The sequence below is a fragment of the Paenibacillus sp. NPDC058071 genome (assembly GCF_042885235.1).
Taxonomy (GTDB): Bacteria; Bacillota; Bacilli; order Paenibacillales; family Paenibacillaceae; genus Pristimantibacillus.
The window spans coordinates 45,267-100,636 of sequence record NZ_JBHVSK010000022.1; the positions used below are offsets into that span (position 1 = coordinate 45,267).

General features: G+C 50.9%; 50 protein-coding genes, 2 tRNA genes and 1 rRNA gene. 24 read left to right on the plus strand and 29 right to left on the minus strand.

From position 1 onward, the window contains the following. Positions 1–604: 604 nt before the first annotated feature. Genes rluF through ACFVTB_RS24955 form a run of 3 tightly spaced genes read right to left on the minus strand, consistent with a single transcriptional unit; the run spans position 605 to position 4,022 of the window. Positions 605–1,315 (minus strand): 23S rRNA pseudouridine(2604) synthase RluF, encoded by a 711-nt coding sequence (rluF, locus tag ACFVTB_RS24945; RefSeq protein WP_387755550.1) that lies wholly within the window; start codon positions 1,313–1,315, stop codon positions 605–607. A gap of 6 nt (positions 1,316–1,321) precedes the next feature. Continuing rightward, the gene (locus tag ACFVTB_RS24950) at positions 1,322–2,101 is read right to left on the minus strand and encodes an NAD(P)H-binding protein (RefSeq protein WP_387755552.1); all 780 of its coding nucleotides are present in this window, start codon (positions 2,099–2,101) and stop codon (positions 1,322–1,324) included. A gap of 58 nt (positions 2,102–2,159) precedes the next feature. Beyond that, a complete protein-coding gene (locus ACFVTB_RS24955; protein ID WP_387755554.1) occupies positions 2,160–4,022 on the minus strand; it encodes a PAS domain S-box protein in 1,863 nt (620 codons plus the stop codon). Between the two features lie 214 nt (positions 4,023–4,236). Between ACFVTB_RS24955 and tadA the strand changes: the two genes are divergently transcribed. Further along, positions 4,237–4,710, plus strand: a complete 474-nt coding sequence (gene tadA / locus ACFVTB_RS24960; RefSeq protein ID WP_387755557.1) for a tRNA adenosine(34) deaminase TadA — start codon at positions 4,237–4,239, stop codon at positions 4,708–4,710. A gap of 27 nt (positions 4,711–4,737) precedes the next feature. Here tadA and ACFVTB_RS24965 read toward each other — a convergent pair whose 3' ends face one another. Continuing rightward, on the minus strand, positions 4,738–4,932 hold the full coding sequence (locus tag ACFVTB_RS24965) for a Spo0E family sporulation regulatory protein-aspartic acid phosphatase (RefSeq protein WP_387755559.1): 195 nt from the start codon (positions 4,930–4,932) through the stop codon (positions 4,738–4,740). A gap of 263 nt (positions 4,933–5,195) precedes the next feature. Here ACFVTB_RS24965 and ACFVTB_RS24970 point away from each other — a divergent pair, with 263 nt between their 5' ends. From ACFVTB_RS24970 to ACFVTB_RS25000, 8 genes are all read left to right on the plus strand, one after another. Further along, positions 5,196–6,671: an ABC transporter substrate-binding protein/permease gene (locus ACFVTB_RS24970; RefSeq protein ID WP_387755561.1), complete on the plus strand. Its 1,476-nt coding sequence runs from the start codon at positions 5,196–5,198 to the stop codon at positions 6,669–6,671. After that, positions 6,664–7,386, plus strand: a complete 723-nt coding sequence (locus ACFVTB_RS24975; protein WP_387755563.1) for an amino acid ABC transporter ATP-binding protein — start codon at positions 6,664–6,666, stop codon at positions 7,384–7,386. Before ACFVTB_RS24970 ends, ACFVTB_RS24975 begins: the two co-directional genes overlap by 8 nt. A 113-nt stretch (positions 7,387–7,499) precedes the next feature. Beyond that, positions 7,500–7,769: an excalibur calcium-binding domain-containing protein gene (locus tag ACFVTB_RS24980; protein ID WP_387755685.1), complete on the plus strand. Its 270-nt coding sequence runs from the start codon at positions 7,500–7,502 to the stop codon at positions 7,767–7,769. 118 nt (positions 7,770–7,887) lie between these two features. Further along, positions 7,888–7,964: transfer RNA gene (locus ACFVTB_RS24985), tRNA-Arg, on the plus strand. Between the two features lie 434 nt (positions 7,965–8,398). After that, complete coding sequence (locus tag ACFVTB_RS24990; protein WP_387755565.1) at positions 8,399–8,653, plus strand: DUF7660 family protein; 255 nt, start codon at positions 8,399–8,401, stop codon at positions 8,651–8,653. A gap of 74 nt (positions 8,654–8,727) precedes the next feature. Further along, the gene (locus tag ACFVTB_RS24995) at positions 8,728–9,051 is read left to right on the plus strand and encodes a hypothetical protein (protein ID WP_387755568.1); all 324 of its coding nucleotides are present in this window, start codon (positions 8,728–8,730) and stop codon (positions 9,049–9,051) included. A 113-nt stretch (positions 9,052–9,164) separates the two neighbouring features. Continuing rightward, positions 9,165–9,353, plus strand: coding sequence for a DUF7878 domain-containing protein (locus ACFVTB_RS27640; protein ID WP_483875123.1), 189 nt, complete (start codon positions 9,165–9,167; stop codon positions 9,351–9,353). A gap of 82 nt (positions 9,354–9,435) precedes the next feature. Further along, positions 9,436–10,053 carry a hypothetical protein gene (locus ACFVTB_RS25000; RefSeq protein WP_387755571.1) on the plus strand — a complete coding sequence of 206 codons (618 nt, stop codon included), beginning with the start codon at positions 9,436–9,438 and terminating at the stop codon, positions 10,051–10,053. Positions 10,054–10,184: 131 nt separating this feature from the next. On the opposite strand, the gene ACFVTB_RS25005 is transcribed toward ACFVTB_RS25000, so the two are convergent. Then, complete coding sequence (locus ACFVTB_RS25005) at positions 10,185–10,721, minus strand: hypothetical protein (RefSeq protein ID WP_387755572.1); 537 nt, start codon at positions 10,719–10,721, stop codon at positions 10,185–10,187. Positions 10,722–11,025: 304 nt separating this feature from the next. Between ACFVTB_RS25005 and ACFVTB_RS25010 the strand changes: the two genes are divergently transcribed. From ACFVTB_RS25010 to ACFVTB_RS25030, 5 genes are all read left to right on the plus strand, one after another. Then, entirely contained in the window at positions 11,026–11,460 is a 435-nt protein-coding gene (locus ACFVTB_RS25010; RefSeq protein WP_387755574.1) for a hypothetical protein, read from the plus strand. 236 nt (positions 11,461–11,696) lie between these two features. Continuing rightward, entirely contained in the window at positions 11,697–12,149 is a 453-nt protein-coding gene (locus ACFVTB_RS25015) for a GNAT family N-acetyltransferase (protein WP_387755576.1), read from the plus strand. A 148-nt stretch (positions 12,150–12,297) separates the two neighbouring features. Next, positions 12,298–12,606 carry a hypothetical protein gene (locus ACFVTB_RS25020; RefSeq protein ID WP_387755579.1) on the plus strand — a complete coding sequence of 103 codons (309 nt, stop codon included), beginning with the start codon at positions 12,298–12,300 and terminating at the stop codon, positions 12,604–12,606. A 31-nt stretch (positions 12,607–12,637) separates the two neighbouring features. Further along, complete coding sequence (locus ACFVTB_RS25025) at positions 12,638–13,177, plus strand: YcxB family protein (protein ID WP_387755582.1); 540 nt, start codon at positions 12,638–12,640, stop codon at positions 13,175–13,177. Positions 13,178–13,242: 65 nt separating this feature from the next. Then, positions 13,243–14,139, plus strand: a complete 897-nt coding sequence (locus ACFVTB_RS25030) for an alpha/beta fold hydrolase (RefSeq protein ID WP_387755585.1) — start codon at positions 13,243–13,245, stop codon at positions 14,137–14,139. A gap of 104 nt (positions 14,140–14,243) precedes the next feature. On the opposite strand, the gene ACFVTB_RS25035 is transcribed toward ACFVTB_RS25030, so the two are convergent. Next, positions 14,244–15,980: an ABC transporter ATP-binding protein gene (locus ACFVTB_RS25035; RefSeq protein ID WP_387755588.1), complete on the minus strand. Its 1,737-nt coding sequence runs from the start codon at positions 15,978–15,980 to the stop codon at positions 14,244–14,246. A 227-nt stretch (positions 15,981–16,207) separates the two neighbouring features. Between ACFVTB_RS25035 and ACFVTB_RS25040 the strand changes: the two genes are divergently transcribed. From ACFVTB_RS25040 to ACFVTB_RS25055, 4 genes are all read left to right on the plus strand, one after another. Then, positions 16,208–17,653: an ABC transporter permease gene (locus ACFVTB_RS25040; RefSeq protein WP_387755590.1), complete on the plus strand. Its 1,446-nt coding sequence runs from the start codon at positions 16,208–16,210 to the stop codon at positions 17,651–17,653. A gap of 13 nt (positions 17,654–17,666) precedes the next feature. Beyond that, entirely contained in the window at positions 17,667–19,175 is a 1,509-nt protein-coding gene (locus tag ACFVTB_RS25045) for an ABC transporter permease (RefSeq protein WP_387755593.1), read from the plus strand. Positions 19,176–19,306: 131 nt separating this feature from the next. Continuing rightward, positions 19,307–21,124: an ABC transporter substrate-binding protein gene (locus tag ACFVTB_RS25050; RefSeq protein ID WP_387755596.1), complete on the plus strand. Its 1,818-nt coding sequence runs from the start codon at positions 19,307–19,309 to the stop codon at positions 21,122–21,124. 96 nt (positions 21,125–21,220) lie between these two features. After that, complete coding sequence (locus ACFVTB_RS25055) at positions 21,221–21,682, plus strand: hypothetical protein (RefSeq protein WP_387755599.1); 462 nt, start codon at positions 21,221–21,223, stop codon at positions 21,680–21,682. Between the two features lie 215 nt (positions 21,683–21,897). Here the strand turns inward: ACFVTB_RS25055 and ACFVTB_RS25060 are convergent, their stop codons facing one another. Next, positions 21,898–22,785 carry an alpha/beta fold hydrolase gene (locus tag ACFVTB_RS25060; RefSeq protein ID WP_387755602.1) on the minus strand — a complete coding sequence of 296 codons (888 nt, stop codon included), beginning with the start codon at positions 22,783–22,785 and terminating at the stop codon, positions 21,898–21,900. Positions 22,786–22,852: 67 nt separating this feature from the next. Then, positions 22,853–23,059, minus strand: coding sequence for a hypothetical protein (locus ACFVTB_RS25065; RefSeq protein ID WP_387755604.1), 207 nt, complete (start codon positions 23,057–23,059; stop codon positions 22,853–22,855). A gap of 101 nt (positions 23,060–23,160) precedes the next feature. Here ACFVTB_RS25065 and ACFVTB_RS25070 point away from each other — a divergent pair, with 101 nt between their 5' ends. Beyond that, complete coding sequence (locus tag ACFVTB_RS25070) at positions 23,161–23,670, plus strand: DinB family protein (protein WP_387755607.1); 510 nt, start codon at positions 23,161–23,163, stop codon at positions 23,668–23,670. Positions 23,671–23,782: 112 nt separating this feature from the next. Here the strand turns inward: ACFVTB_RS25070 and ACFVTB_RS25075 are convergent, their stop codons facing one another. From ACFVTB_RS25075 to ACFVTB_RS25090, 4 genes are read right to left on the minus strand one after another with little or no spacing between them, the layout of a single operon-like run. Continuing rightward, the gene (locus ACFVTB_RS25075) at positions 23,783–24,766 is read right to left on the minus strand and encodes a glycosyltransferase family 2 protein (protein WP_387755610.1); all 984 of its coding nucleotides are present in this window, start codon (positions 24,764–24,766) and stop codon (positions 23,783–23,785) included. Continuing rightward, complete coding sequence (locus ACFVTB_RS25080; protein ID WP_387755613.1) at positions 24,763–26,331, minus strand: glycosyltransferase family 39 protein; 1,569 nt, start codon at positions 26,329–26,331, stop codon at positions 24,763–24,765. The genes ACFVTB_RS25075 and ACFVTB_RS25080 overlap by 4 nt, the downstream gene beginning before the upstream one ends. A gap of 33 nt (positions 26,332–26,364) precedes the next feature. Further along, complete coding sequence (locus tag ACFVTB_RS25085) at positions 26,365–28,422, minus strand: cyclic di-GMP-binding domain-containing protein, MshE-related (RefSeq protein WP_387755616.1); 2,058 nt, start codon at positions 28,420–28,422, stop codon at positions 26,365–26,367. Next, on the minus strand, positions 28,419–29,819 hold the full coding sequence (locus ACFVTB_RS25090) for a sugar phosphate nucleotidyltransferase (RefSeq protein WP_387755618.1): 1,401 nt from the start codon (positions 29,817–29,819) through the stop codon (positions 28,419–28,421). The genes ACFVTB_RS25085 and ACFVTB_RS25090 overlap by 4 nt, the downstream gene beginning before the upstream one ends. Positions 29,820–30,334: 515 nt before the next feature. Here ACFVTB_RS25090 and ACFVTB_RS25095 point away from each other — a divergent pair. The 4 genes from ACFVTB_RS25095 to ACFVTB_RS25110 all read left to right on the plus strand — a co-directional run bounded on the left by ACFVTB_RS25095 (position 30,335) and on the right by ACFVTB_RS25110 (position 35,758). Then, positions 30,335–32,083, plus strand: coding sequence for an ABC transporter ATP-binding protein (locus ACFVTB_RS25095; RefSeq protein WP_387755620.1), 1,749 nt, complete (start codon positions 30,335–30,337; stop codon positions 32,081–32,083). Continuing rightward, positions 32,080–33,888: an ABC transporter ATP-binding protein gene (locus ACFVTB_RS25100; RefSeq protein WP_387755622.1), complete on the plus strand. Its 1,809-nt coding sequence runs from the start codon at positions 32,080–32,082 to the stop codon at positions 33,886–33,888. Before ACFVTB_RS25095 ends, ACFVTB_RS25100 begins: the two co-directional genes overlap by 4 nt. A gap of 256 nt (positions 33,889–34,144) precedes the next feature. Next, positions 34,145–34,420, plus strand: a complete 276-nt coding sequence (locus tag ACFVTB_RS25105; protein ID WP_387755625.1) for a hypothetical protein — start codon at positions 34,145–34,147, stop codon at positions 34,418–34,420. A 291-nt stretch (positions 34,421–34,711) separates the two neighbouring features. Next, a complete protein-coding gene (locus ACFVTB_RS25110) occupies positions 34,712–35,758 on the plus strand; it encodes an NAD(P)/FAD-dependent oxidoreductase (RefSeq protein ID WP_387755628.1) in 1,047 nt (348 codons plus the stop codon). Between the two features lie 119 nt (positions 35,759–35,877). Here ACFVTB_RS25110 and ACFVTB_RS25115 read toward each other — a convergent pair whose 3' ends face one another. The 3 genes from ACFVTB_RS25115 to ACFVTB_RS25125 form a co-directional block, all read right to left on the minus strand. Then, entirely contained in the window at positions 35,878–37,431 is a 1,554-nt protein-coding gene (locus ACFVTB_RS25115) for a glycosyltransferase (protein ID WP_387755631.1), read from the minus strand. After that, the gene (locus ACFVTB_RS25120) at positions 37,424–38,533 is read right to left on the minus strand and encodes a glycosyltransferase (RefSeq protein WP_387755634.1); all 1,110 of its coding nucleotides are present in this window, start codon (positions 38,531–38,533) and stop codon (positions 37,424–37,426) included. Before ACFVTB_RS25120 ends, ACFVTB_RS25115 begins: the two co-directional genes overlap by 8 nt. A gap of 94 nt (positions 38,534–38,627) precedes the next feature. Further along, positions 38,628–42,014, minus strand: coding sequence for a BclA C-terminal domain-containing protein (locus ACFVTB_RS25125; protein WP_387755636.1), 3,387 nt, complete (start codon positions 42,012–42,014; stop codon positions 38,628–38,630). Positions 42,015–42,429: 415 nt separating this feature from the next. Between ACFVTB_RS25125 and ACFVTB_RS25130 the strand changes: the two genes are divergently transcribed. Next, a complete protein-coding gene (locus tag ACFVTB_RS25130; protein WP_387755639.1) occupies positions 42,430–43,698 on the plus strand; it encodes an MFS transporter in 1,269 nt (422 codons plus the stop codon). A 129-nt stretch (positions 43,699–43,827) separates the two neighbouring features. Here ACFVTB_RS25130 and ACFVTB_RS25135 read toward each other — a convergent pair whose 3' ends face one another. The 14 genes from ACFVTB_RS25135 to rrf form a co-directional block, all read right to left on the minus strand. Beyond that, positions 43,828–44,316, minus strand: a complete 489-nt coding sequence (locus tag ACFVTB_RS25135; RefSeq protein WP_387755642.1) for a DNA-entry nuclease — start codon at positions 44,314–44,316, stop codon at positions 43,828–43,830. A 174-nt stretch (positions 44,317–44,490) separates the two neighbouring features. Next, positions 44,491–45,204, minus strand: a complete 714-nt coding sequence (locus ACFVTB_RS25140; RefSeq protein ID WP_387755645.1) for a DsbA family oxidoreductase — start codon at positions 45,202–45,204, stop codon at positions 44,491–44,493. Positions 45,205–45,342: 138 nt separating this feature from the next. Continuing rightward, positions 45,343–46,374: a hypothetical protein gene (locus tag ACFVTB_RS25145; protein ID WP_387755648.1), complete on the minus strand. Its 1,032-nt coding sequence runs from the start codon at positions 46,372–46,374 to the stop codon at positions 45,343–45,345. 120 nt (positions 46,375–46,494) lie between these two features. After that, positions 46,495–46,647: a small acid-soluble spore protein P gene (locus ACFVTB_RS25150; protein WP_387755651.1), complete on the minus strand. Its 153-nt coding sequence runs from the start codon at positions 46,645–46,647 to the stop codon at positions 46,495–46,497. Between the two features lie 16 nt (positions 46,648–46,663). Continuing rightward, positions 46,664–46,840, minus strand: coding sequence for a hypothetical protein (locus ACFVTB_RS25155; protein WP_387755654.1), 177 nt, complete (start codon positions 46,838–46,840; stop codon positions 46,664–46,666). Between the two features lie 28 nt (positions 46,841–46,868). Then, on the minus strand, positions 46,869–47,216 hold the full coding sequence (locus ACFVTB_RS25160) for a hypothetical protein (RefSeq protein ID WP_387755657.1): 348 nt from the start codon (positions 47,214–47,216) through the stop codon (positions 46,869–46,871). A gap of 255 nt (positions 47,217–47,471) precedes the next feature. Next, positions 47,472–47,560: transfer RNA gene (locus ACFVTB_RS25165), tRNA-Ser, on the minus strand. 94 nt (positions 47,561–47,654) lie between these two features. Beyond that, positions 47,655–48,938 (minus strand): serine--tRNA ligase, encoded by a 1,284-nt coding sequence (serS, locus tag ACFVTB_RS25170; RefSeq protein WP_387755660.1) that lies wholly within the window; start codon positions 48,936–48,938, stop codon positions 47,655–47,657. A 19-nt stretch (positions 48,939–48,957) separates the two neighbouring features. Beyond that, positions 48,958–49,539 carry a pyridoxal 5'-phosphate synthase glutaminase subunit PdxT gene (gene pdxT, locus ACFVTB_RS25175; RefSeq protein ID WP_387755663.1) on the minus strand — a complete coding sequence of 194 codons (582 nt, stop codon included), beginning with the start codon at positions 49,537–49,539 and terminating at the stop codon, positions 48,958–48,960. Between the two features lie 70 nt (positions 49,540–49,609). Beyond that, positions 49,610–50,491 carry a pyridoxal 5'-phosphate synthase lyase subunit PdxS gene (pdxS, locus tag ACFVTB_RS25180; protein ID WP_387755667.1) on the minus strand — a complete coding sequence of 294 codons (882 nt, stop codon included), beginning with the start codon at positions 50,489–50,491 and terminating at the stop codon, positions 49,610–49,612. A 165-nt stretch (positions 50,492–50,656) separates the two neighbouring features. Continuing rightward, complete coding sequence (locus ACFVTB_RS25185) at positions 50,657–51,952, minus strand: D-alanyl-D-alanine carboxypeptidase family protein (protein ID WP_387755670.1); 1,296 nt, start codon at positions 51,950–51,952, stop codon at positions 50,657–50,659. Between the two features lie 170 nt (positions 51,953–52,122). After that, positions 52,123–53,580: an IMP dehydrogenase gene (gene guaB / locus ACFVTB_RS25190; protein ID WP_387755673.1), complete on the minus strand. Its 1,458-nt coding sequence runs from the start codon at positions 53,578–53,580 to the stop codon at positions 52,123–52,125. 145 nt (positions 53,581–53,725) lie between these two features. Beyond that, the gene (locus ACFVTB_RS25195; RefSeq protein WP_387755675.1) at positions 53,726–54,922 is read right to left on the minus strand and encodes a GNAT family N-acetyltransferase; all 1,197 of its coding nucleotides are present in this window, start codon (positions 54,920–54,922) and stop codon (positions 53,726–53,728) included. Positions 54,923–55,295: 373 nt separating this feature from the next. Continuing rightward, positions 55,296–55,370, minus strand: a 5S ribosomal RNA gene (gene rrf, locus ACFVTB_RS27645); the annotation flags it as partial.

Genomic DNA, 55,370 nt, shown 5'->3' on the forward strand with positions numbered 1-55,370 from the left:
GACGACGAGGTGCCAGCGCTCTCCGAAAGGCAAACGGCCGGCTGCCCGATGGCGGACATGGTCAACGTAGACGCTTCTTTGCGTTGATCCTTAACTGCCGTTTTGCAGTTATTGGGTAAAATACCGACTCAACCAGCGTGAGACGGAGCCAGTAACTGCCAAAATGCAGGTATTTCGGGTTGCATAGGCTTATATGCGAGGAATAACTGCCGTTTTGCAGTTATTGGGGCAAATGCCGACTCAACCAGCGTGAGACGGAGCCAGTAACTGCCAAAATGCAGTTATTTCGGGTTGCACAGGCTTATATGCGAGGAATAACTGCCGTTTTGCAGTTATTGGGGCAAATACCGACTCAACCAGCGTGAGACGGAGCCAGTAACTGCCAAAATGCAGGTATTTCGGGTTGCACAGGCTTATATGCGAGGAATAACTGCCATTTTGCAGTTATTGGGGCAAATTCCGAGACTAGTAACTTCCAGAATGAAGTTAGTCTCGCCTTGGCGGAGCTTATCCCGCGGCAATATATCATCGAAGCTTACTCTATAATTTAAAAACGCCTCCGGCCCAAAGTCGGAGGCGCTTCTTTATGTACGCATAACGTACTTCATTTCGGTTCAGAAGGCACGTAATCAAGCTCCGTGAACAGCTCCCGCTTTTCCTCGGCCGTCAAATCCCGCCACTTGCCCGTCTGCAGATCACCCAAGTGGATATTCATAATCCGAATGCGCTTCAGCTTACGGACTTCGTAGCCGAACGCTTGGCACATCCGGCGGATTTGCCGGTTCTTGCCTTCCGTCAATATAATCCGAAACATTCGGTCGCCCATCCGGGTAACCTTGCAAGGCAGCGTCATGCTCCCCAAAATTCTCACGCCCTCCGACATTCCCTTCAAGAACAGGTCTGTCGCCGGCCGATCCACCGTCACAATATATTCCTTCTCATGCTTGCCCTCAGAGCGCAAAATCGGATTGACAACATCACCGTCATTCGTCAGGAGAATGAGCCCTTCCGAATCTTTGTCCAGACGTCCAATTGGAAAGATTCGTTCCGCATGGCCGACGTAATCGACGATGTTCCCTTTTACATGCAGCTCTGTTGTACTAGTAATGCCTACCGGTTTGTTTAAAGCAATATAGACATGCTGCCTCTGTACGCCAATCCGTTTGCCGTCGATACGAACGTCGTCGCCCTGCTCGGCCTGACTGCCCAGCTGCGCCTTCTCGCCGTTAATCGTCACCCGGCCGCTGTCGACCAGCTTGTCCGCTTCGCGCCGCGAGCAATAGCCCGTCTCGCTTATAAATTTATTAATCCGCACAACCGTTCACCCCGTTGTCTGTGTGACCCTTTTCGCTATTTCCGCAATACTGTCCGAGCGATGAATGATAACCTCTGGCGTACTTCCGCCCGCTTCCGACGCCTGCGCAGGCGCATAGGCGACGCCCCTCGCAACCGCTCTCATCGCATGAGCCACGTTCTCGCCTGCAATCGGCCGGAAGCGCCGCAGCGGCCCGACCATCGCCCAAGTCAATGCCTTCGACACAACCGTTCCTATCGATTCGCCTACTCGTACCGACGGACGATCGCCTAGCAGCAGCGACGGCTGGAAGAAATGAATGGTTTGGAACGAGTAACGACGAAGCTTATCTTGTAGCTCTCCCTTCACCCGACTGTAAAAGAAAGGCGAGGTAGTCGAGGAGCCCATAGACGTCACAACAAGATAATGCGGGACGTCCCTCTGCTCGGCCCACTCAGCGAGCGCTAATGGATAATCATAATCCACTTTGCGAAACGCCTCTTGCGATCCCGCTGCCTTGATCGTCGTTCCGAGCGCGCAGAAGATGACGTCTACCGCTTCAATCTCCTCCAGCGCCTGCGGCAGCAAGTCAAAGTCAGCCGTTACGACGCGCAGCTTGTCGTTGCCCATGTTGGACCCGCCGCCGCCAACGTAATCAAGAGGCCTTCTTGTCACCGCAATAATCGAGCGGCAAGAAGGGTCCTCAAGCAGCTGCCGGACAAGAGCCGAACCAATCAATCCGGTCGCTCCCGCCACCAAGCAGCTATACGTTTGGCTTGCTTTCTCCACCGCGTCCTTCTTCTCCATTAAATTCTCCCGCCTGCCAGATATAAATCAGAACACATCGTTACACGATGCCCTCCGTTCAACCCGTTTGATCCTTTTTTTCCAGTATACCTTCATTTCCATTCACATTCAAAGCGGGGAGCGTGATCGTAATCGTCGTTCCGACATTGACTTGACTTTGAATTTCCATCAAGCCGTGATGACTGTGAATAATCCGCTGGCTAATCATCATACCAAGGCCCGTGCCGCTTTCCTTGCCGGTGAAAAACGGACTGCCGATTTTCGGAATCATTTCTTCCGGGATACCGATCCCTTCGTCCGTAATGGAGATTGTAATGCGATCCAGTTTGATTCCAATATAACAATGAATGCGCCCGCCGTTCGGCATTGCTTCAATTCCGTTTTTAAGCAAATTAATGAATACTTGCTTCAGCTGGTTTTCTTCGCACGAGATTGGACAGGGTGACTCCGTAAACAACGTGCGGAAGACAACATTATACATATGCGCCTCGCTGTCGAGCAGAGACAGCACGTCCTTCAGCACGAAGCGAACATCCTTGACCGTGAACCGCGTCGCCTGCGGCTTGGCTAGAATAAGAAATTCGCCAACGATGAGGTTGATCCGTTCCAATTCCGACAGCATTAGCGCCGTATGCGTCACATTCAGCTTTTGACTCTGCTGCTGAAGCTGCAAAAATCCTCTTAACGTCGTCAGCGGGTTGCGGATTTCATGGGCCACTCCGGCTGCCAGCTGTCCGACCATCGTCAGCTTCTCGGAATGCCGGAGCAGCTCCTCCATTTTATTGCGGGAGCGCATGTCTCTGGTAATGCTCGCGAATGCCTGAATCTCGCCGTCGGTATCACGGATCGGCGATACGGTGACGCTGACCGGAATCGTCTCGCCGCTTTTCGTCACTCTGACCGTTTCTTGAGCGGGCAGTACTTTGCCAGAATGCAGCGAATCGAGAATGAGCTTCATCTCCATGCTGTTCGATTCGGGAATAAGCGGCAAATCGTCGCCGAGCGCCTCTTCCTCGGTATAACCGTATAACTGCTCGAACGCTTTGTTGACCTGAATGATCTTGCCTTCCAAGTCAATCACATGAATCGCGTCGCTCGTATGATCGATAAACGATTGCAAATACTCCTTCATCGCCCGATTGTCCTCGAACGCTTTCCTCAGCTTGCCCATGTAAATCGTCAAATTTTGCGACATGGCATTGATTTTGTGAGCGAGCAGACCAAATTCGTCGTTCCGTTTCACCTCAATGACCGAATCGAGGCGGCCAAGCGATATTTCTTTCACTTTCCATAAAATTTGATTGAGCGGACGGAGAAGCAGGCCCGCCAGCACGTAACTGCACGCCATAACGAAGGCATATATAAAAACCGCATATTGCAGCGCCTGAATCCGTTTCTGATATATAACTTGGTTCTGATCATGCTTATTGTTGACGACACTGACGACAAAACCGCTTTCCTTATTGCCGTAATAGCTTCTGACAATAGACTGATCGTCTTTATCGAACCTCATCGTCTTGAACGTGTCTTTCCGGACCACTTCCGTCAACAACGCAAGATCGTTCTCCAGGTTGCGATAGACGTAAGTGCCGAACCGCAAGCGATGTGCCGGCAAAAATTCCTCTACTGCATTTCGAGGCTCCATTTGAAAAATCGATATTTCCAACATACTTGGATGCGTACTCATAAAAAGCCCGATTTCTTTGTTGATGAAATCTGCATCCGGGCCGCCTCCGACCTTGTTGTAAAACCGCTGATCCGACAACGATTCCAGCAGCATCACCGAAACTTTCTCCATTTCGGCGCAAGTTTGCTCGCGAATGTTGCGATTCGTCCTGTATTCGTCCACAATAACGATAGTTATAAATCCAAACGTGATAATAAGCGTCATGAGTAGAGAAAACTTGGTTTTAAATGACAAGGGCCGGCACATCCTTTGCTGCGCATCGATCTCGTCCACAAACTATCCACATTATCAACAAGTCATTCACAAGTCACGGGATAACATGTGTGTATTTTTGTGGACAACAACGTAGTTATCCACAGATTTATCCACCACATGTTAACAACGGAATACTTGTTCGTTGAATAAACCGTATTTGTTCGTCTTTATTAACGGAGGTGCTCTATCTATCATGAAAAGAGAAGAAGAAGATCAGGCTTGGATGCAACAAGCAATTGAAGAGGCTCGGAAAGCCGAGCTAATCGGCGAAGTCCCGATTGGGGCCGTCGTCGTAAAAAACGGCGAGATTATCGGAAGAGGATATAATTTGCGTGAAACGAAGCATGATCCTACCGCTCATGCGGAAATGGTGGCAATCCGCGAGGCATGCGAACATCTAGGCGCTTGGCGGCTGCTCGATTGCACGCTATACGTCACGCTTGAGCCTTGTCCGATGTGCGCGGGTGCCATCGTTCAATCCAGGGTCAAGCGCGTCGTATATGGAACGGAGGATCCTAAAGCCGGCTGCGCCGGCACGTTAATGAATTTGTTGCAGGAACCGCGGTTTAACCACGAAACGGAACTAACCAGCGGGATATTGCGTCCCGAGTGCGCTTCGTTGCTGACCGAGTTCTTCCGCAAATTACGTAACAAAAATAAGCCTTGACCGAAATGGCAGTAAATATTGTCTAGATCACCCTTCAAACTTGCGCAGCGTAGTTCCGGCGGCTTCTTCTCGTTGCAGCTGTTGCAGCGCTACGATGAGTTGGTCCGCCTCCTCGCTGATCGCTAGGACGTCGGGGTCTGTTAAACTGCCTCGTGCCTCGGCAATCTCATGAAGCTTGAGCCGCAGCGATTGCAATTGATTAAGCAGATTCGTTTTGTCCATAGCTCGCTTGGGGGCACGCTCCTTATAATAGCACTCATGTGGTAATTTCCTTTATTATACGCCTTCTCCTTCCAACTGTTTGTAAAAACATGTCGACGCGTCTATACAATTTTCAGGCATTATTCGACATTCTCTAAGCAAACTTCCATTTTCATCTAGTTCCAAATAACCATTTTCTTCGTTTTGCTGCCAGATGAAACCATTCCTTTCTGGGTATGTTAAAGCTGTACCCTTACTAAACGCCTAGAAGGAATGAGGACGTCATGCGCCTGTCGACACGTTTACAAAAAGTTTGGAATCGGCTGCTTCCGGGCGCGATTGTCGGGTTATGTGCACTGTGCGCATTGGCTGTTTTTCCACAGCCGCTTCCCGCTGCGCCAAGCGAAGCTAAGACGATTGTGATGGGCACCTCGCCGGACTACCCCCCTTATGAATCGATCGACGCCAAGAACAACGGTCAAATCATCGGTCTCGATGTCGACATCGCGAAGCACATAGCGGAACAGCTTGGCTATAAGCTGGAGATCGCCAGCATGGACTTTAACGGGCTGATCGCCGCGCTTCAGACAGGCCGAGTCGATTTTGTCATGTCGGGCATGTCCGCAACCGAGGAACGAAAGCGAAGCATCGACTTTTCCGAAGAATATTACGTCGCCCGGAATACGATCATGTCCAAGAAGAGCAAGCCGATCGAGACCGCTGAGGAACTAACCGGCAAAAAAGTCGGCGTTCAGCTCGGCTCGGTTCAGGAAACGCTGGCTAAAGGCTTGACCGATGTCCAACTGCTTGCGTTGAACAATATTTCGGATCTGGTGCAGGAGCTGGCGTCCAACCGGATCGACGCGGCTATCGTCGAGGATGCGGTAGCGCTCGGTTATGCCGACACCAATCCGGATCTCCAGCTTTCCTTCCTGCCGGTGTCCGAGCAGGATGTTGGTTACGCCATCGCTTTTCCGAAGCAATCGCCGCATTTGGACGAGTTTAACCGGGTACTCGCAGAGATGAAAGATAGCGGTTTGCTCGACTCCATGTCGGCCAAATGGTTCGAGCGCAACGGCGGCTCGGCGGCAACCGAAGCGAAGTTTCTCGATTTTAGCATCCTCAACGATTATGTGGGGTATATGCTGCGGGGCATTTATGTCACGCTGTTGTTCACGCTCGTGTCGGCCTTGTTCGGGTTTCTGCTCGGCACGGTGCTCTCCCTGTTCAAAATATCGGATGTTGTTTTGCTAAAAGGCTTCGCCACCGCTTATACCTCCGTCTTTCGCGGAACACCGCTGCTGCTGCAGCTGTTTCTGATTTATTTTGCTACGCCTCAGCTGCTGCATTACGATATCTCGCCGCTGCTTGCGGCGGGACTTGCCTTTGGCCTGAACTCGGCGGCCTATTTGTCCGAGACTATCCGCGCCGGCATCATGGCCGTGGACAAGGGACAGCGAGAAGCCGCGATGGCGCTTGGCATTCCTTATCGGACGATGATGATCAGCATCATCATGCCGCAGGCGCTGCGAACAATCCTGCCGGCGCTGGTGAATGAATGCGTCGCTTTGCTGAAGGAGTCATCGCTCGTCTCCGTTATTGGCGTGCAGGATCTCATGCGGAGAGCGAACGTCATCCAGTCGACCGAATTCCGCGCTTTCGAAGCGCTCCTGTTCGCGGGAGCCATTTATTATGTGCTGGTGCTTATTCTGACCTCGCTCGCCAGACTGTTGGAAAGGAGGCTGAGACGCGGTGATTGAGGTAAAGGAACTGACCAAATCGTTTGGCAAGCATCAGGTGCTAAAGGGGATTACAACGACGGTGGAGCAAGGCGAGGTCGTAGCGCTCATCGGGCCGTCCGGCTCTGGCAAATCGACGTTTCTCCGCTGCCTCAATCTGCTGGAGCAGCCCAGCTCTGGTACGATACTCATCGACAGCGTAAGCTTAACCGACGACCGTACCGACATTACGAAGATCCGGCAGCGGATCGGAATGGTGTTTCAGCATTTTCACCTGTTTCCGCATATGACGGTCATCGATAACATTACGTTTGCTCCGATGCGCGTGAAAGGAATTCCTTCCGTCGAGGCACGCATGCAAGCGCAGGCTCTACTCTCCCGGGTTGGTCTGGCGGATAAAGCGGACGCGTATCCAGGGCGGCTGTCCGGCGGACAAAAGCAGCGCGTGGCTATTGCTCGGAGCATGGCAATGGAGCCGGATATTATGCTCTTCGATGAGCCGACGTCCGCGCTTGACCCGGAGATGGTAAAGGAAGTGCTTGCCGTCATTCGCGACCTCGCGCATACCGGCATGACGATGATGATCGTCACCCATGAGATGAAATTCGCCCGCGAAGCGGCGGATACGATCTATTTTATGGACGACGGCAGACTGGTGGAAAAGGCTGCGCCGGAGCGTTTTTTCATACAGCCGCAAAGCCCGCGCGCGATTAAGTTTTTGGAGCAGGTGCTTTAAACATTTTGCAGAGCGGATCATTGAATACTGGCGTAGAGAAGCCCTCCCTTCTTTTCATTTTATTGGGAGGGCTTTATACTGTCAGGAGGAGAGGATGGTGCGTCTTAATGCATATGAAGAAGGTAATGATGGGATTCATCGCCGTTTGCTTGGCGGCGGGCTTGACCTTCCCTGTGGCGGAAGCTGCGAAGAAGGACGATGAGACAAAGCGGTATAAAAACTGCACAGAGCTGAACAAAGTTTACAAGGGCGGAGTTGCCCGTACGGCCAAAGCGACAAATAAAGGCAGCAAAACGAAGTATAAGCCGCATGTGTCCCAGGCGCTGTACGACGCCAACAAAAAGCTGGATCGCGATAAGGATATGATTGCTTGTGAGAAGTAAGTTTTTGTTTGCGGGGGCTAAGGGTGTAGCGTTGGTGGTTCAGTGGATTGCGGAGTGAGGATTGCCCCGGGAGGCGTTGCATGGACAAAACAGTCCATGCTATAATAATTTTTGCTGCGCGCCCGTAGCTCAGCAGGATAGAGCGACAGTTTCCTAAACTGCAGGTCGTACGTTCGAATCGTATCGGGCGCGCCATTTCTTCGTAAACCTTGTTATTGCAAGGTTTTTTGTTTTTTCTTAGGACAATTAGGACTCACAGTTCACCCCTCAATAACGGGCAGACTGTTGCTCCAAACCTTGCGAGACTGTTGCCCCTCCCGCCCAAGTACACAGAACAGCTTCCTCCGCAGACATCTTAGGAGGACATGAAGATGGCAACTGTAAAAAGCACAGAAGGACGTAAAGGAAAACGTATTGTAGTTGGACGAAAACATACAGAGAGTCCGTGAGTATTCGCGGACTCTTTTCTTTGAAAGGAAGATTGCTACCATTGTCGAATGTAATCTAGAGATGGAGCTGCTCCATCGCTTGTTTTCGATTCTAAGCGCCGCTTAAATATCGGCGGGCAGGATAGCTTGGTCACATTCGAGAATATAGGCGTTAAGGCGAATCTGTCAGGGAGGTTTATAATGCATCTACATGAAACGATAAATGAAATACGGTCAAAAGATGATTTGCTGCGGTTTCTTACTGCTCTTAGGAAGGACTTAGTTACAAATGGGGAAGACTGGCAAAACCCAACTTTAGACAGATACCTTGAAGCAATGCAAGGCTGGATATACGATATGGATGGTTACTATTCAAACACTAATCAGACCATTCCAGAACAACCAACGTGGAAGGTTTTTGCTGATATTTTATATGCAGCTAAAACTTACGAATAAATAATCCTTTGGATTTCGTTCAACTAACGAGGAAAGATAGCGCGGCGTTAGCATCATGGAATGGAGGATTCTCGGTGGAAGACCGTGGTTTTGAGGCAATTCAGAAGGATAGCATCTATCCCAATATTTCAGGGTTTCATTGGCGCAGTCATGGTCGCGGTGTAAACATATATTTTGTGGAAGGTAAGTCAATTGTAATCATTTACGGCGAGATGCCAGCAGTAAAAGATTTTGATGTTCTCGTTTTTGGAGAGACTGAACACATAAACAAGCGTTACTATATGAATAAGCAAAGAATTGAAATCATTCCTTTGGATGATCGACTCAGGATTCAGAATATACTTGTCGAATGGTTGGCAAGCAAAGGGATGCGACATGATATTAGCGTAGGCAAGTAGTCAGTGGTTGGACTCTCAGGAACATAGACATAGGAGCAATTGCGGCTCCTTTTGGGTTTGTCGAAGTAACAGGCAGGAAGGAATGTTCAATATTGTACTGGATATAAAATGTTGTGATCATCATTGACCTTCTGTACCTAGGAAACGACAACTGGAAAACATACTCTATCTGGCAGAACTTTGAATCAGATGATTACATCTATACTGATACATTAATAGACGCTATCAAACACTTTCGGCGCCAATTAAACGAGTCACTTCACAAAATTGAATATGTGGTTACACTTGATGAGTTCATTTGAGTAGAACAACTCGAAAGCCCGTTTCGCTAGCGGCCATTTCAACACAATAACAAGTTGTAATACTTATTGGAGGTGATCGAATTTGAGAAATATTGTTGAAGATGCTCAGTTTCTTAGTAAAAGAACCGAAATGATGCATTATTTTCAAGATACGTTTTACAACACCAACGAAACAGAAATTATCCATTCACCGTCGGGGAATTTCAAACTTGAAGTCCAGCACTATAATCATGAAGAAGGTATTAGGAGATACAATTATTCAAAAGGGATTGTTATGGATAGTAACAATAATACCATCGATATAATATATAGAAACTTTGACCCGTTCCTATTCAGTTGGGTGGAGGTAAATGGCATAGAGTATCTGTTGTGTGGACTCGATTATCAGGGATACTCAATTGTTAATTTATCGAATAAAGAAACTAAACATTATGTTCCCGAAGAGGCTTATAATGGGCGGGGATTCTGTTGGGCGGAAATAATGTATTTCCCACAAAAAAAAATAATAGTGGTTGATGGCTGCTATTGGGCATATCCTTATGAGCTTGTATTCTATGATTTTTCTAATCCGATGAATGTTCCATATAAAGAATTATTCCGCGTGGAAGTTGACAGCATTATAAATTGGGGTGACTGGAAGGACTCTAACAGAATTAGATACCTTGATATGGAAAATAACGAGAAGGAATATGCTTTTTAGAGACTGGGCTAACGGGGAATGATATACGGCATAGGGAGAAGAATGGGAGGCAATTGTCAGGATCCCATTCTTCATTTCGACAACAAAAAGCACCGATACGAATCGCTTACTGTACTCCTTACGCCGGAAAGCTATCTGGTATTCACATGTACCGAATGAACAATTCCAGCCATCACATCAAAGTAGCTTTCTTCGGTGTACTTACTTGTTATTTGACCTTCAATCATATAGGACATATGATTTTGATTTGCTAATAAAATCAAACGATCGTTTGTAACCGTATACTCCATTTTTAAGTCTGCGACAGTAGTAGAAGAAGCGTTATCAAGCGAGTTCTCAACATTGCTAATTGATAGATTAAAAATGCTGTCCCCTTCGAATGGGCCATATAAAACTTTTTTCTTACTCTCATTTTGATTTGAATTTGGTTTTAATAATTCCCCTTTTCTCTCCGTATAAGAAATCACTACAGTATTAACATCCCCAGTTGCCGTTGGAGATGGAAGGACGTAAACAAAATTAACCGCCAAATCATCTACTTGAGGAACTTCTGCACTAATTCCGTAATTTTTAATTTCCTGGCTGACATTCTCTAAGATATCGTTTTTGGAAGTACAACCTACTAAAGTCAACATAATAAATAGCAACCCAATATATTTTTTAATCATGTATTTCCTCCTATTAAGTGATCTCCGCCTTATCCTTGTACAGACTCTCCGTTACACGTTTGCTTCAGGTCGTACATTCGAATCGTATCGAGCATGCCATACTTAGATGATTAAGCACTACACTGAGTTGTAGTCTCTTTATGTTTATCGGCATGTTTACACGAGATACTCACGTTACCTATACAAAAAGTACGGGGCCATGATATATTTTTCTTGTAGTAACTGGAATTTTACCCACTACTAATTGTATGTTTCACTTATAAATCTTTACGGGTAGATAAAGTAAACAGGGGGCCATGATCTTTTGGCAATTTTAAAATCAAACAAATTAAATATAATAGCATTACTCGTGTCCTTACTCGTTTCCGTTTATTTATTTTATGTAGTGGTTCCATACGCCGAAAATCATGGATTTTTAAGCGAGAATGAGATACCGGAGGGTAATGAAGCTTTTGGGTACTTTTTCATATGTTACCCGATTATAATTAGCTACACTGTGCTTATCCTCATCTTTATACGTAAACTCACTTTTTTGTTATGCTTAAATTATCCTATCGTTTTTGTGAATCTGTATACTGGATTGTTTTTATGTTTGATTATATTAGGTGGAGCAATATTATGGTTAGCAGTGCTAAGCTTTGCCTTTGCAGTATTGGCATTAATCATTTTATTTTTATACGGTCTCTTCAAAGATTATAGATATATAAAGAAAATTAATAGAAATCAAAAAGAGCTGTAACCGGCAGCGTTGACAGCACAAATAATCAGTCTGTTCTGGGCACCACAGCGAACAATTACTTCAGTTCGAGCGCTAAATTTACAAGGCAGCAAGCTTTTATTACGATGAAACAACTGTATAATTCCGCTGCAAATGAATAATCGCTGTCGCACGTTCACGCTCCAAGCTGCTGAATAACCCTTCATGATATACTTTACTTAACAATGATTCATGTCAGCATCAAGGAGTGAATAACCATGCATTTCAGAAAAGCCCAACAATCCGATTTGCCTGCTATCGTACGCTTGCTAGCTGATGATGAGCTTGGTTCGCAGCGTGAGCGTTTTGAAGATCCACTGCCTGTTGAATACCGCGAAGCCTTTGCCGAGATGGAGGCACAGAACGGCAATTACATTGTTCTCGCCATCGAGAACGACGCCGTAATCGGCTGTCTTCAACTGATGATCATACCTGGGCTAGCTAGGCTCGGAATGAAAAGAGCGCAAATCGAGGGCGTACGGGTCGACCGCAGCTATCGGGGAAAAGGTGTAGGGGAAGCACTGTTTCAAGAAGCGATTGCTCTTGCCAAGACTGCCGAATGCGGGCTTGTGCAGCTGACAACGGACAAGCACCGCGGGGACGCGCACCGTTTTTATGAGCGTCTTGGATTTACAGCAAGCCATGAAGGCATGAAACTGATTTTAAAATAAAGTTCTCCCGCCCGAGACTCTGGAGAAACGATAGTGTTCGCCTTTAAAGCCCTATTCCTACGGCAAACTTCCACCAATTAAACTGCACCTTATTGTTCGACACCATCTTAACTAATGAAGGTGCCGTTTCTTTGCCCGCATATTTTCAATGGAACAAGGGGCTGACATTATTAATCTTCCAAAAAGCAATGCTATCAAATCGCTATTACTTGCACTGGTCGTAGAGGGAATCATAGTTTTATTTAATTACCGTTTGATCACAAATTTATTAGCACCTAAAGAAGAGCAGTTTTCGTATGAAAGCTCCTATTTCTTCGTTTACCATGGATTATTCGAAAACTATCCTAAAGCAGCTATCTTTCTTTATGGAGTACTCTTTTTCTTATTTTTGTTTTTTGCTTTTTATTTTATTATTTGGTTGACTAGAAATGTAATTAAATCTAAATCTCGTGCCTAAGAATATTTCTACATACAGGAGGAACCACAGCATGACTGACAGCCACAAGGTTTCATTCGATATCCGCCTTACCCCTAAAGACATTCTAAATCTCAATTTGCAGCATCAAAAGAAATCACTCGTTATTAGCTTCTTCGTCTATTGGCTTTTATTTGCAGTAGTCGTGTTGGCCAATAGCGTTCCATTAGATGGATTAACCATTACGGTTGCTGCATTAGGCGGGGCAGGTGTAGGCGCGCTCATCACTGTTCTCATGTATCTTTTTATCGTTTTTCGATCGAATCGGATTTATCAATCCGATGTCATGCTCCAATATAATCAGTCGTACACATTTTCCGATGCCGGCATTTCTGTAGTATCCGATTCCGGAACCAGCCATATTAATTGGAAAGAGATTTTTAAGATTACAGAGTCAAAAGCTTTAATCTGCATCTATGTCGGAAGCAATCGCGCCTTAATTTTGCCCAAAGCTACTATTTCGAATCAATTGCCGCAAGGCGTAGCTGCCCTTAAACTCATCCTCACAGCTAATATAGCCAAGGACAGATTAAAGCTGCGCAAGGCCTCTTAGAGTCTATCGATAACCACCATCCTGTCAGTCGGAAGCTTCCTATTACCGCGAGGAGGGATTATGTGATGCCGCAGGCCGCCACCGTTTCTGAAAACCCGCTACATTTTAAAAGTTTAAAGAAGGAATCCCGATACAAAGAACATTACGCTAAAAGCCTTGCTCAATGGGATATTCCGCACTCCACCTTCCATGTGCCGACTAGCTTTGGCGATACCCATGTGGTTGCCTGCGGCCCTGAGGATGGGGAACCATTGGTATTGCTGCATGCAATGGGGTTTAGCTCTACGGTCTGGCAGCCTAACATCGCGACGCTGTCCGCAAAACATCGCGTTTATGCCCTTGATTTCATCGGTGATTTGAATAACAGCAGGCCGAGCAATCTCCCCGCCAATCTGGAGCAATGCGCGCAATGGCTGGAGGAAACGCTGGCAGCGCTGCAAGTGGAAAGCTTCACGCTAGGCGGCATATCCTATGGGGCCTTTCAGGCGATTAACTATGCAAGCCGTGCACCGCAACGCGTGAAGAAGCTGTTTCTGCTAAGTCCAGCAGCCTCCTTCGTACCATTGCATAAAGCCTTCATTAACCGCATCATTCTGATGGCGGCCCTGCCGGTCAAATGGAATGTTGGCCTGTTCCTCCGATGGCTGTCCCGCCATCGACTGAATCCGTTGCTGGCTCAGCAGTTTCATGCCGCTTTCAAGTACGGATCGTTATCCTTGCGAGTTGCGCCCAGTGTATTCAGTGACGAAGAGCTTCACAGGCTCACAATGCCCGTCTTGCTTCTGCTTGGCGATCAGGAAGTAATCAGCGACGCTCCCTCTGCGTTCGAGCGGGCCACAGGCTTAGCTGGTCTCGATCTGAAGGTAGAGATGATCTCGGGCGCTGGGCATATGATGAATTTGGAGAGGCCGGATGTGGTCAATTCGAAGTTAATCCAGTTCTTGAAATCAAACCATACATAACAAAAAGAACCGTACAATCCACTGCATCCCGATCGTTAGCTCGTTGTCTAACAACCGGGATACAATTCACAATTGTACGGTTCTTTTTCTTTTACTTATCCTCGTTAAGCCCCAGCTACCGCTACCCAATGCCCTTTCGATACTTCGATGAAGCTGGAATGCTCCAGTCCGTATGGATCGGCCTTCGACGCTTCGGTGTTCACGATGAGCTCCTTGCGGGATTCGACCTTCGGATCAGGTACCGGAATGGCTGCCAGCAGCGTCTTCGTATAATCATGGAGCGGATTGGAGTACAACTCCTCGCTCTCCGCCAGCTCCACAATCTTGCCCTTATACATAACCGCTACGCGATCGCTGATATGCTTCACCATGGACAGGTCATGGGCAATGAACAGATACGTCAGGCCAAGCCGCTGCTGCAGCTCCTCAAGCAGCTTCACGACCTGTGCTTGGATAGACACGTCCAATGCCGACAACGGCTCGTCGCAGACGATAAAGTCCGGCTCGACGGCGAGCGTACGCGCAATCCCGATCCGCTGCCGCTGCCCGCCCGAGAACTCGTGCGGATAACGCATCGCGTGGGACGGATTCAGCCCGACCATGTCGAGCAGCTCCTCGATTCGCTTCTGGCGCACCGCTTTGCCGGAGGACATGCCGTGGACATCCAGCGCTTCGCCGATAATGTCTGCAATGCGCAGTCTCGGATTCAGCGAAGCGTACGGGTCCTGGAAGATCATGCCCATATGGCGGCGCATCCGCTTCATCTCGCTGCGGTTCAACTGCTGAAGCGGAATGCCGCGGTACAGTATTTCCCCGCCCGTTACTTCATTCAGACGGAGGATCGAGCGGCCTGTCGTTGATTTGCCGCTGCCGGATTCGCCAACGACGCCCAGCGTTTCCCCAGCATGAATATCAAAGCTGATGTTGTTAACAGCCTTGAGGATTTGCCCCTTGCCCAAGTCAAAATGCTGTCTAAGCGACTTTACCTGCAGCAGCGGCACATCATCCTCGACCCGCTTCACAAGCGGCGCCGGCTTCGGCTTCTTCTTCTCGTCAAGACGAGGCAAAGCGTTCAAGAGCTTGATCGTATACGGATGCTGCGGATTCGCGAACAGCTCTTCCGTCGTTCCCGTCTCTACAATCTCCCCGTCCTTCATGACGACGACACGGTCGCACATGCCCGCCACAACGCCCAGATCATGCGTGATGAGTATAATAGAAGTGCCAAGCTCCTTCTGAAGCACTTTCATCTGGTTCAAAATCTGTGCTTGAATCGTCACGTCCAGCGCAGTCGTAGGCTCGTCCGCAATCAGCAGCGACGGACGGCATGCCAGCGCAATAGCAATCATGACACGCTGGCGCATCCCGCCGGAGAACTCATGCGGATATTGCGAATAACGCGTCTCTGCGTTCGGAATACCGACCATTTTCAGCATGTTAATCGCCTCGATGCGCGCCTCCGACTTGCTCATCTTGCGGTGCTTGATCAGACTCTCTTCGATCTGCCTGCCGATCCGCATCGTCGGATTAAGCGAAGACATCGGGTCCTGAAAAATCATCCCGATCTCCTTGCCGCGAATGGCTTCCATTTCCGCATCACTCTTGTCAGCCAAATTGCTGCCTTGGAACAATACCTCCCCGCCCTTCACCATCGAAGGAGGAGACGGCAATAAACGCATAATCGTGCGCGCCGTTACGCTCTTGCCGCTGCCGGATTCGCCGACGATACCGAGCGTCTCGCCCTTGCGAACCTCGAAGCTAACGTTACGGACAGCCTCTACTTCCTTGTCTCTAGTGAAGAAGGAAACCGATAGCTGTTTCACTTGTAGTAATGAATCCATGATGTCACCTTTTTTATCTATATTTTATCGCTTACGTTCATTTTTACACGATAAGCATATTTTTATCGCAAAATAAGAATTTCTACCTCTAAATTATTGCTTGTACTCATAAATTCCGATGCGGCTATAAATAATAGAAAATATAATCGAGGTTGACTTTTAGGTGCCTCATTAATAAAATATACTATATCTATCGGGATTATGCAATTTTAAAGGAGCGGAATAGATTGACTGGCGATGCTACTGCAACGGGATACGGCTTCATTGATCGTATTGCCTCCCTCTATCACAAGATGTATATCAACCCCGCCTATCGGCTGCTTCTGCTGATTTTAGGAGCACCAATTACGTTGATTACGTACGGGGTTCACCAATATCGCAAAACAAAAGACGGCTCCAGCAAGCAAGCGGAACAATTGAAAGCCAGCTTGATCGCCTCAGGCGCTAAAGAACGGCTGCTTGAGGAAGCGAAGGACCAACTGAAACGCAAGCACGCTTTCTTCGGCCAGACGGTTTCAGCGGAGCAAGTAAACCGCGAAGCGGAACGGCTGGCATCGGCGAAATTCGAGGCTCTCGTTCAAGAACGCCTTCAGAATCAATCGTCGGAAGGAAGTTCTAGTAAGATCCTGACGTTCACCGATACGTTTCACCAACTGCTCGGCCATCCACTCTTTTTCGCCGTTTCTTGGGTGCTAGGATTGCCGATGTACGCGCTCATGGCGGTATATTCCAACCCTTATGCGAAGTACGTGGCAGAACGGTTATTTATGGCGCTGTTCGTTATTTTAGGCGTCTCCTTCTTGGTTTTTACCATTTTGTACATTTCGCCTATGAGTCCTGCGGCCAACATTCTTGGCGAGACGGCAACGAATGAACAAATCGCCGCCTTCAACCATCTGTACGGCTTGGATCAGCCTTATCTGACGCAGCTGTGGAATACGATTAAAGGCATTTTCACGTTCGATCTGGGACGTTCCTTCTCCGGCAACGAGAACGTGTCGGTGTCCATCGCGAACAAATTCCCAGTTACGCTGACGCTGACGGCCATTTCTACGATAATCGCCGTATTGATCGCGCTGCCGATTGGCATTATTTCGGCGACGCGGCCGAACTCGTTTTTGGACTATACATTTATGTTTATCGCACTGCTCGGATTATCGATTCCGAACTTTTGGCAAGGTCTAATTTTCATCCTTAATTTCTCGATCAAATGGTCCTGGCTCCCGGCGACTTATAACCCGAACAATTGGCTGTCCGCGATCATGCCGATCATCGTGCTTGGCACGGCGCTAACCGCTGCTGTTGCCCGGATGACGAGGTCTTCAACGCTCGAAGTCATTCATGAGGACTATATCATAACAGCACGCGCAAAAGGACTCAAGCGCAGAAGCGTGCTGTGGAACCATGCCGTAGGCAACGCGCTTATTCCGATCATTACGGTCATCGGCCTTCAATTCGGCACTATGCTCGGAGGAGCGGCCGTTACGGAGAAAGTATTCAACATTAGCGGTATCGGCAGTTATATCGTAGACAAACAATTTATACCGGACATCCCGAGCATTATGGGAGGCGTCGTTTATACAGCCATTACGATCTCGATCGTTAACGTTATAGTCGATTTGATGTACGCGTTCTTCGATCCGCGAATTCGTTCCAAGATGAAACAATACTAAAGCAGGTGCAACCGTGACGAATCCAGCAACAACCAAGCAAGAGATCAATTTTCGGCTGAAATCAGCCTCTGAATATGGACAAGCCAGCTTCGCAGGAATCGTAACGCTGGGACTGGCGCTTGTCTTCCTATTGAATAGTTATTCGGCGGCAGAAGGGGCTTTCAAGCCTGCAGTACTCGCCGTCAGCATCGCCTATCTCGTATTCGCAGCGCTGCAATTTGCGGTATGGGCGCTCATTCGCAGCAACCTTATCCGTAAGGGAGCGATCGGAGCCTCGACACGAGGCTTGGGATACGTTCTGCTGCTGAGCTTGTTCACAGCCAACATTTTTGTAGCCGCTGCAGCTTTTCAACTGATCAAAAAGAAAAAAACCGCTGCTTATACGCTAGCTGTCTACTCATTGATGACGACACTACTTGTATTGGCAGTATCCGCTCTTAACGTGTTCAAGCCTTATGTAGCGAACGGTTTTCTGCTCGGCATGTTTCTATTAGTTATATCGGCAGCGGTACAGCTCATCGCCTTGCTGCTGATCGCTAAGTTTGCGAACGGAACGCTTCTGCCGTCATGGATGTGGCTGGTCGCCGCCTTACTGATCGTGACTTCCGTTTCCGGCAACCTGTTCGCCTTGTTCCTTGGCCTGCTGCTGATCGCAAAGCTTCGGGACAAAGGCTTCACAACCGGTTCCAAGCTTAACGACATCGTAGACAAGCTTTCCAAAAGCTCCACTTCGATGCTCGGTCTGCTCTTCATTCTGTTCTTGCTCACCGTGTCCGTCACGAGTTATTTGACCTTCGATTACGGTCTGGCCATCGACAATAATTACAGCGCGATATTCCAGCCGCCGAGTCTTGAATATCCATTCGGCACGGACAACTTCGGACGCGACTTGTTCTCGCGAATCGTGTTTGGAGCGCGTATCTCGCTTGTCGTTGGTTTATTGTCTACACTGATACCCGTCGCAATCGGCGGTGCGCTCGGCGCGATATCCGGCTACTACGGCCGTCAGACAGATAACATCATCATGCGTGCGCTCGACATTTTGTACGCGATTCCCGGCGTTCTGCTGGCGATCGCCATCATTGCCGCATTCGGTGCGAGCACGACCAACCTGATTATTGCGCTTAGCATTGGCGCCATCCCGACCTACGCCCGCACGATGAGGGCGAACGTTATGATGGTGTCGACGCTCGAATATGTGCAGGCAGCCCGCGCTTTTGGCTCCAGCGATACGACGATCTTATTCAAACATATCGTGCCGAACTCCTTGGCCCCGATGATCGTCAAATCGACGCTTACCATCGGAACCGCGGTGATCTCGACAAGCAGCTTGAGCTTCCTTGGATTAGGCGTTGAACCACATATTCCGGAATGGGGCAATATATTAAAGCTGGGCAGCGCGTATCTGGAAACACACGCCTATACCGCGATCTATCCGGGATTGGCAATTATTGCACTGGTCTTGTCGTTCAACTTCCTTGGCGACGGTCTGCGCGACGCGCTCGATCCGAAGCTGGATTAACTTTTTTTTCAAAAACGGCAGCATCCAACTTTCGTAACCTCATTCATATTCTATCTGCATCTATTTCGACCAGGAATGGACGATAAATGAATGTGAGTTAATATAAAAAAACACTCCAGGAGGGGAACATCATGAAAAACAAAGGAAAATTCGCAGCACTGCTGCTGCTCAGCTTATCTCTTATGCTTAGCGCTTGCACAGTGAAGACTAAAGACGAAGCTTCCGAATCGCCGAAACCAACCGGCGTCGTCGACAATAATCCGGTAAACATCGAGCTTCTCGGCATGAGCACCAACGAAGCGGATCTCAATATTATCCGCGACCAGCTGGGCAAGAACGGCTTCAACGTCAAACTGAACGTGCAAGCCGACTACAGCAGCTTTAAAGCTCAGCAAGATGCAGGCAACTACGATATCGCGTTGTCGAGCTGGACAACCGTAACTGGCAACCCAGACTATGCCGTTCGTTCGCTCTTCAAAACTGGCGGCGACTACAGCATCCTGGCTGATTCGGAAATCGATGCGCTCATTGAGAAAGCTGCAACTCAAACGCCTGAAGAATACGCAGCTACGTACAAAGAGTTTGAAGAGAAGCTTGTATTCGACAAAGCTTACATCGCTCCGCTGTACAGCTCGCTTAAATCGCAAGCTTTTAACAAAAAAGTATTGAACCCTGAATCCGTTCGCCTATCCAAATCCCGTTCCCTGCCTTGGGAAGAGCTGGACTTCAATGACAAAGCGAAACGCGAAAAAGACGCGCTGGTGCTTCAATCGACCATGCCTACACTGACGTCGCTTGACCCAATCAAAGGCAACGACGGTTCCATCAACATCATCAACACGAACCAATACGTTCGTCTGGTTAACCTGACGGATGACGATAAAGTAACGTCGGTCGGTTCACTGTCGCTTAACCATGCCATTGCGGAAGGCAACTCCGACTACTACTTCATCCTGAGAGACGACATCAACTTTGCCCAGATCAAGGACAAGCTGGCCGTTGATACAGGCGAACGCGTAGGCGCGGACGACGTCATCTTCTCGCTGAACCGTGCGAAGGATAAAAACTCCGTACCTGACCACCGTACTTACACACTGCACGAGCATATCAAAGCGATTGATGCGGTAACGGATCTTTCCCAGCTTGACGCTAAAGTATCCGGCAGCGACAAAACAGTAAGAGCTACTCTTGAAGAAGGCTTGGGTTCGAAAATTTCGGAGCTTGTATCCGATAAAACGCAAGCAAACAACGCTTCGGGCAAATACCAAGTCGTAAAATTGACGACGACGGAACCGTTCCCGCAAGTACTGAACTACCTGGCTCACCAATCGGCGGGTATCGTATCGAAAAAACAAGTCGAAAAAATCAACACGTATGACGTGGCGAAGTTCGATCCTAACAAAGATATTCCTTACGGCGACCAAAACACAGTAACGGAAGGCAGCTCGTACAACAACACGCTGTACACAAGCGGTCCTTACATCCTGTCGTCCAAAAACGATTACGAAGCCATCTTCTACAAAAACCCTGCCTACATGAAAGGCACGGAGCATGAAGCTAGAATCAAAAACATTAAAGTCCGCTTCATCAAAGACGCAGACAGCACATTGTCCGCACTCCGCAGCGGCGAAATTCACCTGTATTACGCTGTTTCCGAGACGAAGTTCGATATCGTGAAGGGCGACGCCAAGCTTTCGCTCCAAACGCTTCCGAGCAACGCCGTTTCGTACTTGCTGTTCAATACGAAGAACCGTCCGGTCGCAGAGAGCGCCGATCTTCGTAAAGCCGTACTGTACTCTCTGAACCAAGAAGACTTTATCACTTACTACGGCGGCAACAAATTCAAATCGATATCTACGCTTAGCCCAATTGTTAACAGCGGTCTTGAATTGAAGGCCGATGCAGCTAAGGCGAAAGAGTTCTTGGACGCTTACAAAGCAAGCAAATAAGCGACCGGTATGAAAAAAGAGACGTCCCCGGCTGACGCTGATTGGCCCGGGACGTCTCTTTTACATAAATTCATTTTTTATTAGGGAGTGAATCATATGACTCATCCGAATGAATCGAAAACCAAGCTTTCGCAATGGGATGCCTTGCAACTAGAATCGCTCAAAGGGCTGGGCTGGACGAACGAGCAGTTGATTGAACGCGTGAACGCCGGCGACCTGCCGAAGGACGACAGTAAGTTCCAATTCGACTACGCCGGATTGAAGACGCTGGCGTCGGAGCAGCCCGATACGTTCAAGGATGCCGTGACGAACGGCTACCAGATCAAATACAATACGATCCGCGGCATTCATAGCTGGATTTTCGCTGCTCTGAAGCAGGACGCGACGCTCCTCCTCGAGCCGGGCTCGGAGGCGGTTGTCGCATCGCTCACGGAATCGGAAGCGGCTTCGCTGTCTTCGGTGCTCTCGTTCGGTTGGGCTTTGACCGCCGAGAACGGCGCATCGGCAGATGCCGACGGACGTTCCTCCTATCGTATTGCTCCTGCAATTGCAGGTTGATGAGCTCCACAGGAAGGAAGCGGAAAGCGGACTTCCTTTTGCTATTGAGAAAGAAAAGCACCAGTGCGTGTTTTGGCGCCTTCAGCGCCCGTGCGTCAGGGTACAGCACGATGGCGACGCGACACAGCACCCTTGGGAGGGACACGGGTTGGAATCAACCAGTGAACCCTCAAGGGTGCTTTTTTAGCTGTTGAAGGAAATCGGACGGCAAAGTCTTATGTAACAATAAAACGACTGATCGTATCGCAAAAGATATCAGGCTGCTCCGAATGGGGCGTATGGCCGCAGTCTTTTACAATAACGATTCTGCCCTGCTCCGTTCCACTGTAGGCTTGAACGTGATGTTCGCAGGTGACAGGGTCGTGATCTCCTATAATGAGCAGGGAAGGAGCGGTTAACCGGGACAGAAGCGGAACGGCAGACTCGAACATTTTCCCATCCTCTTGCAGCCGTCTAAGGTGGGTATCCGTTCTGTCCGCAAACTCATCCCACTCCTCGTCCGAATACAATGAATAATCGGTAGCTATTTCGCGATTGGAGTATAGTTGCCCCTTCCTATCCCCCAGCGCCTCGCCCAACTCGAGATAACGGTTAAAAAGTTGTTCCGCAGGCAAGTTTTCCTCCGCCAGCTGTAAGCATTGCTCAGACCGTTCGGAGTCGCCTATGGATTCGAATAGGCCCGAGGCCTTTTTCAGTAAGCTTTTTGCCGTCCATCCAAAGTGAAATGTAGGGCACTCAAATACGATCTTATGAATAGATTCTGGGTAGCGGACGGCATACATCAAACCCAAATAACCGCCAAACGAATGGCCGATGACCGACCACGACTTAATCTCAAGCTGCCGCCTTAGATCTTCACAATCTTCAATAAGATCCTGCAGTTCGAACGGCTCGTCAGCTAGAATGGCCTCGGAACGACACACTCCCCGCTGATCAATGGCGATGACAAAGAGATGAGCAGCCAGCATCTCTGCTTGATGGCGAACAAATTCATAGCAACTCTCACCCGGCCCTCCATGCAAGAAAAGTACGGCAGGCGAACGCTGCTCGCCGAAAACCTCAACATGTAATTCTTTTCCTCGAATACGCATAGGTGTCATCATGACTAGGCTCCTCCGTTTTTTTAAAAGCCTCTAGCTTCTGCGTCCGTCAATGCACGGTGAAACTAGACTATCCCTCCTTGCCTTTATTCAACAAAACCCGAATTATCAAGACGATGAACAGCACAACGAATGCATAGCTCATTTTAAGATATAAGGATGTAATTTCAGCAGGCGCTGCAGGTTTATCGAAAAAAATAAAGTAACCAACATACAAAACAAATCCGATCGCGCATGTCGCAGCCACGTCAACGATTTGTTTAATCCACTTCTTCATCACGTATTCACCCCATCTGCCTCTAACGACCATAATTTTTAGAGAAAACCTCTCATCCTTACGTTATAATAGACGCAAAAAAAGGAAAAAGAGGTGCTATCATGGATATTACCACAGAATTCCTGGATAGTATGCTGATCAAGCTCCGCTCGGAGAGAAAATGGACTCTGCAAGCGATCGATCAGCTGTCGGACGAAGATATCGTCTGGTCGCCGACTTCGGAAAGCAACAGCATTGCGAACTTGGTCGCTCACATTAGCGGAGCCGTGCACTCGCGCATTGAAACAATCTTTTTCGATATTCCGGACGCAAGAGACCGCGATAAGGAATTTGAGCGGGGATTGGCGATGTCCCAAGAGCAAGCTTACCAGAAGACCAAAATAGCGTTTGATACAACCATTCAATACCTCGAGCATCTCGCCTCCAACCCTCCATTACTGTTGTCTCAGCCCTTTCTCCATCGGCCCCCTCTTACTTACAGCCAAGTCGGCAATGATACGACGGCGCTTAACCTCATGATGGCGATGTTCAGGGAGATTCACTACCATACCGGGCAAATCATTTACGCAGCAAAAATGAGAAAGGGACAGTTGGTATGGAACTACGATTAATTCCGGCCTAGAAAAGCGCAAAAAAGCTCCTATACCCGCTCGGTAACGGGGTTAGAAGCTTCTTCTTTTTTACTTATTATTGCGCCGTCTCGCTGGTAGCCGTGCCTTTGAGCTACCGAATGCCGCTGCCGACCGGCGAACGATCAAATGCAGCAGCCGCTTCGGATTCAGCCTGCCCGATTGTCTCGGAGACAATATAAAGCGGGCGGTTCTTAGACTCCTCGTAAACTCGTCCAATGTACTCGCCAATGACGCCTAATATCATAAGGATAATGCCGTTGAACAGCAAGGACACCGCCAGAATGGACGACCAGCCTGCGACCGTCGTAGCCGTGAACAGCTTCTGGCACAATACGACGAGCAAATACAGAAAGCTCGCGATTGAGAGCGTCATACCAATATAACTAGCTAGCTTTAACGGCTTGTAGGAGAAAGAAGTGATGCCGTCTATCGCGAACTTGATCATCTTCTTCAGCGGATATTTCGTTTCGCCTGCCCACCGTTCCTCGCGAACGTACTCCACGCTTTTCTGTTTAAAACCGGCCCAGCTTACTAGCCCGCGAACGAACCGATTTTTCTCCTTCAACCCTTTAAGCACGTCGCAAACCTTTCGGTCAATTAAGCGAAAATCGCCGGTATCGACGGGAATTTCCACGCTCGTCATCCGGCGCAGCAGTCGGTAGAACATGGTGGCCGTCGCTTTCTTGAACCACGTCTCGCCTTTGCGGGTCAGCCTTTTGCCATAGACGACGTCGTAGCCGTTCTTCCATTCCGCGATCATCTCCAAGATCACTTCTGGCGGGTCCTGCAGATCGGCATCGATCACGATGACGGCTTGCCCGCGGGAATAGTCCATCCCCGCGCTGATCGCGATCTGGTGGCCGAAATTGCGGGAAAACTGGATGAACCTCACGCTGCTGTCGCGTCTGCACAGCTCCCGGGCAATCTCCTCGGTCCGGTCCCGGCTGCCGTCGTTCACGAATACGAGTTCGTAGGACTGGCCCGTCCGCTCCATTACCGCCGTCAATTGCTTATACGTTTCAAGCAAAACCTCTTCTTCGTTATAAAGCGGCACGACGACCGAATACTTGATCATTCCGACTCACCTTTTCGAATTCGATATAGTTTCCAAAATCCGCCGAATTCCTTCTCCATCGTGGCCCATTCCGTACCGTCCGCGTAGAGTCCCGGATACTGTTGATTGATGGTGTCCAGACGATATTTCGGCGATACATCCACCTCCGGATTCGGCAGAAGCACATAATCGGCGATGCTGTCCACCGGCGAATCGAGTGAATCCTTAAAGTCGCTGTCACTCGTGACGATGAAGTTTTTCGGACGACCACTTCCCATAATGATAGTAAAGCTGCTGAACGAGTCGGTCAGAATCATTCGGTCCGGCAGGTTCTCTTTCACATAATCCACAACATCTCTTGCCGCTTGCTGTTCGGCATACAGCTTATTATGGCGAAAAGCTTCATATTCATCGGAAGCAATATTCATATTGTTCATCATGCCGAACATAAACCACCCACTGGCCAGAAGTCCCGCTAGAAGCGCCGTCATCCCCGTCTTCCGATACTTCATCTTGCTTATCTCATACGGAAGCCAGACGATGACGATTGGAAACACATACATGTAATAGCGGATCCAGGCTGCTGTACCGCCTCTAATCAACAGAAGCGCTTGCATCGCCGGAATCGAAGCCGTAAGCATAACGAGGATCAGAAAATCCCACTTCAACACGCGACGTTCGAACAGCCTAATCACAAACACGATCGCGAGCGGAATGGAAAAATACCACACTCGTTCTCCGACGTAAGCAAGCGTAGCAAGCGGATTATTAACCAAAGCAGCAAACTTGGCATCGCTCTTTAGCAGCTCCGCTTGGCCCAGATTTCCGTAATCGGAGGTGAGGAAGTAGAACCCGTCTCCCATGATCGTGTAGTTGAAGAAGATCCACAGCAGTCCGGAGAAAATAACCGGTGTCAACACGACAACCCACAAGCCTTCCAGCTTCTGATATCGTTCCTTCAACGGGGTTTGCGATTCCCGCATGATCCACGCCAGCACCGCAAGCGCTACGGCCGCTCCGAAAAATACCGTTTCATATCGCGTCCAGAAGCCGAGCGCCAGTGCAAACGCAACGAGCACTAGCGGCTTTGTCTCGTCTCCGCGCGCCCATAAGAGCAGTTGAAGCACCGCCATACTGATGAAATAAATAAAGATCGCTTCGGTAAGCCCGTTTGCGCCGTAATAGAAAATATAAGGATTAAATGCGTACAATAACGCCAAAATCACGCTTTGCCACCGTTTCAGTCCGTAGAGCATACCCGCCTTCACGATCATCGCCGCCGTCAGCGCGGCGAAGAGGCTCGATACGATAACGGCAGCGATACCTTCGGAAGCCAAGCTCGGAAATAACGGATATAGTACAAGTACGATCATCTCCATAAAGCTCGGAAGAGGATTCCAAATAAAACCGATATTGGCTAGGCCGGGCTCCCTGCTGTATAACACGTAAAATGCGTTCGCCACGCGGCTGGACGCATCGCCCGACATAAATCCGTAGATGGCTGCTAGATAGTAGCCAAAAATAAACTCCAACAACAATACGATGAAAAATACCCAATAAATCGTTTTTTTCCAGCCCGCGTTCATATGACCCTCACCTAAATCCTCCATTCAATTGCGCTACGAGGCCTGATTCATCGAATCGGATTGATGCGTGTCGGTCGTAGCGTGACCGTGGTTCGTCTTTTCCCAGTAGAACGGCTTCGTTACCAGCTGTACGGCCGCTTTTACCGCCGCGATGCTGAGCAGCACCCAATAAATCGGAGACAGCAGCGTGTACTTAATTAGGGAATAAGAGAACACTTTGCTCCCTTTGTCATGCAGATCCTTCGTCACCCAGTAAACCCCTACCGTCAAGCTGTACATAAAGATGAAGTTACCGACGAACAGCTCAAATGCGGCAAAATAATAGATTGGGCCCGGGAAAAACATCGGAATAAAGCCCGCTTTCGTCAAATACCACAGCAGCAGCATCGTCCAGAAAATCGGATTCAACAGCGGCAGTAGCGGCGTTGCCAGCACCATCGCATGGAAGCCAAAAAATCCTTTGGCTCCTAGGTCGCGCCAGAGCTTAAGCGGATTCCGCATATGGACAAGCCAGGTTTGCATATACCCTTTCGTCCATCTCGACCGCTGGCGAATCCAGTTGCCGGTTTGACTGGTCGCTTCCTCCCATGTGCGAGAGTCGACGATCGCCGTCTTGTAACCCTCTTTATACAATCGAACGCCTAAATCCGCGTCCTCGGTTACGTTGTACGGGTCCCACGCATTGATTTTCTTCAATACGTCCGTCTTGAAGTGATTGGAGGTGCCGCCGAGCGGAATTGGAATATCGAGCTTCATGACGCCCGGAAGCAGCAGCTCGAACCACATGCTGTATTCATGCGTGAACCATCTCGTAAGCAGGTTCTGATTGCTGTTGAAATAGTTGAGCTTCGCTTGAATGCAGCAGCACTCTTCGGGGCTCGATTTGAAAGCCAGAAATACCTTCTTCAGCTGATCGGGATCGGGACGGTCTTCCGCATCATAGATGACAACATACTCTCCCCTTGCCCGGATCAGGCCGTAGTTGCACGCCTTCGGCTTCGTTTTCGGCAAGCTGTGAGGAACGACGAGCACTGTAAAATAAGCCGGCAGCTGCATCGTATCGAGCAGTTGAATCGCTTCCTCATCGTCTTCTTCAAGCAGCAATCGAACGTCAAGCTTCGACTTCGGATAATCGAGATTTTCTATGTTTTTCAATAAATGTGGGATAATATTAGCTTCTTTGTACATAGGCACGAGAATGCTGTAAACCGGCAAATCCCTCTCGTCAATCGCCGCAATCTCTTCCTCCGTGAAGCGGACCTGAGACTCCTTCTTCGCACCGAAGAACAAGATGGCGTACTTGAACACGGTCATAAATAAATAGACGACCTGCACGAATATATTCAGCGTGATGAGCGTCACCAGCCAATTCCAGATCAGCCCGACAACAAGCACGCCTATGGCAACGAAAAACCCGACCCGTTGTCCCATCGTAAACGTAATATGAGCCGAATTCTCCGGCTTCTCGTAGATGAGCTTCTCCGTGCTTTCCAGCATCAGCTCTTCTACATAGACCATTTTCCAAAATTGCTCCATCTCATCACGCGTAGCCATAACCTGTTCGACGGGCTTGCCCAAGTAATCGGCCAATTCAGCAAGCTTCTCCTCGGTCAGCAACGAACTGACAGCGATCAAGTATCGGTTAAAGTCGTCGTTGATGATGACCGCGTTATAGGCCCTGGCCATCGACTCCGGCAGCTTGTTCGCTTGTTCGAACGAGACTTCGCTGCCGATCCTCCCGACACTGTTCTGGGTTGCGATGGCCCGATACAGCTTGTCCGGCTCAATGTAGCGAAGCGACAGTAAAATATCGCCTAGAATCCCTCCGCTTTTGCGTTGAAACGCCAAGGCGTTGTCGAGCTGCTCCTGCGTAATTTGCCCGGTCTCAACCAGCATCTCTCCAAGCCGCCCTTTCTCGGGCGTCGATAAAGTAATCCGATTGATTCGGTCGCGGTCGATGCCGTACATTTTGACGACAATATCCCCCAGTCGACCTCCGTACTTCTGCTGATATTCAATAGCAGTCCGAAGCTGATCGGCAGTCACGATGTTTTGTTCCAATAAGGCATCGCCGAGTCTTACGGGTTTCATTCGTTTGCTCCCCCTTTCTCTGTGCCGTTATGGCTGTCCCTGTTGTTCCAATCGTACGCATACCTGACAATATCTTCGTCGCTGATCGACTCTCCGATCTGCACCTCGATCAAATCAATGCTCTCAACCGCGCGAATGGCATGCTTCGTTCCCGCCCGGATTGCCACCACGTCGCCTGCGGATACCTGCCGAACATCGCCGTTGATAACCACCTGCGCCCGGCCCTTGATAATGGTCCACAGCTCGTCTCTGTGAAAATGCATCTGGTAGCCGATATGCTTGCCCTTCCAAATATGAACCCTCTTCGTCAGCACTTGATGGCCCCGGTCATCCCGCTCGACATCGACAATCCGGTACCAGCCATATAGCGTTTCCTCATACATTGGGCGAACGGAAACGGATTGCACCGCGTCCTTCAGCTTGGCGCTCGCCTGCTTGTCCGCAACAAGAATGCCGTCCGGACTGGCCGCCACAATAACGTTCGGAACTCCCATTACAACAATGGGAATCTGCAATTCGTTGATCACATGCGTATTAGGGCTGTCGTCGCCAAGATAACCATTCCCGTTCATGCGGTTAGGCAGCTTGGCCGTCCATTCATCCCACGTACCGAGATCGTTCCAGCTTCCCCCGTAAGGCATGACAACCGCCTGCTCTTCCTTCTCGGCCACTTCGTAGTCGAAGCTGACCGCAGGCATTCGCTCATATTCCTTTATAAGCTGGTCGTACCCACTCGGCCAGCCGTTCTTCTCTAACCGTTCCAGCATATCGCCAATGCGAAATGCGAAAACACCGCAATTCCACAGCGCCCCTTGCTCGATTAACGCGCCTGCCTTGTCTGCGGAAGGCTTTTCTACGAACTTGGCAATGGAGCGCAGCCCTCTAATCGAAGCGGCTTCGCCCGGCAATATGTAGCCGAATTTTTCCGAGGCGCTTCGCGGCTCAATCCCGAGCAGCCCAATGCGCGCACCCGATCGGTCGAAAGCCTCTCCCAAGCGCATAATCGCTTTGAAATATTCCTCATCCGCATCCACATCGACAGGCATGGCGATCGCTACTTCATTCGGATCGGCATGCATCACCGAGTGCAAGTAGCTGGATGCCAAACCAATCGCCGGATAGGTATCTCGCTTGCACGGCTCGAGTACGAGAGTCGCCTCGTCTCCCAATTGCGCCTGCAAGATTTCTTCCTGACTGCGGCTTGCCGCAATAATCGAAAAGCGGTCCATCTGCAATTCTTTCAGCTGCGCCCACACCCGCTGAACCATGGATGTTGAATTCGAATGGGATTCTATCGAATCGGCACCGCTTGCTTTAATGAATTGTTTGGACCGGTAATCGTTTGACAACGGCCATAGACGTTTGCCCGCCCCTCCGGACAGCAGTATCAATCTCACGTTCCTTCACTCCCCTGCCGGAAATGCATTATTCATAGTTTTCGCATCGATATAATAGGACTTTTGTCATATTGTATTTTTCGTCATGGGAAAACAGAACTATTAACTTTCAATATACGCTATAACTCGGCGCAATTCTATTTGATTTTACAAATTTAAATATAAAAATAGATTTACATTCCAATTTGGCAATTAAAAGTAGACCCACCTTTAAAAAGAAGTATTGACGCGTCTCACAACGCCATGATATAGTCATTCCTATCCAAATTCTTGAAAAAGGAGGTCGCCAAAATGAAACAGCAACAGCAGCAGCAAGCCTATTGGATTATTCCATCCAACTTCAACTGCATAGCTTTTTCTTTTTTGGCTGACCCTGCACGGCGTATGCGCGCATAGCAATGCACGCATATCCAACTCCAGGCGGTTGCGCCTGGAGTTTTTTTGTTTTCTCTCCAGGCTTCTTCCTCCAGCGCAGGGTCCGCCCTCATCCGCTTTCCTTACGAAAGGAGCTCCTTATGCCGCAAAAATCGTCATCTTTATCCTCTGCCTGGCTGCTTCAGTACCTCCGTCCCGCCAAATGGCGCCTATTGGTGCTGCTGCTATTATTACTGACGATGACGGGACTACAATTGGTGCAGCCGCAAATCGTACAGCGCTTTATTGATCAAGCCGTCGGAACGGGAACCGTATCCGGCCTCATTACGCTCGCCGGTCTGTACCTGGTTGTCGCCGTGATCACCCAGCTCTTAACCGTCACGGTCGACTATCTGGGCAATGACGTCGCCTGGCGTACGACGAACCGGGTTCGATATGTGCTGCTGAAGCATATCCTTCGTCTGGACATGCGCTTCCACAACGTGAAGACACCAGGTGAAATGATCGAGCGCATTGATGGGGATGTCACCCACATGTCCAGCTTTTTCGCCATGTTTATTGTGAAAATCATCAGCAGCTTCGTCCTGTTGGCCGGTATTCTCGGCTATATGTTCACGATCAATTGGCCGGTCGCCTCCGTTATGGCGGCCTTCACCTTGCTCTCGCTCGGACTGATGTTTTTCATCCGCAATATGGGTGTTGACGCTTCCCAGAAGGAACGCGAGGCCTACGCCTCCCTTTTCGGACTGATCGAGGAGCGGATCGCCGGTGTCGAAGACGTGCAAGCGAACGGCGGCGTTCCACGCCTCATGAACCGTTATCATCAAGCGATGCAAGCGGTATTCCGGCGAGGGCGAAAAGCCTGGCTACTGCGGGTCGTTCCTTGGAATGCGACGGTTGTTTTGTTTACAATGGTTGTCACCGCCGTGATGCTTATGGGTATTCGCCTTCACCTCGATGGTGCGATCTCGCTTGGCACGCTGTTTCTGTTCTTTCAGTACACGCAAATGCTGAACGATCCGATCGAACAGCTCGGGGACCAAATGCAAGAGTTTCAGAAAGCGAAGTCCGGCATGCGCCGCTCCAAAGAGCTGCTCGCCATGCAGAGCGAAATCGCCGACGGTACGGAAGACTCGCTGCCGGCGGGACCGCTCGGCCTGTCGTTCGATAAGGTCGAATTCGGCTACAACCGCGAGCAACCTATCCTGCACCAAATTAGTTTCGAGCTTCAGCCTGGCGAGAAGCTCGGCATAATCGGACGTACAGGCAGCGGCAAATCGAGCATCAGCCGGCTGATTTTGCGGCTGTACAATGCAGACAGCGGCAGCATTCGAATCGGTGGCAAAGAACTCCGCTCGCTGCGACTGGAGACGCTGTACAATCGAGTCGGCATGGTAACGCAGGACGTGCAGCTGTTCGACGGCACACTGCGCGACAACCTGACACTGTTCAATCCTCAAGTGCCGGATGAGCAAATTATTGATACGATCGAGCGGCTTGAATTGCGGCAATGGTTCGACACGATGCCCGAAGGGCTGGAGACTCGCATTATGACAGGCGGGTCGTCACTCTCTGCGGGTGAGGCGCAATTGTTTGCGCTGACGCGGGTATTTCTAACGTCGCCAAGCCTTGTCATTCTTGACGAACCGTCCTCCCGGCTGGACGTCGCAACGGAAACGCTGCTGCAGCCCGCTCTGAACCGGCTGATGAGCGGGTGTACTTCCATTGTGATTGCCCATCGTTTATCGACGCTCGACCATGTCGATAAAATCATGGTGCTTCAGCGCGGGCAGATCGTTGAATTCGGTGCACGCGAGGAACTGGCGCGCGATCCAAACTCGCATTACGCGCAGCTGCTCCGAACGAATTGGAAGGAGGAAGGAGCATGACGGTCAACAATTTTATGATTCGCTTGTTCAGCTTTCGACCTGTCCTCTATTTGCTGAACGGCTTTTTGTGGGCAATCTTCCACTCCATGCCGGTGGGCATCGGCCTCGGCATGAAATGGTTTTTCGACCGGGCGTCCACAGATCGCTTCGACTTTATGTGGCTGGCCGTGCCGCTCATCGTGGTGGCGTTAATCCGTTTGTTGCGCACGGGCCTATTCTTTGCCGGCTTCTACCAGTGGGTCACTTATCTTTTTCATTTGCATGCGATGCTGCGCCGCAACATGCTGGCGGGCATTATGCGTTGGCCCGGTCGCAACCTCCCGGCCTCTCCAGGCGAGGCGATGACCCGCTTCCGGGAGGATGTCGATGAGGTCATCGAATATGTGGACTCTTGGGTCGATTTCTGGGGAAGACTCATCTACGCAACCGTTTGTATTGTCATTATGGCGAACATCAACGGTCTCATCACAGCGGTAGCCATTCTTCCGTTGCTGCTGGTCACCCTGTTCAATAACCTGTCGGGCAATCGGGCAAGACGGTATACGCAATTGAACCGCGAGGCGACGGGGCGGATTACGGGCTTTATTGCCGAAACGTTCGGGGCTGTCCAAGCGGTCAAACTCGGCAAAGCGGAGGAACATGTACTGAACCGCTTCTCCGCGTTGAACGAAAGTCGTCGGCATGCAGCGTTGCGCGACAATCTGTTCAAGCAATGGATGCAATCGCTGAATCATCATGTGCTCAGTATTTCAACGGGAATCATTCTGCTCATGTGCGCGGCCGAGATGAAGGCTGGACGATTTACGGTCGGGGATATCGCGCTTTTCACGTCTTATTTGACCACCTTCTCGTTCAGCATCTCTCTATTCGGCTACATGGTCTTCCAGCATAAAAAACTGCGTATCGCCATCGGCCGGATGCAGTCGCTGTTCCGGCCGGGCGAGGGAGAGCGAATTGTCGAGCATAGCGACATTCATCTGTATAAACAACCTCCCGAAGCGGATGCACCAAACCCGCTTCAAGAGAAGGAGCGGCTGCGACAGCTCGACGTGAGCGGACTCGGCTATACGTACCCCGACTCCGACAACGGCATTCATGACGTAAGCTTTAACTTGGAGCGCGGCAAATTTCTGGTCGTTACCGGCCGAATCGGATCGGGAAAAACAACGCTGCTGCGTACGCTGCAAGGACTATTGCCGAAATCGGAAGGGGCTATTCGCTGGAATGGCCAGGAAGTGCCGGAACCCGGCGCCTTCTTCAAGCCTCCTTATAGCGCCTACACGCCTCAAGTGCCGCGGCTGTTCAGCGACACGCTGGCCGAGAACATTACGCAAGGCGCCAAGCTGTCTCCCGAAGCGCTTGAGCGAGCCATTCGGCTTGCGGTGATGGAGCAGGATTTGCAGACGTTGGATAAAGGACTGGAGACAACAGTCGGGCCGCGCGGCGTTATGCTCTCCGGCGGACAAATTCAGCGCGCCGCCACCGCACGCATGCTCATTACGGAGCCCGAGCTGCTGCTCTTCGACGACTTGTCGAGCGCGCTCGATGTGGAGACGGAGCAGCTCCTCTGGGAGCGGCTGTTCCAAGAGGACGGCGTGACCTGCATTGCTGTTTCGCATCGCAGGGCGGCGCTCGCCCGCGCCGATCATATTATTGTTATGAAGGATGGCCGCATGGAAGCGGAAGGAACTCTTGAACAGTTGCTTCAATCCAGCGAAGAAATGCGCTTGCTATGGCATGGTGAGGAGACCCCATCTGTTGAAACGGCAGAGGAGGAAGAGTCGGCAAAGCAGCCTATTTCCTAGCGAAATCACGAGATTTGACCGCTGAAGTGTAAGGGAGCACCGTGTGCTGCGATGGCGCCGGAAGGCGCGCGGTGCGGAAAGAAAAAAGCGTCTGAGTATGTGCGGCAAGTCGGTGAATCAATTCCGGCGCTGTGCCGCGAAGGCGCTTTTTTTTCGTCCTCGCAGTTCTCGCAGGCTTATCTCTTCCCGCATTCGGTACGCTATGGTATAGTTTTTTTGAAGTAATTGGGATATTTGTATACTGAAGGAGAACGTCATGAAAAATACGAATATGATTCTCGCAGGTCTTATTGTCTTAGTCATTATTTTCATTTATCAAACGCTTGATCTCAAGCAACAGTTGCGCAACGTGAACGTTTCACAGCCTTCTGTCTCGGTTCCAACTGCATTCAGTATTTACGACCAGTTTGCGACAAGCGCCAATCCCGATGGCTACTGGTTGTATAGAGCCGATGAACAAATCGTTTATTTCTTCTCCTTTGATTCAGAAACAAAAGAAATTATAAAGTATAAGAAGAGCATCTATGACTAAAGCAGCCGTCTTAGCCGCCGTAAGCAACCTCGTTTCAGTTGCTTACGGTTTTTTTATGCCTATAGGTCAACACATTGAATTGTGAACTACCACTATCCTCCATACAGCGAAACACCGCATGCCGGGAACCACGCGCTACATTTTCGTCGAACGGTTGCTGTTTGATTGTTGACGATGATAATCGTTATCATTATAATGGGAGATGCAGTTTATAATTTCCACTTAGCGATAAATGAATTTCTGAAATCGAATGATGCCTTTTAAATATAGAGCAGAAAGAAGGATCGGAGCATGAACGAGAAGCTGGAGCTTTATGACGTCACGATTATCGGCGGCGGGCCTGCCGGATTGTATACCGCCTTTTACAGCGGTATGCGGGATTTGAAAACAAAGCTGATCGAGGCGCGCGAAGAGTTGGGCGGGCGCATCCTCATCTATCCGGAAAAGATGATTTGGGACGTCGGCGGTTTGACCCCGACATTGGGCCGCAAGCTGATTGAACAGCTGATTCAGCAGGCGAAAACGTTTGATCCGACCATCGTACTCGGACAGCATATTACGACATTCGACCGTCAGCCCGACGGCACCATCATTCTGACTTCAGCGACCGGCGAGCGCCATTGGACGAAAACGGTCATTCTCGCCATCGGCTACGGCATATTGGAGATGGCAAAGCTGGAGATCGAAGGCGCTGATCGGTTCGAGGTATCCAATCTGCACTATACGGTGCAGGAGCTGGAAGTTTTCCGCGGCAAACGGGTTCTCATATCCGGCGGCGGCGACTCCGCAGTCGATTGGGCCAACGCGCTTGAGCCGATTGCCGCTAGCCTGACTGTCGTTCACCGCCGTGATCAATTTGGCGGGCATGAGCGCAACGTGGCGCAAATGAAAGCTTCTTCAGCTCGTGTTCTGACGCCGTATAAAGTGGAATCGCTGCACAGCGCCAACGGAACGGAAATCGATCACGTATCGATTAGCCATGTTGACACGGGCGAGCAGCAGCAGCTTGAGGTAGATGCGGTTATTGTTAACCATGGCTTGCGCTATAATTTTGGACCGATCAAGCAATGGGGGCTCGATATGGGCGATTGGGTCGTCAATGTCAGCAGCAAGCTGGAGACGAATATTCCAGGTGTGTTCGCGGCAGGCGATTTTGTGGATCACGGCAGCAAAGTGCGGCTGATCGCCGGCACATTCACCGACGCCGTCAATGCACTGAACAGCGCCAAGGTGTATATCGAACCCGAGGCAGATAAGGTCGCTTACGTTTCCTCTCATAATTCGAAGTTTAAAGAGAAGAACAAGGCACTCGGCGTTGTAGAAGACGACAGCCATTAGGAGCAATTCATTTATGAAAAAACCGCTTTGCCGGTGAACTGCACCTCCATTGTTAGAATGTCTCTAACAAATGGGATACCGTTCATGGCTGAAGCGGTTTTTTTTACATGCACGAAGCTCTACTCTTCCACCCACTCCAACAGATGCGGATTTTGATCCAAAATCGATCCGTATTGCTCAGCCCAGCCAAATTGCGCGTCGGGATCTAGCCGCCGATAACGTTCCCATTTCTCCTGCCGATCGGCAGAGTCTGCCCAGCCGAGATGCTTCAAACGTAAATTGGACAGCCGATGGGGAAGCTCGTAAATATTTTGTGGAAAACGTCCGCAATGCTGGGCCGTCTCCCTCCAGGTGTACGCAAACCCTGGTTGATACTTCAGTAAGAACGGACGGTACGATTCATGCGCCCGCCAATACGAATCCTCCCGATAAGCGGTGCGGCTCCAGAAATCGTACAGCCGGAAGCAATATACGTTCACATCGGGTTGCGATAGCAACCCGTCCAGCTCTTTTTCAAATCGGTCTTCAAACCATTCGTCAGCGTCGAGATTCAAGATCCACTCCGGCCGAACCATAAGCGTTTCCTCCCATTGCTGCTTGCGCAGCGCAACTTCGTTGCTGAAGCGCGGCGTCTCGTTGCGGACAAGCTTAAGCGGAATACCTTGCAATGTCTCTGCGATCAGCTCAACCGTATGGTCGGTGCTGCCGTCGTCGATAATGACCGCGTCGTCAATATAGCGTCGATGCCGCTGCAGCGCTTCGCGTAAATATCGTCCCGCCTCGTTGCGAACGATCATCGATAGCGTCAATCTTGGCCTGACGGAAACAGAGGGGTGCGTGTCGGGGCCGAACGTGCTTACAACGACCTGACCGCTATTTTGTCCCATGAACAGACGCGCCCCTGGCAAGTCCTCATCCCTGTAAATATGATACGCGGGAAAATGAGTGTCGACATGTAAGGGAAAACCTAGCGCGGCGGCGCGGATGCAGAAATGACGGTCTTCGCCCCAGAAGCCTACATTCGGTATTTCACCGAAATGAACGCCTCCCGTAAGCGCCGTCTTGTCCATCAGCGTACAAGCGCCAAGTCCGCCAACCTCATAGAGGCCCGGAATTCGTAGTTGTGCAAAAAAACGCTCCATACGCTCTCCGACTTGCTCGGTCGTCAGTTGCTCTCCCCTTCCCTGTTCCCACTGATCGTATTCGTTGCGAAGCCACACTTGCGGCTGAGGACGAGCATGCGGCTGCCACTTGGTCCAGAAAACTTCCGAGACAATCGGCTTATCTGCCTTCATTAGTTGAATGAGTGTACGCTCATCCAGCAGTAGATCGGAGTCGACCAGAAACAAGGAATCGAATTGTTCTTGCAGGGCGAAGGCGATAATTTCATTTTTGAAGGCCGCTACTTTCCAAATCAGCTGCTCGTTCCAGTGGTGGGTATGGTCGGAGCGGATATAGTCGTCCTCTTTCGAGGATTTGCGAAGGTGGACGCGGGGGGTCAATTCTTGAAACCGTTCCAGCAGCTCACTGCTCATTCTCTCACGATTATCGTCGATGAAAAAAAAACTCACCTCCATGACATCCTGCCGGAGGCGGGAAAGCGAGGCGAGAAACAAACGAAGAATATCGCTTCGCTGATGCACCGGACTTCCAATCAGGATGCGCTTAGCCAAGGACAGTCTCTCCCTTCGCGATCACATCCAACCTGCCCTGCAAATACTGACGGTTGGAAATGATTCTCGGGTCGCCGGGGCGGTATTGCGCGGCTCGCTCGTTTTCGCGATAAGCCTCGTCATACCTTCCCATCCGATCATAGCAAACACACAACTGCAAATGAGGAAGCCATGTCGTGCACGCCATGCTGGACAGACTCCAATCGGCCGCAGCCCGGTCCGACTCCGCCAGCTCCGCCGCTTGTCGATACCAGTAAGACGCTTGCGAATAGGCCTGCTGCTCCAAAAAGTAAAATCCGATGCGGCAGCAAAATTCAGGACGGGGGCTATCGTACTCAAAGGAACGGAACAGTGATTCCAAATGCCGTTGCGGCTCGTCAAGACCGGAATAACAGTCAGCCAGCCGGCCGCAGGCGGCGATATTGTCTTCGATCCATCCTTTTTTCGTTGTAAGGAACTGTTCATAATAGCGGATAGCTGCTTCGTATCGGCCATGATCTTTTAACTCATTGGCATAGTAGAACAAATCTCGAGTGGAGAAGCGTTCGCCTTGAGCCAGCCTTTTGTCGTAAATGGCGAGATTGCGGCCGCTGTGGCCTTCTGAGGGATGATGAGTGACGGCAATATCGCTGTACATCATGTTCCCGAACACTTCCAGATATTCATGCACCGCTCCGATCCAGCGGTAGTGGCGATCGCGTCTCACAAGGCGGTTGCGCCGAAGCTTGGAGCTCGGTTTGCCGTACTCGTCGAAAGATAAATAGTAATTCATCGATACCGAATCAACGGAAGAGGACAGGGTTTTCTTTAAGGCAAGCAGAGCCCTATAATCAATGTCGCTGAACGTGTCATCGGCGTCGAGCCATAAAATGTACTCCATATTCGCTTTTGAGAAAGCGTAGTTGCGGGCGGCGGCGAAGTCGTCGATCCATTCGAAATGCTCGATGCAATCGGTATACGTCCTTGCGATCTCAAGTGTGCGATCGGTCGACCCTGTATCGACGATAACAATCTCGTCGACCGCGCCCGCAACCGAATCGAGACAGTGGGACAGGTTGCTCTCTTCATTTTTCACAATCATACATAGGCTTATCGTCGGCATACAGCTCACTCCCGGACAGAAATAAGGTATTGCTGCATTGTATTCCTGTGCATCTGTCCGTGTTCAAAGTGCAGCAGGCGATAAAGCTGAAAGGTCAGTTAATGCGTATAATCGAGACGGCTGCGCCCGCTCCGTTGTTAATTAATGTGGCAAGGCCTAATAGACCGAATAGCTGCAGTTGAACGGTCGTTCCGGCTGCAACTGTCAGAATGACGTCGGCGTTGAAGCTGGAAATGGAGAGTACGGGTGTTATGGTCGAAGCCACATTGTTGGCTCCGTTGATCAGAAAACGCGAACCAAGCAGCAGTGATGCGGTCGTATTGACTTGATAAGTCAGGTAGTAAGTGCCTGCCGAAGTGAGCGTAAAGGTATCATTACCACCGTTGATCGTAATGCCAGGGCCGATATTTTGCGCGCTTGGCAGAGATATTAAGGTGCCTGCGATGATGACGGCAATAACGGCTCCAGTCGTATTCCCCGCATACGCATAAGTGCTTGTCGTTGATACTCCTGTCGCACCTGTGCCTCCTGTTGCTCCCGTTGCTCCGGTTGCTCCGGTTGCGCCGGTTGGGCCAGTGCCACCCGTTGCTCCTGTTCCGCCGGTTGCACCCGTGCCTCCTGTCGCTCCTGTTGTTCCTGTTGTTCCTGTTGTTCCTGTTGTTCCTGTTGCTCCTGTTGTTCCTGTTGTTCCTGTTGCTCCTGTGGCTCCCGTTCCACCCGTTGCGCCGGTTGCTCCCGTTCCACCCGTTGCGCCGGTTGCTCCCGTTCCACCTGTGCCACCCGTTGCTCCTGTGCCACCTGTCGCTCCCGTTCCACCCGTTGCGCCGGTTGCTCCCGTTCCACCTGTGCCACCCGTTGCTCCTGTGCCACCTGTCGCTCCCGTTGCACCTGTTCCGCCTGTCGCACCAGTGGCACCTGTCGCTCCCATTGCACCTGTTCCGCCTGTCGCACCAGTGGCACCTGTCGCTCCCGTTTCGCCTGTTACTCCTATGCCACCAGTCGCTCCTGTTCCGCCGGTTGCTCCAGTTCCGCCGGTTGCGCCTGTGCCACCTGTCGCTCCTGTGCCACCCGTTGCTCCTGTTCCGCCGGTTGCTCCAGTTCCGCCGGTTGCACCTGTGCCACCCGTTGCGCCGGTTGCTCCCGTTACTCCTGTGCCACCCGTCGCTCCTGTGCCGCCGGTCGCTCCCGTTCCGCCTGTTGCGCCCGTGCCGCCAGTTTCTCCTGTTCCACCTGTGGCTCCCGTTCCACCCGTTGCTCCTGTTCCACCCGTCGCTCCTGTTCCGCCGGTTGCTCCTGTTCCACCCGTTGCGCCTGTTGCACCCGTCGCTCCTGTGCCACCCGTCGCTCCTGTTCCGCCGGTCGCTCCCGTTCCGCCAGTCGTCCCTGTTCCACCCGTCGCTCCCGTTCCGCCTGTTGCGCCCGTGCCGCCAGTTTCTCCTGTTCCACCTGTTCCACCTGTTCCGCCTGTTGCTCCTGTTCCACCCGTTGCGCCTGTTGCACCCGTCGCTCCTGTGCCGCCCGTTGCACCTGTTGCTCCTGTTGCTCCTGTCGCTCCCGTTCCACCTGTTGCACCTGTTGCACCTGTTGCTCCCGTTGCACCTGTTGCACCTGTTCCACCTGTTACTCCTGTTCCACCTGTTCCACCTGTCGCACCAGTGACACCTGTCGCTCCCGTTTCGCCTGTTGCGCCCGTTACACCTGTTGCTCCCGTTCCGCCTGTTGCTCCGGTTGTACCTGTTGCTCCTGTGCCTCCTGTTTCACCTGTCGCACCTGTTCCGCCAGTTGCTCCTGTTACTCCTGTTGCTCCGGTTGTACCTGTTGCTCCTGTGCCTCCTGTTTCACCTGTCGCACCTGTTCCGCCAGTTGCTCCTGTTACTCCTGTTGCTCCTGTTACACCGGTTGCTCCTGTTCCGCCGGTTGCTCCTGTTCCACCGATTGCTCCTGTTCCGCCGGTTGCTCCTGTTCCACCGGTTGCTCCTGTTGCACCTGTTCCACCCGTTGCTCCTGTTCCACCCGTTGCTCCTGTTCCGCCAGTCGCTCCTGTTCCACCCGTCGCACCCGTCACACCCGTTCCACCGGTTGCTCCCGTCGCTCCCGTTGCTCCTGTTCCACCAGTTGCTCCTGTGCCTCCTGTGCCTCCTGTTTCACCTGTCGCACCTGTTCCACCCGTTGCTCCTGTTGCTCCTGTTGCTCCTGTTGCTCCTGTTCCACCTGTCGCACCTGTTCCGCCGGTTGCTCCTGTTCCACCCGTTGCTCCTGTTGCTCCTGTTCCACCGGTCGCTCCTGTTCCACCCGTTGCTCCCGTTCCGCCGGTTGCACCTGTTCCACCCGTCGCACCTGTTCCGCCAATCGCTCCTGTTCCACCAGTTCCACCCGTCGCTCCCGTACCGCCGGTTGCGCCTGTACCACCTGTGGCGCCTGTTGCGCCCGTTACGCCTGTTGCTCCTGTGCCTCCTGTTTCACCTGTTGCTCCTGTTCCGCCGGTTGCTCCTGTTCCACCCGTTGCTCCTGTTCCGCCGGTTGCTCCTGTTGCGCCGGTTGCTCCCGTTCCGCCAGTTGCTCCTGTTCCACCGGTTGCTCCTGTTCCGCCGGTTGCTCCCGTTCCGCCAGTCGCTCCTGTTCCACCCGTCACACCCGTTCCGCCGGTTGCTCCTGTCCCACCCGTTGCTCCTGTTGCTCCCGTTGCTCCTGTTGCTCCTGTTCCACCCGTCGCTCCCGTTTCGCCGGTCGCCCCCGTTCCGCCAGTCGCCCCGGTTGCTCCTGTCGCACCCGTTCCGCCCGTTTCGCCTGTGCCACCTGTGGCTCCTGTCGCACCCGTGCCGCCCGTTACGCCTGTTGCTCCTGTTGCACCCGTTCCACCCGTAAAACCCGTTACACCAGTGGTCCCTGCACCCGTTGTACCTGTGGCTCCTGTTCCACCTGTCGCTCCTGTCGACCCCGTAGCTCCGGTCGACCCCGTTTCACCCGTATCTCCCGCACCCGGGCCTGTCGGACCCGTCGGCCCCGTTGCCCCCATAGCCCCGGCGCCGGTAGCACCCGTCGGGCCAGTTGGCCCTGCCGCTCCGGAAAATCCCGTATTGCCAGTTGGCCCAATCGGTCCAGCTATACCAGGCGTACCCGCCGGACCGGCTGCTCCTGTCGCGCCTGGCGCCCCAATCGCTCCGTTTGCGCCAGCAGGACCGGGGTATCCCATGGGTCCGCGCGGCCCAACCGCTCCCGGGTCGCCGGCCGCCCCTGTCGGTCCAGTCGGCCCAGTCGGTCCCGTAACGCCCCTTGGTCTTCTATGTTTCTTTTTCTTCCTTTTTCCGTGATGACATACCGGAGTGCAGCACTCTTGTTGTTCCTTCGCCAACCGGACCAACGCTTCGCTAAGAACAATCCTTGCTCCCGCTTCCTGTTGGAAAGCTTGGCTCGTCCTCCTCATGCGCGCCAAACGTTTGGCCTTCCGCAAGCGTTTAATGGCCGTTTGCAGCCTCCGCATATGTTGCCTCCGCCGGCTGTTCATCGTATCTCACCTCTTTTCTATCCGTCTCTCCCTTTCGTCGTTGAGTGTCTATTTTTTAAGAGCCGACAAAACACTTCTGACCGCTCTCTTTGCTCTGCCATACCGACGCAGTCGAATCCATTTCTTAGCCCGTTTAAGCCGGCGAATAGCGGTCGACAATCGTCTAATCCGTTTTCTTCCTTCCAAAAGGCACATTCCTTTCCTTACATCCATTTTCAGCCTACTCCTATACAAACTATGGCATCGGCCCGCCCGCCACCACGGCATGCGCCTAGTCTTGATAAAATAAAGAACGCTCAGCGGCCACTGGTATGATTTCCTTGATTCATGTTAAGCTACAATCATACTGACAAACCGAGGAAATCGTCCCTCTATAACAACAGGAGATTATATGCACAAACGATCGCTTTACAATTTATTGGCTACGCAAACGATGGCTAACGCAGCCGATATCCTCTACACAATGGCTTTGACCTTACTTGTTCTCCAAAATACATCATCCGTGCTGGCCGCCGCCTTTGTGCCATTTATCCGGTCGGGCTCGCAAATTATTAGCAGTCTTCTGGCACCGTTGCTCATCGCCAGATTTCAATTGCCGTTTCTGCTGTTCATTTCGCAAACCGGGCAATTCTTGCTGTTCGCCGCTCTCGCTGCCTATCTTTTCTTCGCGGGGGACCATGCGCAGCTCAGTTTCATCATCCTGCTCGTATTCGCCATGTCCTTTCTTGACGGCTGGACGACACCGTCCCGCAATGCGCTCATTCCTAGACTAGTGAATCCAGATGGTCTGCTGAAAGCGAACAGTATGTTTACCATCAGCGACCGCGTCGTACAGTTTGCCGGCTGGGGCTTGAGCGGCGTCTTGCTGGCGCTGGTCGGGACGAACGTAACACTGCTCATTACGGCTCTGCTTTACGCCGCGGCTTTTATTCTAACGGCAGCCATCTACGATCCATTGGAGAAAAAGGGCAACTTCCTGCTGCATCCTCGAACCGTAAACGGGTCCGGAGGCGGGGACAGTACAAGCGGTTCCGCGCTCTCTGTCATGAAAGAAGGTTTTCAGACGATTCGAAAGTCGCCTCGCCTTCGTACCCTCACCTTTATGGATATTATCGATATGCTGGGCGTGTCGGTATGGTACGGCGCTTTTACGCTCGTATTCGTTCAAACCGTGCTCAAGCGCGGCGAAGAATGGTGGGGTTTTATTAATGCTTCCTATTTCGGAGGGAGTTTGCTCGGCGGCATGGTGATTCTTGCGTTGGCAACGAGACTGCAGCGGAGATCCTTTGTTTATATGTTGTCCGGGATGACCGTTTATGCGCTCATCACAGTCGCATACGCTTTAACAAGCTGGCCGCCTGCAGCGCTTATCTTGATTGCCTTAACCGGTCCAGCCGCTGAGCTGGCCGCGATTACGAGACAAACGCTGGTTCAGCAAAGCGCCACACCGGAACAGCTTCCAAACGTGCTCTCGGCTCAAAACTCATTTCTTCATGCCGCCTCCATGGCATCGCTGCTTATTCTCGGCTGGGCGGCCGATCACTTCGGCATTGTCAGCACTTACATGACTGCGGTTGTACTAACGCTGATCGCCGTCCTCGTCGGCATCGCTTCCCGCCATCATTTCCGTTCCCACAAGGAACAACAAAACAGCCAGTAACGTCGACGTCTGATTGGATGCAAGAAAACGCATATAAAACGCAAAAGAAACCCGCCGTCATGAAAATGACACGGGTTTCTCTGTACTCTAAAGTCGGTAGCCTCTACCGGCTTCTTCTTATTCCTCTATTCATCGAACGATAAATTCCACTCTTGACCCATCAGCAAAATTCTCCAATTGATTGCCGACCCAAGCGCCGGCGCCGCGGTTGTCCGATGGCGATATGTACTCGATATCGGCGCCTTCTCCTCCTTCAATGCACATGGCCATCGGCCACTCGTCGCGATCGTAGCCTTTCTTGGTCGGCACATCTTTCAGCGATTGCTTGCGATTGTCTTCGGCCCCTGACCGGTCGATCGTGCAGATCGGCGACTCTCCCGCGGCGATCGCATCCTCGATATGTTTAGCCGTCTCTGGAAACCGCTCCGACGGAAAATACAATTTATGTTCTGCCGGTCCCTGGCTGGCCGCAGGCAAGCTTTTCGGAGGATTCCCGAACCCTTCCTGATGCTCTAACTCCGGAAGGACAAAAAAGATAAAAAATAATAGAATAGCTGCTGTCAGCAACAACTGTGGAAAGGTTAACTTTTTCTTTTTCTTCGTACGGCGGCGACTCATCTGCGCTCCTCCTCTGATGTTCGTCGCCTCCCATTATAACCGACTTCCCGCACTGACAATAGGATAATTAAGGAAATACAATCGAACTCTCGTTTAAGCAAGAAAAAGCCTCCGGTCTGCAATATCCCGAGACAGACGGAATGTGCAGGCCGGCGGCTTTTTAATCGATGCTAATTAGTTATTCGTTTTTGGAGCGCATACGCCGTCGGTACAAGCAGCTTCGTCGCTATCGTCACCGATAACGGTGAACGGCTTGCTCTCGGCATACGCCTTTTCCAGCGCTTGCAGGAACACTTCGCTCGGCTGAGCGCCCGATACCGCATACTTGCGGTCAAGCACGAAGAACGGCACGCCGCGCACGCCGAGTTGGCTCGCTTCCTGCTCGTCAGCCCGAACCTCGCTAGTGAAATCGGCACCATTCAGTGCCGCCAGCGCTTCTGCGCGGTCGAGACCGATCTCGGCCGCCATGTCGGCCAGCGCTTCACGATCACCAAGATGCTTGCCGTCGGTAAAATAGCCTTTGAACAAACGCTCGGCCATCTCCTCGCGCTTGCCGGTTTGAGCAGCAAAATGCGTTAACCGATGGGCGTCGAACATATTCGTCAGAACCGATTTGTCCATATGGTAATCGAGACCAAGCTGACGTGCTTGCTCCGTCAAATTATGATTATTGGCCTGTGCCTGTTCAACGGTCATGCCGTATTTATTCGCCAGCATTTCGTTGATACTATAGTTAACGTCGCGCGGCGCGTTCGGATCAAGCTCAAAGCTGCGGAATTCCACCTCGATATCGTCGCGATGAGCGAATTGCTCTAGCGCTCCTTCCAGTCTGCGTTTGCCTATATAGCAGAACGGACATGCAAAATCGGACCATACTTCGACTTTCATGCTGCACCATCCTTTTTCTAAATGTTATTATTTAATGTAACATACTTTACTTTTGAAAGCTATATGGCTTTTCAGGCAAATCGGCTTTTTGAAAAGAAGCCCTCCACGAGGGAGGGCTTTTGCTTGCATTACAATCTTCTATTGTATAGCAGGGAGATTCAAGAGCTTCGTCAGCTCTTCGAGCTTAACAGCGTCCTTCGGAATTTCATTCTTGAAAGCAGCCGGCTCGTTCACGCCCGAATATTTGACGTCGAAATGAAAGGCCAGCGTCGACGTTTGATTGGTTAGCGCATTGGTAAAGGCAATATCAACTTTTCCGGATTGATAAGACAGATAGTCGCCTTTGATCGCGCCTATGACCGAAAGCTCATTGATTTTCAAATTGTCGGTTATGTCCGATTTTTTCGATTCCAAATCGGCTTTCAGCTTCTGAATGTCTTCCTTCTTCAGCTGCGCCGTCTGCAAGTAAGCGTCGTTGGAGGCCAGCAAATCGAGCAGCTCAGGCAGCACTTTATTTAGCATAATGTCTGTCGATTTGGCAGCATTGCGCTCGTCGATTTTGAATCGAACGATTTGACTCGCCTGAATGCCATCCGGCAACCCCACATCATCCGCTTTCATAGTACGGAAAAACGTTTTCTCGTCAAAATGCTTCATCAGTATGGCGCTTACCTTCTGCGTCAATTCCATTTGGGCTTCAAGATCGAGCGCTTCGGCCGATGTCTGCTGGGCAGCGATCGCCTCCACATCGACTTCAATATAATGCCCGATGATGGACTCTGGCAATTGAAGCAGCGGGATAGCCGGTATTTTCACATACAGCTTCTGGCCGTCCATAATAAGAGGCAAATTCAACGTTAGATCGCCAGCCTTGACGCCTAATTCCATATCGACACGGAGCGGTTCTTTCTGATAAACGGTATCGGCCGTAAAAATGGCTCCTTGAAGAAGACCAGTTACGATAGCAGCGGCAGGATCAGAGTTTTTCGCTTGCGGATTTGCCAATTGATCTATTCCGAAAGTGATCTGAGCTGCGTAGGAATTAGCTTCTCCGGTTTTTTGCATCGCATTCAGCAATGCGTCTTTCGGCGCTTTACCGGAGCTGCAGCCTGCTATTATTAGAAAAGCGGCGATCATCAGCAGCATGGCCGCTCGTGGCATTTTATTCATTTGATTTCGTTCCTCCCTATTAAATAAACAATACTTTCATTTTATAACAATTTAATAGGGATTAGAAGGCGAAATCGGAAAATCCCGTTCCGGCCGAAAGCTGGAACGGGATAGAAAAGGCTATCCTTGCGGGTTATGATGATCGACGTGATTGGCCTGCTTGGTCTTCTTGGACCCCGATAGCGGCTGCTGCGGCTGTCTGTGCTGCTTGCCTTGTCCGCCTCCGCCGTTCCCTTCAGCCTCAGGAACAGGTACGCTTTTCGATTTACCCATAGTAGAGGGGCCTCCTTCAGGTTCGTTGATGCTTCAGATCGGTTGGGTGGTCGTGATTGATCGCATCCTTGTTTCTCCGGTCGTTGACATCCTGCTGCAACTGTTGGGAGTTGTGAGCGTTGACCGGGTTTTGCTCCAGATCGTCGATGACGTTCGATAAGTTTTTATCCAGCGAACCTTTCGCTTTTGCCATTATTCGCGCCTCCCTCGGCTATTATGCATTATGCATGCGTCAATTGGTGCAAGGCCTGCGCGCATTCATGCAGATGGCGAGTATAGTCTTGAATTAACCGTTGTATAATGTCCGTTCGTTCATCCACCGAGACCTGGTCTTTTTCCACATCAACCAATTCAACCTTCACTTCCCTGCTATCCACATAGGTCACCTTGAAATCCAATGAGTACGATTGCCGGCCGGCGATTTCGATCGTCACGCGCAGCGATCGTTCATCCGACTCGTCAGGTAAAACTTCGCATTTATCGGCTTCATTCATTCTGTTCGGCAGTTCGCGTTGCCAAGCGTCCGCCAGTTGATGTTGATCGATGCGAAGCTCGTCGTTTTTGGCCATTCGTCATAGCACCTCCATACTCATAAGATGCGATAACCGGATTCGAATTATTCGGACGATTTATCCTAGTTATCCACAGGTTTATCCACATTATCCGTAACTTGTTCACACTGACGCCGATTTTATCCCCATTTATTCGAGTAGTTATTCACAAGTTGTTATTACACCTCATGAGCCCGCTCTTAAACACTGTTTTTAGCAACAAAAAAACGTCCGGTTTCCCGGACGTCCTCATAGATAAAGTTATTGTGAAAATGGCGGAGAGGAAGGGATTCGAACCCTTGTGGGCTTGCACCCTAACGGTTTTCAAGACCGCCCCGTTATGACCGCTTCGGTACCTCTCCATCTTATGGCCGTCTTAGAAACGGCGTAACAAAAGCTATTGTACCACAGGCCAAAATCGAGAATCAACTCCAATTTTGGCCTGTGGACAAATATTTATGCTCGCGGCTCGATTTTCGACAATCCGCCCATGTAAGGACGAAGTACTTCTGGTACGATAATCGTTCCGTCCGCTTGTTGATAATTTTCCAAAACCGCGGCAAAGGTGCGTCCTACCGCAAGACCCGAGCCGTTCAGCGTATGCACGAATTCCGGCTTGCTCTTCGGTTCGCGGCGGAAACGAATGCCTGCGCGGCGCGCTTGGAAATCTTCAACGTTCGAACACGACGAAATTTCACGGTAAGTGCCTGCGCTAGGAAGCCATACTTCCAGATCGTAGGTTTTAGCCGCCGTGAAGCCCATATCGCCCGTACAAAGCGTTAACACGCGATAAGGAAGTCCGAGCAGCTGCAGCACCTTCTCAGCGTGCGCCGTCATTTTCTCCAGCTCATCGTACGAATCTTCCGGCTTCGCCAGCTTAATCAACTCAACCTTGTTGAATTGATGCTGGCGAATCAAGCCGCGCGTATCCCGGCCTGCCGCACCGGCTTCCGAACGGAAGCACGAGCTGTAAGCAACGAAATGCTTCGGCAGATCATCAATCGACAAAATTTCTTCACGGTGCAGGTTCGTTACCGGTACTTCCGCGGTCGGAATGAGGAAATAATCCGAATCGGCGATTTTGAACAAATCCTCTTCGAACTTCGGCAGCTGGCCGGTACCGACCAGGCTGTCGCGATTGACGATATACGGAGGCAGAACCTCTTCGTAGCCGTGCTGATCACTGTGCAGGTCCATCATGAAGCTGATCAGCGCACGCTCTAGACGAGCGCCGTAGCCGCGATAGAACGTAAAGCGCGAGCCGGTCACTTTACCCGCCCGTTCAAAATCAAGAATATTCAGCTCTTGAGCCAGATCCCAATGCGCTTTCGGTTCAAAATCGAATGTCGGCTGATCGCCTACACGGCGAATCTCCACATTGTCTTCCTCCGAAGCGCCTACCGGCACGCTCTCGTGCGGGAGGTTCGGAATTGCCAGCATCAACTGTTCGACTTGCGCCTCGATGACGCGAATCTCTTCGTCGAGCTCTTTAATTCTGTCGCCTACTTCACGCATCTCAACGATCAGCGCTTCTGCGTCGCCGCCCGACTTTTTCAGCTTGGCGACCTCTTGCGATACGACGTTGCGGCGGTTTTTCAAGTTATCGGTCTCAACCAGCAAATCACGTCTTTTGACGTCGATTTCGGTGAAACCGGCGATCAGATCAAGCGAAGCGCCACGGTTGCTAAGGGCTTGCTCCACCTTTTCATAGTCATTGCGCAACCATTTTACGTCCAACATGACAAATAACCCCTCTCTATTAGCGGTTGGCAGCCGCTTCTTTCACCATATTCACGAAATAAGCATGCAGACTGTAGTCATCGGTAAGCTCCGGATGGTAGGAGGACGCGAGCAGATGCCCTTGTCTCGCCGTCACGATCTCACCGTTATAGGTAGACAATACATCTACACCTTCGCCAACTTCCTTAATAAGAGGAGCGCGGATGAATACCGCCCTAACCGGCTCTTCGATTCCTTTGACCGGCAAGTCGGTTTCGAAGCTTTCCCGCTGGCGGCCAAAAGCATTGCGCGCGACGACCATGTCCATGACGCCGAGATGCGCTTCTTCCTGACCTTCGATTTGATCCGCCAAAATAATAAGACCGGCGCAAGTGCCGAACAACGGCTTCCCTTGCCCGGAAAATTGGCGAACCGCATCCATAAATCCATACTTGCGCATCAATTTGCCGATCGTCGTGCTTTCCCCGCCGGGGATGACGAGACCGTCCAGTTCTTCGAGCTGCTGGGTTTGTTTAACGGCGACCGCTTCCGCGCCCGCCGCCTCCAAACTTCGCATATGCTCCGCTACCGCGCCTTGCAGCGCCAGTACGCCTATTTTCATATGCCAACACGCCTTTCTTGCTTACAACAGCTTGCCGTTAGTCTGTTTCTGCCTTAATTGAAACGAGGGCTTACAGACCGCGGTCTTGCATGCGTTGCGAAGCGTCAAGCTTCGAAATTTCAATGCCTTTCATCGGAGCACCCAAGTTTTTGGATACTTCGGCAATCAGCTTATAGTCTTTGTAATGCGTCGTTGCTTCAACAATCGCGCGAGCGAATTTTTCTGGATTGTCGGATTTGAAAATGCCGGAACCGACGAATACGCCGTCTGCGCCCAGCTCCATCATCAGAGCCGCGTCAGAAGGAGTCGCTACGCCGCCTGCTGCAAAGTTAACGACCGGCAATTTGCCGCTTTCGTGAACGCCAAGCAGCAGCTCGTAAGGAACGCCGAGTAATTTCGCTTCGTTGTACAGCTCGTCCTTGGACATGCCGGCCACTTTGCGAATTTGACCATTGATGAGGCGAAGATGGCGTACCGCTTCCACGATGTTGCCTGTTCCTGGCTCGCCTTTCGTGCGAAGCATTGCCGCGCCTTCTTGAATACGGCGAAGCGCTTCGCCCAAATCTTTGGCGCCGCATACGAACGGAACAGTGAATTCGTTCTTGCTAATATGGAAAACTTCGTCAGCCGGAGTCAGAACTTCACTCTCGTCGATATAATCGACGCCCATCGATTCCAGTACTCTCGCTTCAACGATATGACCGATGCGGGCTTTCGCCATAACCGGGATCGAAACGACTTTCATAACTTCTTCCGTAACCGTCGGGTCGGCCATACGAGCTACGCCGCCTGCCGCACGAATGTCGGAAGGTACGCGCTCCAGCGCCATAACGGCCGTTGCGCCTGCCGCTTCCGCGATTTTAGCTTGCTCGGCGTTCATAACGTCCATGATGACGCCGCCTTTTTGCATTTCTGCCATACCGCGTTTTACACGCGAAGTTCCTGTTTCCATTACTGATGAGTCCTCCTCAAAATTCGGCTTGGCCAAGCCGCAGATGCGGCATTGGCGCTTCGCAGATTTGTACTTGTATATGCAGTATCGCCCACATGTTCTAACCATTAATTTTACAGGAACGCCACTTTTCAGACAACCCTTGTTTTACCTGTATACGGCAGATTAGAACAGGTTGACGATGCCGTCAAACAGCCCGGAGAAGAAATGACCGATGCCGCGGAAGAAAAGACGGAACCAACCGCCTTTCTTCACATCTTCGGAAGCGATCAGATTTACTGTTTTGTCGATTTTCTTGCCTTCATCGTCGGTGTACGTGTATGTCACCGTTCCGACCTTCTGGCCTGCTTTGATCGGAGCTACCAGTTCACTATCGCTCATCAGCTCGTGACCGGTCATCTCGATTTTGGGTTCGACATTTTTCTTCACTGTAAACGTAACATCGGATTCGGTGACGATAGGCACCGTTTTCTGAACGCCTTTTTTAATTTTGGTCTTTTCTAGCGTTTCAACTACCGTCTTCGGTGCGATGACCGATTTTTTCTCAAACGTGTTGAACGCATAGTTGTAAAGCTTGGCCGTTTCGCCAAAACGCGCTTCCTTCGACCTGGTGTTCATTACGACGCTGATATAACGCGTGTCGCCGCGTTTTACCGTGCCGGTGAACGTATAACCCGCCTTGGATATGTAGCCGGTTTTCATGCCGTCTACGCCTTCGTAGGCGAACTGTTTGAAGTTCTTAACGTCCTTGTTCGCACCCAGCATCCAGTTCCAGTTGATCATTGGCTGCTTGTCGCGCTCGCGGAATTTGTACTTCTGCAAATTGGAGTATTCCAAAAACTCCGGATGCTTGGCCAGAATAGTCTGTGCCAGCTTGGCCATGTCTCTAGCCGAAATGATTGTCGTATCGAGCAGACCCGTCGCGCTTGTAAAATGCGCCGTAGTCAGCCCGAGTTCTTTTGCCGTTTCGTTCATCTTATCGATAAATCCGGCCTCGCTTCCTCCGATTTGGGAAGCCAAAGCGATTGTTGCGTCATTCGCAGAACCGACTGCCATTGCGATATATAAGTCCTTTACCGAGTGCTGGTCGCCTGCCGCCAAATAAATTTGCGAGCCATCCGGCGGCGTAGAAGCGGCTTCCTGGCTTACGGTAATGATTTCATCCCAGGTTAGTGCCTTCTTGGAAATTTCTTCGAGTACTATGTACTCCGTCATCAGCTTCGTCATACTTGCGGGAGGCCGAGGCTCGTCCGCATTCACTTCATAAACTACTTGTCCTGAATCCGCATCAATCAGAATGGCAGAGCTTACTTCAAGTCCAAGCGGGTTGTCGACCCACTCGCCGCCAGCCGTGCCCGCTGCATTCACAGCGCCTGCCGCTGAGAACACCGCCAACCAGACAGCCATGAAAGCGACTGCAACCGACTTCATTCTGGGCGGGCTAAATTTTGCCTTCAACATTCCTCTCCCCTTTTCTCCTAAGTTTATCGATGTAATTGTATCACATGCGAGAGGGAGAGAGAAACCTGAACAGACAGCTTTCTGCTTATTTCCACAAAAAAAGCAGACACGGGACGCTGCGATTGAATCGCAAGCGTCCGATGTCTGCCGTGCTTCCCGATATCGGGTCATTACAGCGAGTAGTTTGGCGCTTCTTTCGTAATTTGCACATCATGCGGATGGCTTTCGCGAAGACCGGAGCCGGTAATGCGAATGAATTGCGTATCGTTGCGAAGCTGATCCAGGTTCGCTACGCCGCAATAGCCCATGCCGGAGCGAAGTCCGCCCAGCAGCTGATGCACCGTATCGGCCAGAGGACCTTTGAACGGAACGCGTCCTTCAATGCCTTCCGGAACGAGCTTGTTCTCGTTCTCTTGGAAGTAACGGTCCTTGCTGCCTTCCTTCATCGCGCCGAGTGAGCCCATGCCGCGGTATACTTTAAAGCTGCGGCCTTGGAAAATTTCTGTCTCGCCCGGGCTTTCCGATGTACCGGCGAACAAGCTGCCGATCATAATCGCGCTCGCACCAGCCGCGATCGCTTTGGTGATGTCTCCGGAATACTTAATGCCGCCGTCTGCAATGATCGGTACATTATATTCACGAGCAACCGACGCGCAATCGTAAATCGCCGTAATTTGCGGAACGCCGATGCCGGCGATAACGCGTGTCGTACAGATCGAGCCAGGTCCGATGCCGACTTTCACGACCGATGCGCCAGCCTCGATCAGATCGCGCGTCGCTTCGCCCGTCGCCACGTTGCCGGCGATAATGATCAGATCCGGGTATTTCGCGCGCAGCTTGCGAACGGCATCAAGGATATTAATATGATGACCATGTGCCGAGTCCACGACCAGCACGTCGATACCGGCTTGAACGAGCGCGTCGGCGCGGTCGGCTGTATCTTTGCCGATGCCTACAGCCGCGCCGCACAACAGACGGCCTTGCTTGTCTTTCGCCGCGTTCGGGAACTGGATCGCTTTCTCAATATCTTTAATAGTAATAAGTCCTTTTAACGTATTCGTCTCGTCGACAAGCGGCAGCTTCTCGATTTTATGCTTCTGCAGAAGCACTTCCGCTTCCTGCAGCGTCGTACCCACTGGAGCTGTCACCAGTTCGCTGCGGGTCATCACTTCGCTGATCTTGATCGAGTAATCGTGAACGAAGCGCAAGTCGCGGTTCGTAATGATACCCACTAGTTTCTTCTCAGCATCAACAATTGGAACACCGGAGATGCGGTATTTGCCCATGAGTTCTTCTGCATCATACACATGATGCTCAGGCGTAAGCGAGAACGGATTCGTGATAACGCCGCTTTCCGAACGTTTCACGCGATCGACCTCTTCCGCTTGCTGCGCGACCGACATGTTTTTATGAATAATGCCGATACCGCCTTCACGAGCTATTGCAATCGCCAAAGCCGATTCTGTTACCGTGTCCATCCCTGCGCTGATAAGTGGAATGTTCAGTTTAATGCTCCCGCTGAGTTGTGTCGAAATGTTTGATTCCCGTGGCAGCACTTCTGATTTCCTTGGAATGAGCAGCACGTCATCGAATGTAAGACCTTCCTTGGCGAATTTCGTTTCCCACACGAGTATGTTCCTCCCTTAATTTTGATGCCTCTCACGTATATTATTGCAATATTAGCAGAGGGGGTAGGGGCTGTCAAGGCTGGGCGAACGCGTTCGTTAGGCAGTTTGACCCACTCGTTTAAGGCGATGGAAGAGGTACCATGGACTAGAAAAAATCGGCCAAGAATGGGGTAAGCTTTGGTATTCTCTTATCCAGCTCAGCGGCTGTCTCCGAATTGCATTGGAGCAATCCGTGACGCCGAAGCTCTTCTGTACTCTTGTAGTTGAATAGTATGGCGGATAGTTGACCGATACTGGTGCGAACATACTCGGCACCGGCTGACGCCGTTTCGGCCTGCGGCAATTTAACGACCTCAGCCGTACCGTTCGCGCCAACCTTTAGTGAGTAACGACCGCTGTTCCAAGGTGCATGCTCATCCGCTATGTCGAGCTGAACGGCCAACGATTGTTCTCCTTTGTTGAATGGGTATTGTTTCAAGAACGATTCCAAGTCGACAATCCGTGCCATAAAATACGGATATATCGTCTGTTTAATTCGAGGATCCGGCAAAAGGTACGGCAATGCGTCGTCGATTGGCAGCGATGCTTTTAATCGATCAATCATCGAATCATGCTGTCCGAGAAACGACCACAAAGCGCTTCTGGCTTCTTCCGTTGTATAGACAAACTCAGACAGCGCTAATTCCCGGCTGGCCACCTTGTAGCGAACGTAACCGCATGCCCGCCCTTCGGTATCATAATAGACGGCTGACTGGCTGCCGGGAAACCGGCTCTGAATGCGCTGCTCCCACCAAACCGCCGACCGCGTCAATGTGCCGTTATAGTTTTGCGCATACTCGTTGTAAATAGTATTTAAAAGGTCATAGTCACTAGTCCGCTTGATTGTTCCTTGGTATGGCGTGCGAGGAGGGAGCTTTGCTGCCTCAATCTCGTATTCCTTGCGATCGGTATACAGCTCCCAGCCGAATTTGCGATAAAAACCGATAGCAAAAGGAGCAAGCATAGAGACCGTCTGACCGCTGTCCCGCATCTCTTCCAGTATGCGGCTCAACAGCTTCGCTACGAGACCTTGCCTGCGGTATTCCGGCCATGTAGAGACCCCTGCAATGCCCCCCATCTCAAAAGACTTGCCTCCGAGATAAACCTGCAGATTCAGCTTCGTCAGCTTGGCGGCTAGTTGACCTTCAATAAACGCGCCTAGTTGGGTCGCCGACTCTTTCTTGATCCTTTCACGCATTCGTTCCTCTTCTTCAGGTGTTATTTGTACTTGAAATGCAAACTTAGACAGTTCCAGCGACTCGTCTAAAAGCTCCGTCCCGAAAGTGCGAATGTCTAGCGTCATCTCCACTTACCTCCTTCTACTTTGCTTCTCTTGTTCAACGCATCTGTATCTGCATCGACGTACTAATAGGTAGTGACCAGGCAATGCGTACAATTAACATTGTCGTGGTAGCTTATCCTTGATTATGTCATATCCCGTACAAAACGAGCAAGAATCAGCAGTTCTACTTCATAGTATCGCTTCGAGAATAGGTCACAAACTTTTCCGGATATAGCAAAAAAACCTACCATAATTGTTTTGGTAGGCTTCCCATGCTTGGCGTCGTTCATTCCGCACCGAATAAATCGGCTTATCGAGGGCGCCGCCAACACCTACTTTCGAACTTTCGAACACAACAAAAAACCTACCGCATAAATGCGGTAGGTCTCTCGTAGCTTGGCGACGTCCTACTCTCCCAGGACCCTGCGGTCCAAGTACCATCGGCGCTGGAGGGCTTAACGGTCGTGTT

Bases quoted from the DNA above. Each gene is read 5' to 3' on its own strand.
- ACFVTB_RS24950 (WP_387755552.1), bottom strand. From the start codon at position 2,101: ATGGAGAAGAAGGACGCGGTGGAGAAAGCAAGCCAAACGTATAGCTGC.
- tadA (WP_387755557.1), top strand. From the start codon at position 4,237: ATGAAAAGAGAAGAAGAAGATCAGGCTTGGATGCAACAAGCAATTGAA.
- ACFVTB_RS24965 (WP_387755559.1), bottom strand. From the start codon at position 4,932: ATGGACAAAACGAATCTGCTTAATCAATTGCAATCGCTGCGGCTCAAG.
- ACFVTB_RS24970 (WP_387755561.1), top strand. From the start codon at position 5,196: ATGCGCCTGTCGACACGTTTACAAAAAGTTTGGAATCGGCTGCTTCCG.
- ACFVTB_RS24980 (WP_387755685.1), top strand. From the start codon at position 7,500: ATGAAGAAGGTAATGATGGGATTCATCGCCGTTTGCTTGGCGGCGGGC.
- ACFVTB_RS24990 (WP_387755565.1), top strand. From the start codon at position 8,399: ATGCATCTACATGAAACGATAAATGAAATACGGTCAAAAGATGATTTG.
- ACFVTB_RS25005 (WP_387755572.1), bottom strand. From the start codon at position 10,721: ATGATTAAAAAATATATTGGGTTGCTATTTATTATGTTGACTTTAGTA.
- ACFVTB_RS25015 (WP_387755576.1), top strand. From the start codon at position 11,697: ATGCATTTCAGAAAAGCCCAACAATCCGATTTGCCTGCTATCGTACGC.
- ACFVTB_RS25020 (WP_387755579.1), top strand. From the start codon at position 12,298: ATGGAACAAGGGGCTGACATTATTAATCTTCCAAAAAGCAATGCTATC.
- ACFVTB_RS25025 (WP_387755582.1), top strand. From the start codon at position 12,638: ATGACTGACAGCCACAAGGTTTCATTCGATATCCGCCTTACCCCTAAA.
- ACFVTB_RS25030 (WP_387755585.1), top strand. From the start codon at position 13,243: ATGCCGCAGGCCGCCACCGTTTCTGAAAACCCGCTACATTTTAAAAGT.
- ACFVTB_RS25035 (WP_387755588.1), bottom strand. From the start codon at position 15,980: ATGGATTCATTACTACAAGTGAAACAGCTATCGGTTTCCTTCTTCACT.
- ACFVTB_RS25050 (WP_387755596.1), top strand. From the start codon at position 19,307: ATGAAAAACAAAGGAAAATTCGCAGCACTGCTGCTGCTCAGCTTATCT.
- ACFVTB_RS25055 (WP_387755599.1), top strand. From the start codon at position 21,221: ATGACTCATCCGAATGAATCGAAAACCAAGCTTTCGCAATGGGATGCC.
- ACFVTB_RS25060 (WP_387755602.1), bottom strand. From the start codon at position 22,785: ATGATGACACCTATGCGTATTCGAGGAAAAGAATTACATGTTGAGGTT.
- ACFVTB_RS25065 (WP_387755604.1), bottom strand. From the start codon at position 23,059: ATGAAGAAGTGGATTAAACAAATCGTTGACGTGGCTGCGACATGCGCG.
- ACFVTB_RS25070 (WP_387755607.1), top strand. From the start codon at position 23,161: ATGGATATTACCACAGAATTCCTGGATAGTATGCTGATCAAGCTCCGC.
- ACFVTB_RS25075 (WP_387755610.1), bottom strand. From the start codon at position 24,766: ATGATCAAGTATTCGGTCGTCGTGCCGCTTTATAACGAAGAAGAGGTT.
- ACFVTB_RS25080 (WP_387755613.1), bottom strand. From the start codon at position 26,331: ATGAACGCGGGCTGGAAAAAAACGATTTATTGGGTATTTTTCATCGTA.
- ACFVTB_RS25085 (WP_387755616.1), bottom strand. From the start codon at position 28,422: ATGAAACCCGTAAGACTCGGCGATGCCTTATTGGAACAAAACATCGTG.
- ACFVTB_RS25095 (WP_387755620.1), top strand. From the start codon at position 30,335: ATGCCGCAAAAATCGTCATCTTTATCCTCTGCCTGGCTGCTTCAGTAC.
- ACFVTB_RS25100 (WP_387755622.1), top strand. From the start codon at position 32,080: ATGACGGTCAACAATTTTATGATTCGCTTGTTCAGCTTTCGACCTGTC.
- ACFVTB_RS25105 (WP_387755625.1), top strand. From the start codon at position 34,145: ATGAAAAATACGAATATGATTCTCGCAGGTCTTATTGTCTTAGTCATT.
- ACFVTB_RS25110 (WP_387755628.1), top strand. From the start codon at position 34,712: ATGAACGAGAAGCTGGAGCTTTATGACGTCACGATTATCGGCGGCGGG.
- ACFVTB_RS25120 (WP_387755634.1), bottom strand. From the start codon at position 38,533: ATGCCGACGATAAGCCTATGTATGATTGTGAAAAATGAAGAGAGCAAC.
- ACFVTB_RS25125 (WP_387755636.1), bottom strand. From the start codon at position 42,014: ATGCGGAGGCTGCAAACGGCCATTAAACGCTTGCGGAAGGCCAAACGT.
- ACFVTB_RS25130 (WP_387755639.1), top strand. From the start codon at position 42,430: ATGCACAAACGATCGCTTTACAATTTATTGGCTACGCAAACGATGGCT.
- ACFVTB_RS25135 (WP_387755642.1), bottom strand. From the start codon at position 44,316: ATGAGTCGCCGCCGTACGAAGAAAAAGAAAAAGTTAACCTTTCCACAG.
- ACFVTB_RS25140 (WP_387755645.1), bottom strand. From the start codon at position 45,204: ATGAAAGTCGAAGTATGGTCCGATTTTGCATGTCCGTTCTGCTATATA.
- ACFVTB_RS25145 (WP_387755648.1), bottom strand. From the start codon at position 46,374: ATGAATAAAATGCCACGAGCGGCCATGCTGCTGATGATCGCCGCTTTT.
- ACFVTB_RS25150 (WP_387755651.1), bottom strand. From the start codon at position 46,647: ATGGGTAAATCGAAAAGCGTACCTGTTCCTGAGGCTGAAGGGAACGGC.
- ACFVTB_RS25155 (WP_387755654.1), bottom strand. From the start codon at position 46,840: ATGGCAAAAGCGAAAGGTTCGCTGGATAAAAACTTATCGAACGTCATC.
- ACFVTB_RS25160 (WP_387755657.1), bottom strand. From the start codon at position 47,216: ATGGCCAAAAACGACGAGCTTCGCATCGATCAACATCAACTGGCGGAC.
- serS (WP_387755660.1), bottom strand. From the start codon at position 48,938: ATGTTGGACGTAAAATGGTTGCGCAATGACTATGAAAAGGTGGAGCAA.
- pdxT (WP_387755663.1), bottom strand. From the start codon at position 49,539: ATGAAAATAGGCGTACTGGCGCTGCAAGGCGCGGTAGCGGAGCATATG.
- pdxS (WP_387755667.1), bottom strand. From the start codon at position 50,491: ATGGAAACAGGAACTTCGCGTGTAAAACGCGGTATGGCAGAAATGCAA.
- ACFVTB_RS25185 (WP_387755670.1), bottom strand. From the start codon at position 51,952: ATGTTGAAGGCAAAATTTAGCCCGCCCAGAATGAAGTCGGTTGCAGTC.
- ACFVTB_RS25195 (WP_387755675.1), bottom strand. From the start codon at position 54,922: ATGACGCTAGACATTCGCACTTTCGGGACGGAGCTTTTAGACGAGTCG.